Annotated in this window: 54 protein-coding genes and 2 pseudogenes (1 of these 56 running past the window's edge); 16 read left to right on the top strand and 40 right to left on the bottom strand. The window is 69.0% G+C overall.

What is annotated here, in order from left to right; all coding sequences use genetic code 11:
* Positions 1-35: 35 nt before the first annotated feature.
* The 10 genes from pyrF to BO226_RS07005 all read right to left on the bottom strand — a co-directional run bounded on the left by pyrF (position 36) and on the right by BO226_RS07005 (position 11,348).
* Positions 36-878: an orotidine-5'-phosphate decarboxylase gene (gene pyrF / locus BO226_RS07050; RefSeq protein WP_064256308.1), complete on the bottom strand. Its 843-nt coding sequence runs from the start codon at positions 876-878 to the stop codon at positions 36-38.
* Entirely contained in the window at positions 875-4,219 is a 3,345-nt protein-coding gene (gene carB / locus BO226_RS07045) for a carbamoyl-phosphate synthase large subunit (protein ID WP_060653221.1), read from the bottom strand. The genes pyrF and carB overlap by 4 nt, the downstream gene beginning before the upstream one ends.
* Positions 4,219-5,403, bottom strand: coding sequence for a glutamine-hydrolyzing carbamoyl-phosphate synthase small subunit (gene carA / locus BO226_RS07040; RefSeq protein WP_071934879.1), 1,185 nt, complete (start codon positions 5,401-5,403; stop codon positions 4,219-4,221). Before carA ends, carB begins: the two co-directional genes overlap by 1 nt.
* A gap of 117 nt (positions 5,404-5,520) precedes the next feature.
* The gene (locus BO226_RS07035; RefSeq protein ID WP_071934878.1) at positions 5,521-6,012 is read right to left on the bottom strand and encodes a PH-like domain-containing protein; all 492 of its coding nucleotides are present in this window, start codon (positions 6,010-6,012) and stop codon (positions 5,521-5,523) included.
* Positions 6,013-6,020: 8 nt separating this feature from the next.
* Positions 6,021-7,334, bottom strand: a complete 1,314-nt coding sequence (locus tag BO226_RS07030) for a dihydroorotase (protein ID WP_071934877.1) — start codon at positions 7,332-7,334, stop codon at positions 6,021-6,023.
* 44 nt (positions 7,335-7,378) lie between these two features.
* The gene (locus BO226_RS07025; RefSeq protein WP_071934876.1) at positions 7,379-8,320 is read right to left on the bottom strand and encodes an aspartate carbamoyltransferase catalytic subunit; all 942 of its coding nucleotides are present in this window, start codon (positions 8,318-8,320) and stop codon (positions 7,379-7,381) included.
* On the bottom strand, positions 8,317-8,934 hold the full coding sequence (pyrR, locus tag BO226_RS07020; protein WP_024100783.1) for a bifunctional pyr operon transcriptional regulator/uracil phosphoribosyltransferase PyrR: 618 nt from the start codon (positions 8,932-8,934) through the stop codon (positions 8,317-8,319). Before pyrR ends, BO226_RS07025 begins: the two co-directional genes overlap by 4 nt.
* A 208-nt stretch (positions 8,935-9,142) precedes the next feature.
* On the bottom strand, positions 9,143-9,652 hold the full coding sequence (gene nusB / locus BO226_RS07015) for a transcription antitermination factor NusB (protein ID WP_006551442.1): 510 nt from the start codon (positions 9,650-9,652) through the stop codon (positions 9,143-9,145).
* Positions 9,653-10,216, bottom strand: a complete 564-nt coding sequence (gene efp / locus BO226_RS07010; protein WP_006551441.1) for an elongation factor P — start codon at positions 10,214-10,216, stop codon at positions 9,653-9,655. It abuts the gene before it with no gap.
* Between the two features lie 34 nt (positions 10,217-10,250).
* Entirely contained in the window at positions 10,251-11,348 is a 1,098-nt protein-coding gene (locus BO226_RS07005; RefSeq protein WP_071934875.1) for a M24 family metallopeptidase, read from the bottom strand.
* Between the two features lie 75 nt (positions 11,349-11,423).
* On the opposite strand from BO226_RS07005, the gene BO226_RS07000 reads away from it, so the two are divergent.
* Positions 11,424-12,020, top strand: coding sequence for a B-4DMT family transporter (locus BO226_RS07000; RefSeq protein ID WP_071934874.1), 597 nt, complete (start codon positions 11,424-11,426; stop codon positions 12,018-12,020).
* Positions 12,021-12,138: 118 nt separating this feature from the next.
* Entirely contained in the window at positions 12,139-12,741 is a 603-nt protein-coding gene (locus BO226_RS06995) for a TIGR03086 family metal-binding protein (RefSeq protein ID WP_006551438.1), read from the top strand.
* A 22-nt stretch (positions 12,742-12,763) separates the two neighbouring features.
* Here the strand turns inward: BO226_RS06995 and aroB are convergent, their stop codons facing one another.
* The 4 genes from aroB to BO226_RS06975 are packed head-to-tail and all read right to left on the bottom strand — an operon-like array spanning position 12,764 to position 16,306.
* Entirely contained in the window at positions 12,764-13,873 is a 1,110-nt protein-coding gene (aroB, locus tag BO226_RS06990) for a 3-dehydroquinate synthase (RefSeq protein ID WP_006551437.1), read from the bottom strand.
* Complete coding sequence (locus BO226_RS06985; protein WP_016691666.1) at positions 13,870-14,436, bottom strand: shikimate kinase; 567 nt, start codon at positions 14,434-14,436, stop codon at positions 13,870-13,872. Before BO226_RS06985 ends, aroB begins: the two co-directional genes overlap by 4 nt.
* A gap of 4 nt (positions 14,437-14,440) precedes the next feature.
* Positions 14,441-15,628, bottom strand: coding sequence for a chorismate synthase (aroC, locus tag BO226_RS06980; protein ID WP_060653212.1), 1,188 nt, complete (start codon positions 15,626-15,628; stop codon positions 14,441-14,443).
* A gap of 48 nt (positions 15,629-15,676) precedes the next feature.
* Positions 15,677-16,306, bottom strand: coding sequence for a prepilin peptidase (locus BO226_RS06975; protein ID WP_071934873.1), 630 nt, complete (start codon positions 16,304-16,306; stop codon positions 15,677-15,679).
* Positions 16,307-16,458: 152 nt separating this feature from the next.
* On the opposite strand from BO226_RS06975, the gene BO226_RS06970 reads away from it, so the two are divergent.
* Positions 16,459-16,839 (top strand): DUF1622 domain-containing protein, encoded by a 381-nt coding sequence (locus BO226_RS06970; protein WP_019289268.1) that lies wholly within the window; start codon positions 16,459-16,461, stop codon positions 16,837-16,839.
* Here BO226_RS06970 and BO226_RS06965 read toward each other — a convergent pair.
* The 8 genes and pseudogenes from BO226_RS06965 to BO226_RS06930 form a co-directional block, all read right to left on the bottom strand.
* Positions 16,832-18,079: an RNA polymerase sigma factor gene (locus BO226_RS06965; RefSeq protein ID WP_071934872.1), complete on the bottom strand. Its 1,248-nt coding sequence runs from the start codon at positions 18,077-18,079 to the stop codon at positions 16,832-16,834. The two genes, BO226_RS06970 and BO226_RS06965, sit on opposite strands and share 8 nt — an antisense overlap.
* Positions 18,080-18,092: 13 nt before the next feature.
* Positions 18,093-18,449, bottom strand: a complete 357-nt coding sequence (locus tag BO226_RS06960; RefSeq protein WP_071934871.1) for a YciI family protein — start codon at positions 18,447-18,449, stop codon at positions 18,093-18,095.
* Positions 18,450-18,597: 148 nt separating this feature from the next.
* Positions 18,598-18,855, bottom strand: a pseudogene (locus tag BO226_RS06955) (acetyl-CoA C-acetyltransferase); the annotation flags it as partial.
* Positions 18,856-18,890: 35 nt separating this feature from the next.
* Positions 18,891-19,745: a shikimate dehydrogenase gene (locus BO226_RS06950; RefSeq protein WP_071934870.1), complete on the bottom strand. Its 855-nt coding sequence runs from the start codon at positions 19,743-19,745 to the stop codon at positions 18,891-18,893.
* On the bottom strand, positions 19,735-21,624 hold the full coding sequence (locus BO226_RS06945; RefSeq protein ID WP_071934869.1) for an endolytic transglycosylase MltG: 1,890 nt from the start codon (positions 21,622-21,624) through the stop codon (positions 19,735-19,737). The genes BO226_RS06950 and BO226_RS06945 overlap by 11 nt, the downstream gene beginning before the upstream one ends.
* Positions 21,621-22,139 (bottom strand): Holliday junction resolvase RuvX, encoded by a 519-nt coding sequence (gene ruvX, locus BO226_RS06940; protein WP_024100772.1) that lies wholly within the window; start codon positions 22,137-22,139, stop codon positions 21,621-21,623. Before ruvX ends, BO226_RS06945 begins: the two co-directional genes overlap by 4 nt.
* Before the next feature lie 2 nt (positions 22,140-22,141).
* Complete coding sequence (gene alaS, locus BO226_RS06935) at positions 22,142-24,808, bottom strand: alanine--tRNA ligase (protein WP_071934868.1); 2,667 nt, start codon at positions 24,806-24,808, stop codon at positions 22,142-22,144.
* A gap of 138 nt (positions 24,809-24,946) precedes the next feature.
* Positions 24,947-26,359, bottom strand: a complete 1,413-nt coding sequence (locus tag BO226_RS06930) for a replication-associated recombination protein A (protein ID WP_024100770.1) — start codon at positions 26,357-26,359, stop codon at positions 24,947-24,949.
* A gap of 95 nt (positions 26,360-26,454) precedes the next feature.
* Between BO226_RS06930 and BO226_RS06925 the strand changes: the two genes are divergently transcribed.
* Positions 26,455-28,092, top strand: a complete 1,638-nt coding sequence (locus BO226_RS06925; RefSeq protein WP_071936379.1) for an alkaline phosphatase D family protein — start codon at positions 26,455-26,457, stop codon at positions 28,090-28,092.
* A 31-nt stretch (positions 28,093-28,123) separates the two neighbouring features.
* Here BO226_RS06925 and BO226_RS06920 read toward each other — a convergent pair whose 3' ends face one another.
* The 3 genes from BO226_RS06920 to aspS form a co-directional block, all read right to left on the bottom strand.
* Positions 28,124-29,287: a kinase gene (locus tag BO226_RS06920; protein ID WP_041803326.1), complete on the bottom strand. Its 1,164-nt coding sequence runs from the start codon at positions 29,285-29,287 to the stop codon at positions 28,124-28,126.
* Between the two features lie 202 nt (positions 29,288-29,489).
* Positions 29,490-29,759, bottom strand: a complete 270-nt coding sequence (locus BO226_RS06915) for a DUF4235 domain-containing protein (RefSeq protein ID WP_071934867.1) — start codon at positions 29,757-29,759, stop codon at positions 29,490-29,492.
* 180 nt (positions 29,760-29,939) lie between these two features.
* Complete coding sequence (gene aspS, locus BO226_RS06910; protein ID WP_024100767.1) at positions 29,940-31,727, bottom strand: aspartate--tRNA ligase; 1,788 nt, start codon at positions 31,725-31,727, stop codon at positions 29,940-29,942.
* Positions 31,728-31,866: 139 nt separating this feature from the next.
* Between aspS and ypfJ the strand changes: the two genes are divergently transcribed.
* Complete coding sequence (ypfJ, locus tag BO226_RS06905) at positions 31,867-32,784, top strand: KPN_02809 family neutral zinc metallopeptidase (RefSeq protein ID WP_024100766.1); 918 nt, start codon at positions 31,867-31,869, stop codon at positions 32,782-32,784.
* A gap of 43 nt (positions 32,785-32,827) precedes the next feature.
* On the opposite strand, the gene BO226_RS06900 is transcribed toward ypfJ, so the two are convergent.
* Positions 32,828-33,127 carry a protease inhibitor I42 family protein gene (locus BO226_RS06900; protein WP_006551419.1) on the bottom strand — a complete coding sequence of 100 codons (300 nt, stop codon included), beginning with the start codon at positions 33,125-33,127 and terminating at the stop codon, positions 32,828-32,830.
* Between the two features lie 112 nt (positions 33,128-33,239).
* Here BO226_RS06900 and BO226_RS06895 point away from each other — a divergent pair, with 112 nt between their 5' ends.
* Positions 33,240-33,743 (top strand): hypothetical protein, encoded by a 504-nt coding sequence (locus tag BO226_RS06895; protein WP_071934866.1) that lies wholly within the window; start codon positions 33,240-33,242, stop codon positions 33,741-33,743.
* Positions 33,744-33,776: 33 nt separating this feature from the next.
* A complete protein-coding gene (locus BO226_RS06890; RefSeq protein ID WP_071934865.1) occupies positions 33,777-34,433 on the top strand; it encodes a hypothetical protein in 657 nt (218 codons plus the stop codon).
* 19 nt (positions 34,434-34,452) lie between these two features.
* Here BO226_RS06890 and BO226_RS06885 read toward each other — a convergent pair whose 3' ends face one another.
* Positions 34,453-35,244, bottom strand: coding sequence for an SDR family NAD(P)-dependent oxidoreductase (locus tag BO226_RS06885; protein ID WP_024100762.1), 792 nt, complete (start codon positions 35,242-35,244; stop codon positions 34,453-34,455).
* Between the two features lie 162 nt (positions 35,245-35,406).
* Here BO226_RS06885 and BO226_RS06880 point away from each other — a divergent pair, with 162 nt between their 5' ends.
* Positions 35,407-37,140 carry a RecQ family ATP-dependent DNA helicase gene (locus BO226_RS06880; protein ID WP_071934864.1) on the top strand — a complete coding sequence of 578 codons (1,734 nt, stop codon included), beginning with the start codon at positions 35,407-35,409 and terminating at the stop codon, positions 37,138-37,140.
* A gap of 48 nt (positions 37,141-37,188) precedes the next feature.
* Here the strand turns inward: BO226_RS06880 and BO226_RS06875 are convergent.
* Both BO226_RS06875 and BO226_RS28375 read right to left on the bottom strand, forming a co-directional pair.
* Positions 37,189-37,356: pseudogene (locus tag BO226_RS06875) on the bottom strand (DUF4383 domain-containing protein); the annotation flags it as partial.
* Between the two features lie 135 nt (positions 37,357-37,491).
* The gene (locus BO226_RS28375) at positions 37,492-37,614 is read right to left on the bottom strand and encodes a hypothetical protein (RefSeq protein WP_016933989.1); all 123 of its coding nucleotides are present in this window, start codon (positions 37,612-37,614) and stop codon (positions 37,492-37,494) included.
* A 423-nt stretch (positions 37,615-38,037) separates the two neighbouring features.
* Here BO226_RS28375 and BO226_RS06870 point away from each other — a divergent pair, with 423 nt between their 5' ends.
* Both BO226_RS06870 and BO226_RS06865 read left to right on the top strand, forming a co-directional pair.
* Positions 38,038-39,405 carry a hemolysin family protein gene (locus BO226_RS06870; RefSeq protein ID WP_006551412.1) on the top strand — a complete coding sequence of 456 codons (1,368 nt, stop codon included), beginning with the start codon at positions 38,038-38,040 and terminating at the stop codon, positions 39,403-39,405.
* Positions 39,398-40,411: a hemolysin family protein gene (locus BO226_RS06865; RefSeq protein ID WP_170318499.1), complete on the top strand. Its 1,014-nt coding sequence runs from the start codon at positions 39,398-39,400 to the stop codon at positions 40,409-40,411. Before BO226_RS06870 ends, BO226_RS06865 begins: the two co-directional genes overlap by 8 nt.
* A 72-nt stretch (positions 40,412-40,483) precedes the next feature.
* On the opposite strand, the gene BO226_RS06860 is transcribed toward BO226_RS06865, so the two are convergent.
* Both BO226_RS06860 and BO226_RS06855 read right to left on the bottom strand, forming a co-directional pair.
* Positions 40,484-41,263: a pirin family protein gene (locus tag BO226_RS06860; protein ID WP_006551410.1), complete on the bottom strand. Its 780-nt coding sequence runs from the start codon at positions 41,261-41,263 to the stop codon at positions 40,484-40,486.
* On the bottom strand, positions 41,260-42,285 hold the full coding sequence (locus BO226_RS06855; RefSeq protein ID WP_064060274.1) for a pirin family protein: 1,026 nt from the start codon (positions 42,283-42,285) through the stop codon (positions 41,260-41,262). The genes BO226_RS06860 and BO226_RS06855 overlap by 4 nt, the downstream gene beginning before the upstream one ends.
* Before the next feature lie 93 nt (positions 42,286-42,378).
* Here BO226_RS06855 and BO226_RS06850 point away from each other — a divergent pair, with 93 nt between their 5' ends.
* Positions 42,379-42,843, top strand: coding sequence for a MarR family winged helix-turn-helix transcriptional regulator (locus BO226_RS06850; RefSeq protein ID WP_024100757.1), 465 nt, complete (start codon positions 42,379-42,381; stop codon positions 42,841-42,843).
* 108 nt (positions 42,844-42,951) lie between these two features.
* A complete protein-coding gene (locus tag BO226_RS06845) occupies positions 42,952-43,395 on the top strand; it encodes an acyl-CoA thioesterase (RefSeq protein ID WP_024100756.1) in 444 nt (147 codons plus the stop codon).
* 20 nt (positions 43,396-43,415) lie between these two features.
* Here the strand turns inward: BO226_RS06845 and BO226_RS06840 are convergent, their stop codons facing one another.
* Positions 43,416-44,444, bottom strand: coding sequence for an Rv2578c family radical SAM protein (locus BO226_RS06840; RefSeq protein WP_071934863.1), 1,029 nt, complete (start codon positions 44,442-44,444; stop codon positions 43,416-43,418).
* Between the two features lie 197 nt (positions 44,445-44,641).
* Between BO226_RS06840 and BO226_RS06835 the strand changes: the two genes are divergently transcribed.
* Both BO226_RS06835 and BO226_RS06830 read left to right on the top strand, forming a co-directional pair.
* Positions 44,642-44,977, top strand: coding sequence for a type VII secretion target (locus BO226_RS06835; RefSeq protein ID WP_071936377.1), 336 nt, complete (start codon positions 44,642-44,644; stop codon positions 44,975-44,977).
* Positions 44,977-46,200, top strand: a complete 1,224-nt coding sequence (locus BO226_RS06830) for a hypothetical protein (protein WP_071936378.1) — start codon at positions 44,977-44,979, stop codon at positions 46,198-46,200. Before BO226_RS06835 ends, BO226_RS06830 begins: the two co-directional genes overlap by 1 nt.
* 27 nt (positions 46,201-46,227) lie before the next feature.
* On the opposite strand, the gene BO226_RS06825 is transcribed toward BO226_RS06830, so the two are convergent.
* From BO226_RS06825 to BO226_RS06815, 3 genes are all read right to left on the bottom strand, one after another.
* Entirely contained in the window at positions 46,228-46,872 is a 645-nt protein-coding gene (locus BO226_RS06825; RefSeq protein WP_170318498.1) for a hypothetical protein, read from the bottom strand.
* Positions 46,859-48,133 carry a histidine--tRNA ligase gene (gene hisS / locus BO226_RS06820; RefSeq protein ID WP_024100753.1) on the bottom strand — a complete coding sequence of 425 codons (1,275 nt, stop codon included), beginning with the start codon at positions 48,131-48,133 and terminating at the stop codon, positions 46,859-46,861. Before hisS ends, BO226_RS06825 begins: the two co-directional genes overlap by 14 nt.
* 105 nt (positions 48,134-48,238) lie before the next feature.
* Positions 48,239-48,922, bottom strand: a complete 684-nt coding sequence (locus BO226_RS06815) for an MBL fold metallo-hydrolase (RefSeq protein WP_198040650.1) — start codon at positions 48,920-48,922, stop codon at positions 48,239-48,241.
* 149 nt (positions 48,923-49,071) lie between these two features.
* Between BO226_RS06815 and BO226_RS06810 the strand changes: the two genes are divergently transcribed.
* Both BO226_RS06810 and BO226_RS06805 read left to right on the top strand, forming a co-directional pair.
* Positions 49,072-49,947, top strand: a complete 876-nt coding sequence (locus BO226_RS06810; protein ID WP_071934861.1) for a peptidylprolyl isomerase — start codon at positions 49,072-49,074, stop codon at positions 49,945-49,947.
* The gene (locus BO226_RS06805) at positions 49,947-50,729 is read left to right on the top strand and encodes a peptidylprolyl isomerase (RefSeq protein WP_071934860.1); all 783 of its coding nucleotides are present in this window, start codon (positions 49,947-49,949) and stop codon (positions 50,727-50,729) included. The genes BO226_RS06810 and BO226_RS06805 overlap by 1 nt, the downstream gene beginning before the upstream one ends.
* Positions 50,730-50,820: 91 nt before the next feature.
* Here BO226_RS06805 and BO226_RS06800 read toward each other — a convergent pair whose 3' ends face one another.
* The 5 genes from BO226_RS06800 to secD all read right to left on the bottom strand — a co-directional run.
* A complete protein-coding gene (locus tag BO226_RS06800) occupies positions 50,821-53,133 on the bottom strand; it encodes a RelA/SpoT family protein (protein WP_024100749.1) in 2,313 nt (770 codons plus the stop codon).
* 104 nt (positions 53,134-53,237) lie between these two features.
* A complete protein-coding gene (locus BO226_RS06795) occupies positions 53,238-53,795 on the bottom strand; it encodes an adenine phosphoribosyltransferase (protein WP_006551396.1) in 558 nt (185 codons plus the stop codon).
* Positions 53,792-55,543 carry an ABC transporter substrate-binding protein gene (locus BO226_RS06790; protein ID WP_083543592.1) on the bottom strand — a complete coding sequence of 584 codons (1,752 nt, stop codon included), beginning with the start codon at positions 55,541-55,543 and terminating at the stop codon, positions 53,792-53,794. The genes BO226_RS06795 and BO226_RS06790 overlap by 4 nt, the downstream gene beginning before the upstream one ends.
* Position 55,544: 1 nt before the next feature.
* Entirely contained in the window at positions 55,545-56,747 is a 1,203-nt protein-coding gene (gene secF, locus BO226_RS06785; protein WP_232238067.1) for a protein translocase subunit SecF, read from the bottom strand.
* A 2-nt stretch (positions 56,748-56,749) separates the two neighbouring features.
* A protein-coding gene (gene secD / locus BO226_RS06780; protein WP_071934858.1) for a protein translocase subunit SecD crosses the window boundary here: on the bottom strand, positions 56,750-57,275 show its 3' portion. The gene runs 1,271 nt beyond the window's last position; the window shows 526 of its 1,797 coding nt (coding positions 1,272-1,797); the start codon falls outside the window, past its right edge — the gene reads right to left on this strand; it ends in the stop codon at positions 56,750-56,752.

The raw sequence follows: 57,275 nt of genomic DNA, 5'->3' as shown, positions 1-57,275 counted from the left end.
CGCGCGTGGCGATCCGGGCACGAGAGTCGAACGTCTCAGTCCGTCAGGAAGGCGAAGCCGTCCAGCGTGCGGGTGACGGCGGCCCGCAGGTCGGCGACGGACGGGCCGGCCCGCAGCACGTCGCGTGAGACGTTGGGCACGACCGCGCGCAGGTGGTCGCCTGCGAGTCGTCGCACGTCGTCGGCGGTGCCGCCCTGGGCCCCCACTCCGGGCATCAGGATAGGCCCGTGAAGGTCGGACAGGTCCGGCGCCTCGGTAAGGGTCGCACCGACCACCACACCCACGGAGCCGAGCCCTGCGGCCCCGTCCGTGCGGGCAGCGCTGTTGCGGTCAGCGCACTCGTCCACCACGGCCTGCGCGACGGTGCGCCCGTCGTCGAGCCGCGCGCGCTGGAACTGGGCACCCTCGGGATTGGAGGTCGCCGCGAGCACGAACACCCCGCGGCCCGTTCCGGCGGCCAGATCGAGCGCCGGAGCGAGCGAACCGAATCCCAGGTACGGGGAGACGGTCACCGCGTCCGAGCACAGCGGAGAGCCGTCCGACAGCCAGGTGCGCGCATAGGCGTCCATCGTGGAGCCGATGTCGCCGCGCTTGGCGTCCGCGAGGACGAGCACCCCCGCATCCCCCAGGTCGGCGATGGTGCGTTCGAGCACCGCGAGACCGGCGGAGCCGTAGGCCTCGAAGAACGCCACCTGCGGCTTGACGACCGCGACGGTGTCGCCGAAGGCCTCGACGCACAGTTCGCTGAACCGGGCCAGGCCGTCGACGTCGTCGCCGAGCCCCCACGCGGTGAGGAGCCCCGGGTGCGGGTCGATGCCCACGCACAGCGGCCCGCGGCGCCCGAGAGCGTCCGCGAGTCGCTGCCCGAAGGGTGTCACGCCTGTTCTGCGGGTACGCCGCGCAGCCGCGCGTGCATCCGCTGGATCGAGCTGACTCCGATCTCACCGCGCAGTGCCGCCTCGATACCCTGCACGGCCGCGGAGGCACCCTGCACCGTGGTGACGCACGGGATGTTCGCGGCGACCGCCGCACTGCGGATCTCGTAGCCGTCCACACGCGGACCGGCGTTGCCCCAGGGGGTGTTGATGACCATGTCCACGTCTCCGGCGCGGATGCGGTCGACGACGTCGAGTGCGCCTTCCGGCTTGTCCTCGCCGGAGACCTTGTGGACCTGCTCGCAGGGAACACCGTTGCGGCGCAGCACTTCTGCCGTTCCCACGGTAGCCATGATGTGGAAGCCCAGGTCGGCGAGGTGCTTGACCGGGAAGATCATCGACCGCTTGTCCTTGTTCGCGAGCGAGACGAAGACCGTGCCCGAGGTCGGCAGGGAGCCGTAGGCGGCGGTCTGGCTCTTCGCGAACGCGGTTCCGAAGTCGTCGTCGAGGCCCATGACCTCACCGGTGGACTTCATCTCCGGGCTGAGCAGGGTGTCGATGCCCGTGCCGTCGGCACGCCGGAACCGGTTGAAGGGCAGCACCGCTTCCTTCACCGCGACCGGTGCGTCGAGCGGGATGTCGCTGCCGTCGCCCTCGGCCGGGAGGATGCCCGCGGCACGCAGCTCGGCGATGGACTCGCCGAGCATCACCCGGGCGCAGGCCTTGGCGAGCTGCACCGCGGTGGCCTTGGAGACGAACGGCACCGTGCGGGAGGCCCGGGGGTTCGCCTCGAGGACGTAGAGGATGTCGTCCTTGAGCGCGTACTGGACGTTGAGCAGGCCCTTGACGCCGATGCCCTTCGCGAGCGCGGCCGTCGAGCGGCGGACGTTCTCGATGTCGGCGCGGCCCAGAGTGATCGGCGGCAGCGCACAGGCCGAGTCGCCGGAGTGGATGCCGGCCTCCTCGATGTGCTCCATGATTCCGCCGATGTACACGTCGGTGCCGTCGCACAGCGCGTCGACATCGATCTCGACGGCGTCGTCGAGGAAGCGGTCGACGAGCACGGGGCGGTCGTCGGAGATCTCGGTGGCGTTGGAGATGTAGGTCTCGAGCGCCTTCTCGTCGTAGACGATCTCCATGCCGCGACCACCGAGCACGTAGGACGGGCGCACCAGCACCGGGTATCCGATGCCGGCGGCGATCTCGCGCGCACCCTCGAAGGTGGTGGCCGTGCCGTACTTCGCGGCCGGCAGGTCGGCCTCGTCGAGCACGCGACCGAACTCGCCGCGGTCCTCCGCGAGGTCGATGGCCTCGGGCGAGGTACCGACGATCGGCACCCCGGCGGCCTTCAGGCGACGCGCCAGGCCGAGCGGGGTCTGGCCGCCCAGCTGGACGATGACGCCGGCGACGGTGCCGGACTCGCACTCGGCGCGGTAGACCTCGAGGACGTCCTCGAAGGTCAGCGGCTCGAAGTACAGGCGATCGGCGGTGTCGTAGTCGGTCGAGACCGTCTCGGGGTTGCAGTTGACCATCACGGTCTCGTAGCCGGCCTCGGAGAGCGTCAGCGCGGCGTGGACGCACGAGTAGTCGAACTCGATGCCCTGGCCGATGCGGTTCGGGCCGGAGCCGAGGATGAGCACCTTCGGCTTGTCGCGCTGCTCCGCGACCTCGGACTCGGCCGCGGGGTCGAGTTCGTAGGTCGAGTAGTGATACGGCGTCTTGGCCTCGAACTCGGCGGCGCAGGTGTCCACGGTCTTGTAGACGGGGTGGATGCCCAGCTCCTGACGCAGGGCGCGCACGTCGTCCTCGGAGGCGAACTGCGCCGGGCGCAGGGCCGCGATCTGCCGGTCGGAGAAGCCGTGGTGCTTGGCGTAGCGCAGCTCGGTGGCACCGAACTGCTCGGCGTTGCGGACGTCCTGGCCCAGCTCGACGATGTGCGCGAACTGCTCGAGGAACCACGGGTCGATCTTCGTGGCGTCGAAGAGCTGCTCGACGGTCGCACCGAGCTCCAGGGCCCGGGCGATCCGGTAGAACCGGCCGTCCGTGGGGGTGCGGATCTCCTCGAGGATCTCGTCGAGGGTGCCCTCGATCTCGGGGCCCGTCCAGAAGCCCGCGGACTTCGTCTCGAGCGAACGCAGCACCTTGCCGAAGGCCTCGGCGAAGTTGCGGCCGATCGACATGGCCTCACCGACCGACTTCATGGTGGTGGTGAGGGTGCCGTCGGCGCCGGGGAACTTCTCGAAGGCGAACCGCGGGGCCTTGACCACGACGTAGTCGAGGCTCGGTTCGAAGCAGGCCGGGGTCTCCTTGGTGATGTCGTTGACGATCTCGTCGAGCGTGTAGCCGATGGCGAGCTTGGCGGCCATCTTCGCGATCGGGTAGCCGGTGGCCTTCGATGCGAGGGCCGACGACCGCGACACGCGCGGGTTCATCTCGATGACGACGAGCCGGCCGTCGCGCGGATCCATCGCGAACTGGATGTTGCAGCCGCCGGTGTCGACACCGACCTCGCGCAGGATGGCGATCGAGAGGTCGCGCATCTTCTGGTACTCGCGGTCGGTGAGGGTCATCGCGGGAGCGACGGTCACCGAGTCGCCGGTGTGCACACCGACCGGGTCGACGTTCTCGATCGAGCAGACGATGACGACGTTGTCGGCGCCGTCGCGCATGAGCTCGAGCTCGTATTCCTTCCAGCCGAGGATGGACTCCTCGATGAGCACGTTCGCGGTGGGCGAGGCCGCGAGGCCGCCACCGGCGATGCGCTCGAGGTCGGCGTCGTCGTAGGCCATGCCGGAGCCGAGGCCACCCATCGTGAAGGAAGGGCGCACGACGACCGGGAAGCCGAGTTCGGCGACGGTCGCGCGGACCTCGTCCATCGTGTAGCAGACGGCCGAGCGGGCGGACTCGCCACCGCACTTGGCGACGATGTCCTTGAACTTCTGCCGATCCTCGCCGCGCTGGATCGCGTCGAAGTCGGCACCGATGAGTTCGACGTCGTACTTGTCGAGGATGCCGCGCTCGGACAGCGCGACGGCGGTGTTGAGGGCGGTCTGGCCGCCGAGGGTCGCGAGCACCGCGTCGATCGGGGTGCCGTTGGCCTGCTCGGTCGCGATGACCTTCTCGACGTAGTCGGCGGTGATCGGCTCGATGTAGGTCGAGTCGGCGAACTCGGGGTCGGTCATGATCGTGGCCGGGTTCGAGTTCACGAGGGAGACGCGCAGGCCCTCCTCGCGGAGCACCCGGCACGCCTGGGTGCCCGAGTAGTCGAACTCGCAGGCCTGTCCGATGACGATCGGGCCGGACCCGATGACCAGGACGTGGGAGAGGTCGGTACGGCGTGGCATCAGTTCTTCTCTCCCTCGAGCATGCGGGTGAAACGATCGAACAGGTAGGCGGCGTCGTGCGGTCCGGCCGCCGCTTCGGGGTGGTACTGCACGGAGAAGGCACGGCCGTCGAGGAGCTTGACGCCCTCGACCGCACCGTCGTTGGCGCAGGTGTGGCTGACGACCGCGCGACCGAACGGTGTGTCGAACTCCTGGCCGGCCTCACCTTCGAGCGCGAACCCGTGGTTCTGCGCGGTGATCGCGATGCGGCCGGTCTCGTGCTCGACCACCGGGATGTTGATACCGCGGTGACCGAACTTCATCTTGTAGGTGCCCAGGCCGAGTGCGCGGCCGAGGATCTGGTTGCCGAAGCAGATGCCGAACAGGGGCAGACCCTGGCCGAGCACCTCCTTGGTCAGGTGCACCGCGCCGTCGGCGGTCGCCGGGTCGCCCGGCCCGTTGGACAGGAAGACGCCGTCGGCCTTCAGGTCGAGGATGTCGTGCAGCGTCGCGGTGGACGGCAGCACGTGCACACGGATGCCGCGCTGGGCGAACATGCGCGGGGTGTTGGTCTTGATGCCGAGGTCGATGGCCGCGACGGTGAAGCGGGCCTCGCCGTCGGTCGGTTCGACGACGTAGCCGGAGGTGGTGCTCACCTCGCCGGCGAGGTCGGCGCCGAGCATCGAGGGCTGGCTCTTCACCCGGTCGAGCAGGACGTCGATGTCGAGGTCGTCACCCTTCCAGGCGAGGGCGTCGCCGGAGAAGATGCCGGCGCGCATCGAACCGCGGGTGCGCAGGTGCCGCACGAGTGCGCGGGTGTCGATGCCCGCGAGACCCACGATGTTCTGCCGCTCGAGTTCGTCTTGCAGCGAGCCGGTGGCACGCCAGCTCGACACGCGACGCGAGGGGTCGCGGACGATGAAGCCGGCCACCCAGATCTTGGACTCGGCGTGATCGCCGGTGGGGCCGACGGACTCGTTGTCCTCGTGGTTCCAGCCGGTGTTGCCGATCTGCGGTGCCGTGGCCACCACGATCTGGCGGTGGTAGCTCGGGTCGGTAAGGGTTTCCTGATAGCCGGTCATTGCCGTGGTGAACACGGCCTCGCCGAGCGTCTGGCCGACCGCGCCGAAAGTGGTGCCGCGGAAGGCACGTCCGTCCTCGAGGACCAGCACCGCGGTGCCGCCGCCGAATGTTCTGCCGCTCATGCGTTGTCTCCGTTCTTATCGACCGCACCAGAGCCGGCCGCGCGGGCTGAGATCTCGCGTGTCGTGATCGTCGTGTTGTTCGTCGTGATCGCCATCGTCGTTGTGATCGTCACCGTCTCAAGATTTTTCGTCCGACCCGCTCGTCCAGAGCGGGTAGATCGACTTGTCGTCCCCGCGGAAGCCGGTGTCGACCTCCGTGCCCGAGGGCAGCTGCCACCGGATGACCAGCACCCCGTCCTGGGACATGACCTTGCCCGCCAGACCGCGTTCGGTGCGGATCGCGCGGATCGAGTCCTGCGGGATCCAGATCGGGGATGCGCCGTCGCGTTCGAGCAGGGCACCGGATCGGTATCGGGTCAGTTCCGCGTTGGCGCGGTGGCCGAGATCGCCGACCGCGATGCGGTCCTGCCAGCTCGGCGCGAGCGTGCTGCCGACGTACAGACCGGTGGTCGGCTCGACGAGCCGCTCCCCCAGCTCCGCGGGCACGGTCGGCAATTCGCCGACGGCGTCCTGCTGCCGGCGGGCGCGTCCCTTCCAGCCCTTCCACATCAGCAGGACGAGCACGACCCACAGCGCGAGGAAACCGACGGTGAGAAAAAGGCGATCCATGCCGGTTCCTACCTTTCGCCTGTGCGTGGGAACACCTCACCGTCGCGGGCGGTGATCCGCCCGCGCAACACGGTGGTGGTGACCCGGCCCGGCAGGGTCATGTCTTCGTACGGCGTGTTGTGGGAGATGCTCGCGAGGTCGGGGCCGTGCACCGTCCACTCGGTGTCCGGGTCGACGAGCACGACGTTCGCGGGCTCGCCCACGTCGAGCGGCCGGCCCTGGTCGTCGAGGCCCACGATCTGCGCGGGACGCTCGCTCATCACCTTCGCGACGCCGCGCCAGTCCAGCAGCCCGGGCCGGACCATCGTCTCGATCACGACGGACAACGCCGTCTCCAGTCCGAGCATTCCCGGACGTGCCTGCGAGAACTCGCAGCACTTGTCCTGTTCGGCGTGCGGGGCGTGGTCGGTGGCCACACAGTCGATGGTCCCGTCGGCCAGTCCGCGTCGCAGTGCCTCGACGTCGCTCCGCTCCCGCAGGGGCGGGTTGACCCGGTTGATGCCGTCGTAGCTCTCGAGACGCGAGTCGTCGAGGAGCAGGTGGTGCGGCGTGACCTCGGCGCTGATCGCGATGCCCTGCGAGCGTGCCCAACGGACGAGCTCGACCGTCCCGGCCGTGGAAGCGTGGCAGATGTGCACGCGCGCCCCGGCGTCGCGGGCGAGCAGCGCGTCGCGGGCGACGATGGACTCCTCGGCGGCGCGCGGCCAGCCGGCCAGGCCGAGCCGCGCCGCGGTCGGTCCCTCGTGGGCGACGGCACCGACGGTCAGACGCGGTTCCTCGGCGTGCTGGGCGATGAGCACCCCGAGCGAGGCGGAGTATTCGAGCGCGCGACGCATGAGCAGCGGATCGTAGACGCACTTGCCGTCGTCGGAGAACATCCGCACTCCGCCGACACCGGCGGCCATCGTGCCCATCTCGGCGAGCTGCTTGCCCTCGAGCCCGACGGTGACGGCACCGACGGGGTGGACGTCGACGAGCCCGACCTCGCGGCCGCGGCGCCACACGTGATCGGTGACGACCACCGAGTCGGCGACCGGATCGGTATTGGCCATGGCGAAGACCGCGGTGTACCCGCCGCGCGCCGCGGCGGCCGAGCCCGAATCGACGGTCTCGGTGTCCTCGCGGCCCGGTTCGCGCAGGTGCGTGTGCAGGTCGACGAGGCCCGGGAGCATGATCTGCCCCGTGCCGTCGACGATCTCCGCGTCGGCGTCGGCCTCGAGGTCGGTTCCGACGGCGAGGATCTGCTCGTCGCCGAGCAGCACGTCGACCGGATCGCCCTCGCCGTAGAGGCGGACGTTGCGGATGAGCACCTGCGGCGTCACCTGTGTGTCTCCTGTTCCTGTGTCTCCCGGATGGGAAGTGTGGGTCACGACAGGTTCCCTTCCGTCCCCACGAGCAGGCGGAAGAGCACCGCCATCCGCACGTGGACACCGTTGCTCACCTGTTGCAGCACCGCGCTCTGCGGGGCGTCTGCGACCGGGAAACCGATCTCCATGCCCCGCAGCATCGGACCCGGATGCAGGATCACGGCGTGCTCCGGCAGCAATGCCGCGCGCGTGGCGTTGAGTCCGTATCGAATCGAGTACTCGCGGGCTGACGGGAAGAACCCGCCGTTCATGCGCTCGGCCTGCACCCGCAGCATCATGACCGCGTCGAGGGTGGGAAGTTCGGCTTCGAGCGAATCGGCGACCGTCACCGGCCAGGTCTCCACCCCCACCGGCAGCAGGGTGCGGGGAGCGACGAGCACGACCTCGGCGCCGAGCATGCTCAGCAGCAGCGCGTTCGACCGGGCGACACGGCTGTGCAGCACGTCGCCGACGATGCCGATCCGGCGGCCTTCGATCGAGCCGAGACGCTGGCGCAGGGTGAGCGCGTCGAGCAACGCCTGAGTGGGATGTTCGTGGGTACCGTCGCCGGCGTTGACCACAGCCGGTCCGGAGCCGGATTCGTTGGTCCACTGCGCGATCCGGTGCGCGGCACCGGAGGCGGAGTGACGGACCACCAGCGCGTCGGCGCCGGCGGCGTGCAGGGTCAGCGCGGTGTCGCGCAGCGATTCGCCCTTCTTCACCGACGAACTGGACGCCGAGACGTTGATGACGTCAGCGCTCATCCACTTGCCGGCGACCTCGAAGGACACGCGGGTGCGGGTGGAGTTCTCGTAGAAGACGGTCATGATGGTGCGGCCGCGCAGCGTGGGGAGCTTGCGCACCTCACGCCCGAGCAGTGCCTGCTCGAACCGCTCGGCCTCGTCGAGAAGCCCCGTCGCGGAGTCCTTCGTCAGATCCGCGATGGTGAGCAGGTGTTTCACTGGGACTTGCCTCCGGAGATCTCGACGGCGTCGCGCCCGTCGTGTTCGGTCAGCAGCACGCGGACGTCCTCGCTGCGCGCGGTGGGGACGTTCTTGCCGACGTAGTCGGCCCGCAGCGGCAGTTCGCGGTGGCCGCGGTCGACGAGGACCGCGAGTTGCACCGCGCGGGGTCGTCCGAGATCGCGCAGGGCGTCGAGCGCGGCGCGGACGGAGCGTCCCGAGAACAGGACGTCGTCGACGAGGACGACGAGGGTGTTGTCGACTCCGCCCTCGGGCACCGAGGTGCGCTCCAGCGGGCGGTGCGGCTTCGTGCGGAGGTCGTCGCGGTAGAGCGTGATGTCGAGCGAGCCGACCGGGACACGGACGCCGGCGAATTCCTCGATGCGGTCGGCGAGGCGTTGGGCGAGGGTGATCCCGCGGGTGGGGATGCCCAGGAGTACGACACGCGGTGCGTCCTCGGGGGTGTCGAGAGCGGTCTTCTCGATGATCTGGTGTGCGATACGGGAGATCGTCCGGTGGACGTCGGCAGCGGAGAGCAGCTCACGCGCCGGCACGCCGGTACCGGAGGACGTAGTGGGGGTAGAAGCTGTGGACCCGTCCTCGGACACGGCCATACAGCGACCTCCTTCTCCGCCTCACTGGACGGATCGTTAAAGGATGCCTGACAGTTGTCGAGCCTATCAGCGTCGACGTCCGCCCCGGCACGGATGACGGGTGAAGCGCAACACAGGCCCGGATGCGTGAGCGGGCCCGGCGGGAGTCTTCCCACCGGGCCCGCTCACGGTGCCTCGTGTCGTCGCTCACCCGAGAAGGGTGACGAAGTCAGGACTCGTTCGAGCCCTGATCCTGCGACTCCTGCGCCGGCCGGGCGAGGGTGGCAGCGGCTGCTGCACGCACCTGGTCGGCGACAGTGACGATCTGACCCAGCACCCCGTTGACGAAGGCCGGCGAATCGTCGGTGGACAGCTGCTTCGCCAGCTCGACCGCCTCGTCGACGGCCACCACGGGCGGCACGTCGGTCGCGTGGAAGAGCTCCCACACCGCGATGCGCAGGATCGCGCGGTCGACGGCGGGAAGGCGGTCCAGCGTCCATTCGTGCAGGTGATCGGCGATCACCCGGTCGGTCTCGTCGAGGTTGTCGGCGACACCGCGGATGATGGTCTGCGCGTATGCCGGCACCGGCGCGACCTGGTCGTCGTCGATCGCGAGTTCGACGCGATCGGCCGCGAGGTCGACGGGGTGCACGTCGCGGGCCTCGGCCTCGAAGAGCAGGTCCACGGCGCGCTTGCGGGCCTTGTGGCGGGCCCCGAGCTTCTTCTGGTTACCGGACACTCAGGAATTCACTCGCCCGAGGTAGCTGCCGTCGCGGGAATCGACCTTGAGCTTGTCGCCGGTGTTGATGAACAGCGGGACCTGGATCTCGGCGCCGGTCTCGAGGGTCGCGGGCTTGGTGCCGCCGGTGGAGCGGTCGCCCTGCAGGCCCGGATCGGTGTGCTGGACGACGAGCTCGACCGTGACCGGGAGCTCGACGAACAGCGGGACGTCCTCGTGCGTGGCTACCTGCACGGGCATGTTCTCGAGCAGGAAGTTGGCGCTGTCGCCGAGCAGTTCGGGCGAGATGGTGATCTGGTCGTAGGTCTCGCCGTCCATGAAGACGTAGTCGGTGCCGTCGTTGTAGAGGTAGGTCATGTCGCGGCGATCGACGGTGGCGGTCTCGACCTTGACACCGGCATTCCAGGTCTTGTCGACGGTCTTGCCCGACGTCACATTCTTGAGCTTCGTGCGCACGAAAGCAGGACCCTTGCCCGGCTTGACGTGCTGGAACTCGATGATCTGCCAGAGCTGTCCGTCGATTTTCAGAACGAGGCCGTTCTTGAAGTCACTGGTATCAGCCACTTGGTTCGTGTCTCCTAGGGTCGAGGAACCGCCCTCAAATGACGGTCAATGTCTTGTCGGTGAGCGTGAGCAACTCCGGAGTATGCTCCCGCACCACGAGCGTGTCTTCGATCCGCACGCCTCCGCGCCCCGAGAAGTACACGCCCGGCTCGACGGTCACCGCCGCACCGGCGACAAGTGTACCGGTCGCCGCGGCGCCGATTCCGGGCGCTTCGTGGATCTCGAGGCCGACTCCGTGGCCCAGCCCGTGCAGGAACAGGTCGGCGTAGCCGGCCTCGGCGATCACGGTGCGCGCGGCGGCGTCCACCGCGGCGCAGTCGACACCGGGCGCGAGCGCCTCGCGTCCGGCCTGCTGCGCGCGCAGGACCAGCTCGTACAGGTCGCGCTGCCAGTCCGCGACGCGGCTCAGCACGTAGGTGCGCGTCATGTCGGAGTGGTAACCGCCGATCTGCGCCCCGAAGTCGAGTTTCACGAAGTCGCCCTCCGCGAGGACCGCGCCGGTCGGGCGATGGTGCGGGATCGCCGAATTGGCACCGGCGGCGACGATCGTCTCGAAGGAGATGCCGTCGGCACCGTGCTCGAACATGCGCCATTCGAGATCGCGGGCGACCTCCTTCTCGGTTCGACCCGGACGCAGACCGCCCGCCGCGATGAGGTCCGCCAGTGCGCGATCGGCCGCACCGCATGCCTCGCGCAACAGACCGATCTCGTGTTCGTCCTTCACGGCCCGCAGGTGTTCGACGAGCCCGGGAGCGGGAACGAAGCGGACGGACACGCCGAGCTCGCCCCACCGCGACCGTTCGTCGACCGTGACGACGTGACTCTCGAATCCCCAACGCGCAGAACCTGTTCCGAACTCGGTGACGAGGTGAGCGGCCGACGACCGGGCGATCACGGCCCGCAGGTCGGGGACCTGCTCCCCCACCTGCGTGACGTAGCGGCCGTCGGTGCAGATGACGGTGCGCGTCTCGTTCTCGTCGTCCTCGGTGGAGACGATCAGCGCCGCGTTGGATCCCGTGAAGCCCGTGAGGTAGCGGATACCGGTCAGATCGGCCACCAGCAGCGCATCGAGTTCGCGTTCGGCGAGCAGCGCACGCAGCGCTCGACGGCGGGAGGCGTGGTCGGCAGACATATCGCTCAACCTACCGCGATCACGGCTGTGGGACGGGACACACTGTCGGCTTCGCCACCCGTTACGCTGAGGTACATGAAACCCTGGTTGCTCCGCGGACTCGGGCTCGCCCTGGTCCACGTGCTCGTGCGCGTCCTGCTCGGTGCCGCTCTCATCCAGTGGCCGTTGCAGGGATCGGTACTGCGCTGGCTGGGCTTCGCCGTGGTGGTCGTCGCAGCGTTCGTCTGGGCCGGTCTCGACGGCATCCGCGACCACCGCGCCCATCCCGACGCCGACGAGGGCGACGACCTGACGATGCGCTGGCTCGCCGCCGGTGCGGTCACCGGCCTGGTGGGCGGGGTCCTCACCTGGCTCGTCGACACCGTCACCCCGATGCCGGTGGGTGTGACGTCCCTGTTCTTCGAGATCACCTCCGGTGCCGCGTTCACCGTGCTTCTGGTATTCCTGCCGGCGATGGCGGCGGTGACGCTGGGCCGGTTCTTCGCGCGCCGGAACGAGCGCAAGGCCGCCCGCGACGACGACTGGTCGGTCCACCGCGATCACCACGCGCCCGCAGGCGTCGGAGCGGCCGCGGGTTCCGCTCCCGCGAACTCCGCGCAGCAGACCGATCCCGCCTGGCGCAGCGACGACTCGCCCACCGAGGTGTTCCCGAGGGTCGATCCGAAACAGTGAGACCCGAGTAGTGAGACCCACAGCAGTGAGACCACCCGCCCCCGCACATCCGGGGGCGGGTGCTCAGTTTTCCGAGTTGTGACGGTCAGTAGAGGTAGCCGACCCCGAGGAGCCGACCATGACCGACATCACCGAGACGCTCGACCTGACTCCCGCGACCCGCCGGATGGAGCGCATCCTGGCGGGGATCGACGACGCCCAGTTGCCGGGGCCCACACCGTGTTCCGAGACCTCCGTCGGTGCGCTCGTCGACCACGTGCTGGGCCTGTCCCTTGCGTTCACGGCCGCGGCGCGCAAGGACATCGGCCCGCACACCGACACTCCCCCGCAGCTCACGAGCGAACTGCCGCCGGACTGGCGACGTCTCGTTCCCGACCGGCTCGGCGACCTCCGCCGAGCGTGGAGCGATCCCGCAGCCTGGGAGGGCATGACGCGCGCGGGCGGCCTCGACCTGCCCGCGCCGGTCGCCGGACTCGTCACGCTCGACGAACTCGTCGTCCACGGCTGGGACCTCGCCGTGGCCACGGGACAGCAGTACTCCTGCGAGCCCGACGAAATCGCCGCGTGTACCGCATTCGCGGAGAGCATCACCGACGAGGAACGCGTCGCCGACGGGGGCGGCCTGTTCGGTCCGGCCGTCCGGGTGGGCGACGACGCTCCGCCGCTGGAACGCCTGATCGGACTCACCGGGCGCGACACGTCGTGGAGACCGCCCGCATAGAACCAGGCGGTTGACCAGGTGGTCAGAGCAGTACGGTTCGCGCGTCGGCCTTGCCTTGGCGCGCGACCTCGGAATAGGCCGCCGCGAGCAGGGTCGGGTCGGGTCCCTCGAGCCTGCCGGGCTTCGCAAGTCCGTCGAGGACGACGAACCGAAGCATGCCGGCACGGTTCTTCTTGTCGGTCTGCATGCCCGCGAGCAGATCGGCGAAGGCGTCGGGATCGTAGGTGGTGGGCAGGCCGACGGATTCGAGGATCGCGCGGTGCCGGTCGGCGGTGGCGTCGTCGAGACGCCCTGCAAGCCGGCCGAGTTCGGCCGCGAAGACCAGGCCCACCGACACGGCGGCGCCGTGGCGCCAGCGGTACCGCTCGCGACGCTCGATGGCGTGGCCGAGGGTGTGACCGTAGTTGAGGATCTCGCGCAGGCTCGACTCCTTGAGGTCGGCCGCGACCACCTTCGCCTTGACCTCGACCGATCGCCGGATCAGCTCGGGCAGCACCGTCCCGGCAGGATCGAGCGTGGCCTCGGGGTTCTCCTCGATCAGGTCGAGGATCACCGGATCGGCGATGAAGCCGGTCTTGATCACCTCGGCGAGTCCGGCCACGATCTCGTTGCGCGGCACCGTCTCGAGGGTCGCGAGGTCGACGAAGACCGCCGAGGGCTCATGGAACGAACCGACGAGGTTCTTGCCCGCCTCGGTGTTGATGCCGGTCTTGCCGCCCACCGCGGCGTCGACCATCGCCAGCAGCGTGGTGGGGATGTGGTAGACCCGCACGCCGCGCATCCACGTCGCGGCCACGAAGCCCGCGAGGTCGGTGGCGGCACCGCCGCCGAGGCTGATGACGGCGTCCGAACGGGTCAAGCCGATGCGGCCGAGCACCTCCCAGCAGAATCCGGCGACGGCCAGTTCCTTGCCGTCCTCGGCGTCGGGGATCTCGATGCGGTGGGCGTCGATGCCGGTCTCGGCGAGCGCCTCCCGCACGGCCTCGGCGGTCGCGGTGAGCGTCGGCTGGTGGAAGATCGCGACGGTCCGCGTGCCGGACAGTTCTTCGACGACGTCGCCGAGCAGTCCCCGGCCGATGATCACCGGATAGGGCTGGGCGGTCTCGACGTCGATGCGTACCGGTTCGGTCACGGTGTGGGGCTCCGATCCTCGCTGATGGTCTGGCTGGTCGCGGCGTCCGCCGCTTCGAGTTTGGCGAGCACCTGCTGGACGACCCGCCCGGGGCTGCGGCCGTCGGTGCGCACCCGGATGGTCGCCGCCTGCCGGTACAGCGGGCGGCGGCGACGCATGAGGTCGCGGTACTTCTGGGCCGGATCACCACCGGCCAGCAACGGCCTGGTTCCGGCGGCGCCGACCGCACCGGTGCGACGCAGTCCTTCCGCCACGCTGATCTCGAGATAGACGACGGTGTGTCCGGCCAGTCGCGCACGGGTGCGTTCCGAGAGGATCGCTCCCCCACCCAGGGACACCACACCGTCGTGGGTGTCGAGGGCGCGCGCGACGACTTCCTCCTCGATCTCCCGGAAGGCCGGTTCGCCGTCCTGGGAGAAGATCTCGGGGATGGTCCGGCCGGTCACACGCTCGATCTCGGCGTCGGTGTCGAGCAACGGCAGCTCGAGCGCGTTCGCGACCCGACGACCGATCGTCGACTTGCCCGCTCCCGGCGGGCCGATGAGTACCAGGCGAGGCGACATGCGATCACCGCGGCGGCCGCGCCGCGATGCCCTTCAGGTAGTGGCCGATGTTGCTCACGGTCTCGGCGAGCGAGTCGCCGCCGAACTTCTCGAGGGCGGCCTGCGCGACGACGAGAGCGACCATCGCCTCCGCGACGACACCCGCCGCGGGCACCGCGCACACGTCGGAACGCTGGTGGATCGCGACGGCCTCGTCGCCGGTGGTCATGTCGACCGTCGACAGGGCGCGCGGCACGGTCGAGATCGGCTTCATCGCCGCCCGCACGCGCAGGGCCTCACCGTTGGTCATGCCGCCTTCGATGCCGCCGGCACGGTTGCTCGAGCGGAGCACACCGTCGGGGCCCGGCTTCATCTCGTCGTGGGCGGCGCTGCCGCGTCGACGCGCGGTCTCGAAGCCGTCGCCGACCTCGACACCCTTGATGGCCTGGATTCCCATGAGGGCTGCGGCCAGTCGCGCGTCGAGACGATCGGCGCCGCTGACGAACGAACCGAGGCCCACGGGCAGCCCGTGCACCACGACCTCGACGATTCCGCCGAGGGTGTCGCCGTCGCGCTTCGCGGCTTCGATCTCGGCGATCATGGATTCCTCGGCGGCCTTGTCGTAGGCGCGCACGGGGCTCGCGTCTATCGCGGCGAGATCGTCGGCACCGGGTTCGGGGCCGGCATAGGGATCGGATGCGCCGATGGAGATGACGTGCGAGACGACCTCGGCGCCGAACGCCTGGCGCAGGAAGTTCCGGGCGACGGTGCCGGCCGCCACGCGTGCTGCGGTCTCCCGGGCACTGGCGCGCTCGAGGACGGGACGCGCGTCGTCGAAGCCGTACTTGAGCATGCCCGCGAAGTCGGCGTGGCCGGGGCGGGGACGGGTCAGCGGCGCGTTGCGCGCCTGACCTTCGAGCAGTTCGGCATCGACCGGGTCGGCGGCCATGATGGTTTCCCACTTGGGCCATTCGGTGTTGCCGATCTCGATCGCGATCGGGCCGCCCAGGGTGCGTCCGTGCCGGACGCCACCGATCACGGTGACCTTGTCGGCCTCGAACTTCATGCGTGCGCCGCGGCCGTAGCCCAGTCGCCGTCGCGCGAGTTGCTCCGAGATGTCGTTCGACGTCACCTCGACTCCGGCGACCATCCCCTCGAGCATCGCGACGAGAGCGGGACCATGGGATTCTCCAGCAGTTATCCAACGCAGCACACGTCCATCCTTCCATGTTCGTCCGCCGACTCGACATGCCGCCCCTGGTCAACCCGTCGAGATCGCCGCCAGTGCTGCGGCGGCGCACATCGACGGTCCGTGGGGAAGCACGCGCGGAGGGGCATGCGCTTCCCCGCGGCGGGTCTCCCGGAGCCGCAGAAACAGGGCCGCACCTGCGGTGAGAACGGGCGGGAGCAGTGCACCGAGGAGCACCGCCGAGGGGCCGTCGAGTCCGGTGACGGCACCGAGCCCGAGGGCGAGTTTGACGTCGCCCGCACCCACCGACCGCGGCACCGCGAGGTAGGAGATCAACAACGGTGCCGCGAGCAGAAGTGCACCGGCGAAGGCCGCCCGGCCGTGCCCAGTCGCCGCGGCCACGCCGAGGATCGTGCCCGCTCCCCCGAGCGTCAGCACGTTCGGCAGACGCCGCACGAGCAGGTCCACGGCGCTCAGGCACACGCACCACCATCCGAACATCGCTGCTCCGACGACCGCCGCGCCCGTGGTGATCGAGACCGCGACGAGTGCGGCTGCCGCGCATGCCGCCTCGCACGAACCCGGCAGCGGCCGACGACCGGCCGTTCTTCCCGCCACCACGCGCACGATCGCTCCCACGCCCACGCCGAGAACCACCATCGCGAGCTCACCCACCGTCTCCCCTGCCACGACCCGGAGCATCCCCCATCCACACTCGCCGGCAGGGCGTTCGCGCGGTGTCCGGCCCGGTCCTGTGGACAGGCACGTCTCCTGTGGACAAAGCCGCACAGTGCGGCGATCGTCCTGCGAGGATTGCCGGAGTCTGTCGGTTCCGGTCGGAAGGTTCTGGTCGAATGGAGATTTCGTCGCTGCTCGAACACGTGGGCACGGCCATCGACGTCGTCGGAGTCGGCGTCATGGTGATCGGCGCATTGGCGGCGACGTGGATCGCGGCGACCGCGCGGCGGCGCGGACCGGGTTCGGAGATCTACGAGCCGTACCGGCGCAATCTCGGCCGGTCGATCCTGCTCGGCCTCGAATTCCTGGTCGCCGCCGACATCATCAAGACCGTCGCCGTCACGCCGACCTTCACATCGGTGGGTGTGCTGGCGGTCATCGTGCTCATCCGCACCTTCCTGAGCTGGTCGCTGCAGCTGGAGATCGACGGCCGGTGGCCGTGGCAGCGTTCGGTTCCCGACGCCGAGACGACGACCGGCACGACGCCGGCTACCTGAGCGCGTCCCGGACCTCGTCCCGCCGGCGCAGCAGATGCGCGCGCTCGATGGCGTTCTCCGTCCGCGCCGCGGCGGTGGCGTATGCCTCACTCGCCTCGGTGAGCCGGCCGAGGCGGGCGAGCAGGTCGGCCCGGACTGCGTGGAAGACGTGATACCGCTCGAGGTCGAGGTGGTCGACGATCCCGAGAGCCGCTGCGGGGCCCTCCACTTCGGCGAGTGCGACGGCCCGGTGCAACGCGACGACCGGTGTGGGGTCCGCGGCGAACAGCAGGTCGTAGAGCGCGACGATCTGCGCCCAATCGGTGTCCTCGAAGGTGGGCGCGTCCGCGTGCACTGCGGCGATCGCGGCCTGGATCTGATAGGGCCCCGGCCTGTTCCAGCGCAGGGTGCGCCGCACGAGTGCCTGCCCTTCGGCGATCAGCGCGCGGTCCCACCGCGAGCGGTCCTGGTCTGCGAGCAGGACGAGTTCGCCGCCGGGTCCCGTACGCGCCGAGCGCCGGGATTCACCGAGGAGCATCAGGGCGAGAAGTCCCGTGGTCTCGGGATCGTCGGGAACGAGCCCGGCCAGCACACGCGCCAGCCGCACCGCCTCCGAACACAGGTCCGTGTCGGCGAGTTCGGGTCCGGCGCTCGTCGTGTGGCCCTCCGTGTACACGAGATAAAGCACGGAACGCACCGCGTCGAGACGTTCGGGAAACTCGTCCGGGGACGGGATGCGGAACGGGATGCGCGCGTCGCGGACCTTCCCCTTGGCTCGGGAGATCCGTTGCCCCATAGTCGTTTCCGGCACGAGGAAGGCTCGGGCGATCTGCGCGGTGGTCAGCCCGCCGAGCAGCCGCAGTGTCAGCGCGACCCGCGACGCAGGCGCGAGCGCCGGGTGACAACAGGTGAAGATCAGACGGAGGCGATCGTCGGGGATCTCGGGCGGGACGACCGCTCCGGAGTCGAACGCGTCGCCGGATGTCGGGTAGAGCAGGTCCGCCTCGGCGTGCTTGACCGGACGTGCGGCCTCCCGCCGTGCCCTGTCGATCGCCCGGCGACGGGCGGTGGTGATGATCCACCCGGCCGGGCTCGGCGGGATCCCTTCCCCGGGCCACCGTTCGACGGCGATCGAGAAGGCGTCCTGCACCGCGTCCTCGGCGGCGTCGAGGTCGCCGAGGACGCGGGTGAGCACGGCGATCGCCCTGCCGTATTCCTCACGGAAGGCACGTGCGATGTCGGCGGTGGACGGCCCGGTCATCGAGCTTCGCACGTCATCCGGCGCAGGAGCCGAACGCCAGGGGCCGCACCTCGATGGGCAGTGTGGTGGCGTCGGCAAGACCGCGCGCCCACCTCAGCGCCTCGTCGAGGTCGGGCACGTCGATGACGTCGAAGCCACCGAGATGCTCCTTGCCCTCGATGTACGGACCGTCGGTCGTCGCCGTGCGCCCCTCGTCCGTGCGCACGACCGTCGCCGTGTCCGGAGGGTGAAGGCCGCCGGAGAACACCCAGACCCCTGCCTCCCGGATCTCGTTCTGCCACGCCGCGACCTTCTTCATGATCGATTCGAGGAACTCCGGTGACGGCGGTTCACCGTCGGGCTGGTAGATGCTCAGCAGGTACTGCGCCATGGCGGGGTCCTTCCCCTCGGCGGCCGGCGGCGCCGGCCTCTCACCCTCTATACGAACGGTAGGGCGCCGATTCGACACCTGCGCGGAGAAATCCGCTGCCCACCCGCTCAGGCATCGCAGGTGGACAGCGGACGGTGTCGGGTGCGGCCTACTGCGCGACGAATTCGACGATGGTGACGTTGGCCTGGCCACCGCCCTCGCACATCGTCTGCAGGCCGTACCGGAGGTTAGTGCGGCGCATGTGGAAGATCATGTCGGTGAGGATGCGGGCACCGGAACCCCCGAGCGGGTGACCGAGAGCGATCGCACCACCGTTGGGGTTGAGCTTGTCCTCGGGTGCGCCGATCTCCTTCTGCCACGCCATGGGCACCGGAGCGAACGCCTCGTCGAGCTCGAAGACGCCGATGTCCTGGTGGGGCCGCGCCCCGTCGTACCGGGTTCTCAGGCCGGGTGCGGAGAGTTCAGGTCGAGCCCGACGGCGCGCGCCATCTCCGCGCGCGGCGCGGGCAGCCCCGTGAACTGCTCGACCTGCCCGAAGGCCTGGTTCAGAAGCATGTGCAGACCGCTGACGACGCGGACACCGCGTGCCTCGGCCGCTGTCGCCAGCGGCGTGGGCCAAGGGTCGTAGATTGCATCGAGGATGCACGGCGCCTGCGCGAGAGCTTCTGTGTACGGCGCTGCCGCGGGTGCGGGCACGGTGCTCACGAGCGCACCGGCCTCGGCGCAGACCCGGGCCAGTTCGGGTGCGTCGAACGACGACCACCGAGCCTCGATGTCGTCGCCGAGACAATCGAACGTCGCGCGGGCCTTCTGCTCGGACCGCGCGACCACAGTCACCGAGCGCACACCGAGGTCGGTGAGACCGACGAGCGCCGGCCGCGCGGTACCACCCGAGCCCACGACGACCGCCGACGCGCCGGACAGATCACCGACGCCGGCCGAGCGCAGTGCTCCGGACACGCCGTCGACGTCGGTGCAGTCGGCACGCCACCCGTTCTCGATGCGCACGAGGGTGTTCGCCGAGCCGATCCTCACGGCCCGCTCGGTGCGTTCGGTGGCGAACTCGAGAGCCGCGAACTTACCGGGCATCGTGACGGACAGACCCACCCATTCCTCACCGAGCGAGGACACGAGGCCCAACAGCTGCTCACCGGTGCATTCGATGCGTTCGTAGGTCCACTCGGTCAGCCCGAGTGCCCGGTACGCCGCGAGATGCAACAAGGGCGACTTCGAGTGCGCGATGGGTTTCCCGAGGACCGCGGCCCTCCGGACACCTCCGTTCGGATCAGCGGCCACTGTCGAGGATCCCGCTCGCGAGTGCCAGTTCGGTGTTCTGCAGGTGCTCCTCGTAGGAATTCGCGAAGAGCGTGGTGCCCTTGTCGTCGATCGTCACGAAGTAGATCCATTCCCCCGGTTCCGGGTTCTCCATCGCCTGCAGCGCACCGATGCTCGGTGACGAGATGGGTGTCGCCGGAAGACCGACCATGGCGTAGGTGTTCCAGGGGGTCACCCGCGCGCGGTCGGCGTCGGTGGTCGCGAGTTCGGTCTCGTCGAGTTCGTAGTTGACGGTCGAATCGAACTGGAGCATCTGGTCGATGTCGAGGCGGTTGAGGATCACGCGCGCGACCTTCGCGAAATCCTGTGGCAGAGCCTCGCGTTCGACGAGCGATGCGGAGATGAGCATCTCGTACGGGGTCAGCCCCACCCGTGCGGCCGCGTCGGTGATCCCCGTCGCGTCGTAGCTGGCAGCACTTTCCGACACGAGGCGAGCCAGGATCTCGACGGGTTCGGCCGTCGGATCGAAATCCCAGCTGCCCGCGGCGATGAGGCCTTCGAGCTGCCGCCTGCGGTCGGGCACGTTCGCGACCGCGTCGCGTGCCCATTCCGGAACTCCGAGTGCCTGCAGGTCCGGGGTGGCCCCGGCCGCGTCGAGTTCCTCGTAGGTGACGCAGTTCTCGGCGGCCGGATCGCCGTGGCAGCTCGCCTCGGCGATGAGCGTGTAGATGCCCTTGCGGACGGCACCGGTGTTGACGTCGCGGATGTCGTGGAGCTGACGTCCCTCGGAGATCACGAGCGCACCGACCCGGCTGGCCGGGTCGACGAGGGCCGCGACGGCGTCGACAGCCGGGATGTTGGTGGCCACCTGGTAGAAGCCTGGTTGCAGCGAATTCATCCCCGAGTTCTGCACGGCCGCTTCGTAGAAGGCGGCGGAACTCGCGACGACACCCTTGTCGACGAACTCGCTGCCGATCTCCCCGGCGGTCTCGCCCGGGTTGACCTGGACGACGACGGCCGGTCCGGGAGGTCCGGTGAAGTCCGGCGGAAGATCGGTGCCGAGGAACCGGTCGTAGGCGAGATAGCCGCCACCCACGACGACGAGCAGGAGCACCGCGGCGGCGAGCGCGCCTACGACACGTCCGCGCTTCTTACGCCCGCTCGCCTTCGGATCACGGCGTGCGGCGCGTTCCGAACCACCGACCGCGAGGGGGACCGCACGCTGCTCGGCGGTAATCTCCTCCGCTGCGACCGCGTCGTCGGCGGGGTCGTCGTCACGGCTCGCGTCGCGTGCGGCGTAGGAGTATCCGCCCGGGTACTCTTCGTCGAGATGTCCCCCGTCGGGGTGATCGGCCGGAGCGTGTCCGCGATCGGCGCCGATGGACCCCTCGTGCTCGTACCCGGATCCTGCGTAGCCCCCGTCGCCGTAGCCCTGCTCGGCATAGCCCTGCTCGGCATAGCCCTGCTCGGCATAGCCCTGCTCGGCATAGCCCTGCTCGCCGTAACCCTGTTCGGCGTGACCGGGCGGCGGGCCATCGAATACACCCGGCTCGAAGTTCAGGACCGTGGTCTCGTGATCGTCGGGATCGGGTCGACGGGCCTCCGGGTGCCCACTCGGGACGCCCTCGTATCCACCACCGCCGTACGGATCACAGCCGTGGGAGTCGTTGCCGTACGGGTCGTGCCCGTATGCATCGTGACCTCGAGGGTCGGATGCGTACGGATCGTCGTACCGGTAACGCGGGTCTGATCGATACGGATCCTCGGATCCGTATCGATACGGATCCCCGGATCCGGTGCGATCCACTGGAGGTTCCGTGTACCCATCGGCGTAGGGATCCGCGAACAGATCCTGCCGCGCGTTCTCCGAATGGCCGTCGTGTCGTCCGTGCCGGCTCACCGGCTGTCCCCCGCGTCACGCCCCGACTCGTTCACTACCGAACTCCGCTCGTCCAACCAACCCTGCAAGATGGCCACGGCGGCGGCCTGGTCGATGACCGGCCGCGCACCTCGCGCACTCACCCCGCTCTCGCGGAGGGCGCGCGCCGCAGTGACCGTCGTGAAACGTTCGTCGGCCAGGCGCACGGGAACGTCGGGTAAGGCACGGCGAAGTCGACGCGCGAAGTCGCTCGCCAGTTTCGCAGCCTTGCCGGGCTCACCGCGCAGTGTCTGCGGCAGCCCGACGATAACCTCAACAGCCTCGTATTCCCTAACGATCTCGACGATGCGCCGGATATCGGGTGCGTCGGGTCCGCGTTCCTTGGACCGCGGCACCGTCTCGACCGGGGTGGCGAGGATCCCGTCGGGGTCGCTGGAGGCGACCCCGATCCGGACGCTCCCGACGTCGACTGCGATGCGGCGACCACGGCCGGGATCGTCCACTCCGGGACGATCGGGGCGCGGCGGTTCGGCCACGCTCAGCCGGCCAGCTCGCTCAGACGGGCACGGAAAGCATCGAGTGCGGCCGGGATACCGGCCGGATCCGACCCTGCGCCCTGAGCCATGTCGGGCTTGCCGCCCCCGCGACCACCGATCGCGGGACCGAAGCTCGCGACGAGGTCGCCTGCCTTGATGCCCTTCTCCTGCGCAGCCTTGGTGGTGGCCACGACGAAGGGCACCTTGCCACCGGCGTTGCCGAGCAGCAGCACCACGGCGGGCTCGGTGCCGAGCCGGCCACGGACGTCGGATGCGAGTGTGCGCAAGTCGTTGCCGGCGACATCCTCCGGGGCGGCCTCGGCCACGACGAGCACGTCACCGACGCGCTGCGCCTTGCCCGCGTACGTTCCGGCTGCGGCGGCGACGTTCGCGGCGCGGGTCTTCTCGAGTTCCTTCTCGGCGGCCTTGAGCCGATCGAGCAGGGCCTCGACACGTCCGGGCACCTCCTCGGAGGGAACCCTCAGGGTCGAGGACAGGCCCGCGAGCAGCGCGCGTTCCTTCGCCAGGTGGCGGTACGAGTCGAGACCGACGTACGCCTCGACCCGGCGGATGCCGGAACCGACGGACTGCTCACCGAGGAGCGTGACGGTGCCGACGTGCGAGGAGTGCTGCACATGCGTGCCGCCGCACAGCTCCATCGAGAACGGGCCGCCGATCTCGACGACGCGGACCTCGTCGCCGTAGTTCTCGCCGAACAGGGCCATCGCGCCCATCTTCTTTGCCTTGTCGAGGTCGGTGACGAAGGTGTTGACGGGATAGTTCGCCGCGACGGCCTCGTTGGTGACGGCCTCGATGTCCTGCTTCTGCTGCTCGGACAGGGCGCCGGGCCACGAGAAGTCGAAGCGCAGGTAGCCGGGCTTGTTGAGCGAACCGGCCTGCACGGCGTTGGGGCCGAGCACCTCGCGCAGCGCGGCGTGGACCAGGTGGGTGCCGGAGTGGCCCTGGGTGGCGCCCTTGCGCCACTCGGGATCGACCTGCACGAGGACGGCGTCGCCTTCGACGACCTGGCCCTCGAGCACCGTGACCTTGTGGGTCCACAGTTGCTTGGCGATCTTCTGGACGTCGTCGACCTTGATCTTCAGGCCCGGGCCGGTGATGCTGCCGATGTCGGCGATCTGGCCGCCGGACTCCGCGTAGAGGGGGCTGCGATCGAGGATCAGCTCGACCTGCTGGCCCGCGCTCGCCGCGTGCAGGCGCTCGCCACCGGTGATGACGGCGAGCACGTGCGCCTCGGTCACCAGCTCGCTGAAACCGGTGAACTCGGTGGGACCGCGGTCGAGGAGTTCCTTGTAGACGGTCAGGTCGGCGTGGGCGTGCTTGCGGGCGCGGGCGTCGTCCTTGGCGCGCTGGCGCTGCTCGGCCATGAGCGATCGGAAACCCTCCTCGTCGACGGTCAGGCCCGCCTCGGCCGCCATCTCGAGGGTGAGGTCGATCGGGAACCCGTAGGTGTCGTGGAGGGTGAACGCCTCCGTGCCACCGAGCACATTCCTACCCTGCGACTTCACGGTCTCTACAGCGCCTTCGAACAGCTTGCTGCCGGTACCGAGGGTCTTGAGGAAGGCCGTCTCCTCGCCCACCGCGACGGTCTCGATGCGCGAGAAGTCGGTGTCGAGTTCGGGATAGGACGGGGCCATGGTGTCGCGCACGACCGCCATGAACTCGCGCATGGTGGGCTTGTCGGCGCCGAGCAGACGCGCCGAGCGCACGATGCGGCGGAGCAGGCGGCGCAGCACGTAGCCGCGGCCGTCGTTGCCGGGGTTGACGCCGTCGACGATGAGCATCGCCGCGGTGCGGGCGTGGTCGGCGATCACGCGGAAGCGCACGTCGTCGTCGTGCTTCGCGCCGTAGACGGCGCCGGTGAGTTCGGCGGCCTTGTCGATCACGGGGCGCAGCAGGTCGGTCTCGTAGACGTTCTCGACGCCCTGGAGCAGGAAGGCGACGCGTTCGACACCCATGCCGGTGTCGATGTTCTTCTTCGGCAGCGGGCCGAGGATCGGGTAGTCGTCCTTGGCACCACCCTCACCGCGCTCGTTCTGCATGAACACGAGATTCCAGATCTCGATGTAGCGGTCCTCGTCGGCCTCGGGGCCGCCTTCGACGCCGTAGGCGGGGCCGCGGTCGTAGAAGATCTCGGAGCACGGACCGCACGGCCCGGGGATGCCCATCGACCAGTAGTTGTCCTTCATGCCGCGACGCTGGATGCGTTCCTCGGGAACGCCGACCTTGTCGCGCCAGATCGAGAACGCTTCGTCGTCGTCGAGATAGACCGTCGCCCACAGCTTCTCGGGGTCGATTCCGTAGCCGCCGTCCTCGACGGATCCGGTGAGCAGCGACCACGCGAAGGTGATGGCCTCTTCCTTGAAGTAGTCGCCGAACGAGAAGTTGCCGGCCATCTGGAAGAAGGTGTTGTGGCGGGTGGTCTTGCCGACCTCCTCGATGTCGAGAGTGCGCACACACTTCTGCACCGACGTGGCGCGGGTGTAGGGCGGGGTCTGCTGCCCGAGGAAGTAGGGCACGAACGGGACCATGCCGGCGTTGACGAACAGCAGGTTGGGATCGGCGAGGATCAGCGACGCGCTGGGCACCTCGGTGTGTCCCGCCTTCACGAAGTGATCGAGAAAGCGCCTGCGGATCTCGTGGGTCTGCACGTCGATGGTCCTTTGTGGTCTGGCGATGGTGTGAACTTCCCGGGACGGGCGGTCGACCCTGTCGATCGGCCGTTCTTCAGCTTATCGCGCCGCCGAAAGCGGCCGCGGTACGGCGCCGTGAGTACTCGGCGGACGGCGTCACCGCTCACCGCGCACGATGCGGCGCAGCTTGGGCAGGCGGGCCGACAGCTCCCGTTCCACACCGCGACCGGTCGGCTCGTAATAGTCGACGCCGACCAGCTCGTCCGGGGCGTACTGCTGCGCGAGCACGCCGTCCGGGTGCGCGTGCGGGAACTTGTAGCCGATCGCGTTGCCGAGCTTCTGCGCGCCCTGATAATGACCGTCGCGCAGATGGGCGGGCACCGGACCGGCCCTGCCCGCCTTCACGTCGGCGATCGCGGCGCCGAGCGCGGCGGTCACCGAGCCCGACTTGGGTGCGGTGGCGATATGGATGGTGGCCTGGGCGAGCGCGAGCTGGGCTTCGGGCATCCCGACCTGCTGCACGACCTGCGCTGCGGCGACCGCCGTCTGCAGGGCGGTGGGATCGGCCATGCCCACCTCCTCGCTGGCCTGGATCATCAGGCGGCGGGCGATGAAGCGCGGGTCCTCTCCCGCGACGATCATCCGGGCCAGATAGTGCAGGGCCGCGTCGACGTCGGAGCCGCGCAGCGACTTGATGAAGGCGCTTGCGACGTCGAAGTGCTGATCGCCGTCGCGGTCGTAGCGCACGGCGGCCTCGTCGATGCTCGACTCCACGGTCGCGAGGTCGATGACGGCCGCGTCGCCACCGGAGACGGCGAGCGCCGTGTCGGCGGAGGCCTCGAGCGCCGTCAGGGCACGGCGGGCGTCGCCCCCGGCGAGCCGGACGAGGTGGTCGAGGGCGTCGTCGTCGATCTCGACCGCACCGGCGAGTCCACGGGCGTCGGTGCGCGCACGTTCGAGCAGTGCCCGGATGTCGTCGGGCCCGAGCGGCTGCAGTTGCAGCACCAGCGAGCGCGACAGCAGCGGGGCGACCACGGAGAACGACGGGTTCTCGGTCGTCGCGGCGACGAGCAGCACGATGCGGTTCTCGACGGCGGCGAGCAGCGCGTCCTGCTGGGTCTTGGAGAAGCGGTGGACCTCGTCGATGAACAGCACGGTCTGTTCGCCGTGGGTGAGGCGCCGACGTGCCAGGTCGATGACGGCACGCACGTCCTTGACGCCCGCGGACAGGGCGGACAGCGCTTCGAACCGGCGTCCGGTGGCTCCGGAGATCAGTGAGGCCAGGGTCGTCTTCCCGGTGCCGGGCGGACCGTAGAGCACGACGGAGGCGGCTCCCGATCCCTCGACGAGCCGCCGCAGCGGTGCTCCCGGTTCGAGCAGGTGCTGTTGCCCGACCACCTCGTCGAGACTCGCCGGTCGCATGCGCGCAGCGAGCGGCGCGTTCGCGCCGCCGGCCGCGACGGGTTGCCGGCGGACCTGCGGTTCGTCCTCGGGTTCCGGTTCGCGTGGCGCCTCGAACAGGGCGTCCGGTTCGGCAGACGGGTCGTTCGCCCCGAAAAGATCACTCACGCATCCGACGCTACAAGCTCGCACCGACGCCCGGTCGGCGGCGGTGTTCGTCGTTCGCATGGACGGATGACCGACCGTGTGGTCGGATCTTGATCGTGCCCACGACACCGACCGCCGAACATGTGTCCCGCCGCGCCGTGCTCCGGTCGTCGATTCTCGCCGCCGGTGCTGCGGCCTTCGCCTCGACCTCGCAGCACGCGCAGGCATCTCCCGCCGTCTTCGCGCACGGCGTGGCATCGGGAGATCCGTTGCCCGACGCGGTGATCCTATGGACGCGGGTCACACCCTCGCCGCAGGCGGCACCCGGCTCGGGCGCGGGACCGGACGTCCCGGTCACCTGGGAACTCGCCCGCAGCAACAGCTTCGACACGCTGGTCGCGAGTGGGACGGTGACAGCGAGTTCCGTCTCCGACCACACGGTCAAGGTCGACGCCCGCGGGCTCGCACCGGGCACGACCTACTTCTATCGATTCCGCGCCGGCGGTGCCGTCTCCCCGACCGGCAGGACGTTCACCGCGCCCTCGCCCGACGCTGCGGTCGCACGCCTGCGCTTCGGGGTCGTGTCGTGCGCCGACTGGGAAGGCGGTTTCTTCTCCTCCTACCGCCACCTCGCCGCACGCGACGATCTCGACGCCGTGGTGCACCTCGGCGACTATCTGTACGAGTACGCGGCCGGGAAGTTCCCCGTCACCGGTGGCCGCGGAGTTCGGACGCACGAGCCCGCCCACGAGATCGTGAGTCTCGCCGACTACCGCATCCGGCACGCGCAGTACAAGACCGATCCGAACCTGCAGTCGCTGCACGCGAAGGTGCCGTGGATCGTGATCTGGGACGACCACGAGTCGGCGAACGACGCCTGGGCGGGCGGGGCGGAGAATCACGATCCCCTCGTCGAGGGCGACTGGGCCCCCCGCAAGGCCGCGTCGGTGCAGGCCTACGACGAGTGGATGCCGGTTCGCCCGAACGGCGGACGGCTCTACAGGCGCCTGCGGTACGGACGGCTCGCCGACCTGTCGATGCTGGATCTGCGGAGTTATCGCTCCGAGCAGGTCCTCGGAGCCGGACGGCAGGTCGACGATCCGAGTCGCACGATGACCGGACGGGACCAGATGGAGTGGCTCACCGCAGGCCTGGCGAGCTCCCCCACCCGGTGGCAGTTGATCGGCAATTCGGTGATGTTCTCGCCGATCGTGTTGCCGCCCCTCGATCCGCGGACCACCGGAGCACTGACCGAACTCGTCGGAGTGCCGGCTGGAGGTCTGCCCTTCAACACCGACCAGTGGGACGGTTACACCGCGGACCGTCGACGGTTGATCGACACCATCACGGCGGCGGGACTGCGCAACGTCGTCTTCCTCACGGGCGACATCCACACCTCGTGGGCGATGGACGTCCCGGTGGACGCCGCCGACTATCCGGGTGCCGGCACCGTCGCCACGGAGTTCGTGGTTCCGTCGGTGACGTCGGCGAACATCGACGAGTTGCTGGGTGTGCCCCCGCGGAGCCTGTCTCCCGCGCTGGAGGCGACGGCGACCGCGACGAATCGGCACGTGCAGTTCGTCGAACTCGATTCGCACGGTTACGGGGTACTCGACGTGACTCCCGATGCGACGCAGATGGAGTGGTTCTTCATCGGCGAGCGCACGGATCCGAACGCGGCCGCGCACCGCGTCGCGGGATACCGGGTGGCCGACGGCGCGACGAGGATCGAACCCGCCGCTCCGCTGGTGTAGACGCCGGTCGGCGCCCGCCCGATCGACCGCTCTACCCGGCGGTGCGGTCCTGGAGGTGGGCGAGCACGTCGCGGGCGTGTGCGGCGACGTCGTCGTGGCCTGTCGCGGTGGCGAACTCGGCGAGCAGCGACCAGCGGGCGCGGAGCGCCGGGATGCGCGGCACAGACAGTCCGTGTTCGCGTACCGAGGCGATCCGCGCATGGTCCTCGGGCAGGAACAGGTGCGTGCTCAGCCAGATGCACGCGAGCAGGGCGTCGAGCAGCCGCTCCTCGAGCACCTCGTCGTAGGCCAGCTGCGGCCACATGGCGACGACCTCGGCGCGCCACGCGTCGGCCATCGCACGGATGCGATCGACGGACAGCGGCACCGAGCACAGGCACAGCGGGAAGGAACTGAGGGCGTACGCGATGTCCAGGGTCGCGTCGCGGAAGCCGCCCCATTCGTAGTCGAGGAACTGCACACCCTCGTCGCCGACCACGATGTTGTCGGGGCACAGGTCGGACGGGCTGAAGGCCCGGAAACGCCCGCCGGTGAACAGCTTGGACGCCCGCTCGGCACGCTCGCGTACCGACTCGGGCACCGACAGGCCGAAGTCGGCCTCGAGGAGCTCGGGCACACCCCGCACGGCATCGAGGGCCTGCTGGGACACGGCGTCGGCGACCCGCGCGACGTCGGCGCGACGCAGCAGCGCCGCGAAGTCCTCCTCGCGGCCGACGGTCGCCGCATGCATGCGCCCGAGTGCCTGGGCCAGTGCCATCAGGGTGTTCCCGGCGGCCTCGGAACTGTTGCGGAGCACCTCCGACAGGGTGGTCGCGTCGCCGAGGTCGCTGAGGACCAGCAGGCGAGCGTCGAAGTCGTAGGCGAGCAGTTCGGCGCCCGGACGGTGATCCTTCGCGAGGGCCGTCGTGAACTGGTAGGAGACCGCCTCGCGGAGGAAGGCGATCTGCTCGTCCGTCTCGGAACCGCGGAAGTCGACGTGGCCGGTGCCACGAGAGGGCGGTACCTGCTTGAGGACGAGAGTGCGCGGGAGCGAGAACGGATTGGCGGCCACTCGTACCCGTACGACCACCGAGCGGCCACTGCCCCCGAGATCCACGGGATCGGTCAGGGTCACCGTGGCGCCGGTACGGCGGGTGAGCAGCGCTTCGGCGGCGTGAACCACCTCGGACACGGGGTCTGCCAATGTTGCGGTCATCACTGCCCAATCTACAGGTTCTCGGTCACGACGAGGTCCTCCACAATGCTCGGATCGAGCAGGACCTTCTTCACCCGTGCCCGGCCCACCAGGTCGCTTTTGTCTGCTTTGCGAGGGGAAATCGCTGTTCATCCGGGTGTGTCCCCGTCCGCGCCCCCCGCTCCGCTCCTCGGACGCCGATCACGATCGGGACACGTCACGATCATTCCGGTGAAAGGTGTGTCACCTTCTGAAAACCACGGGCGGTGCCACGATCCACCGCAGCCTTCACGACACCGAAGATCAGACCCTGGAGGGCGGCCGCGATCAGCACGTCCCGGGTGCGCTGCGACAGATCCTGAGGCTCGGGCCGTTCGTCACTGCCGCCGACCTTCTTCCACACTTGGTTGAAGACGGCTCCGGCGAGGATGCCGCCTCCCACACTGGCTGCGAGAGCGAGCGGCTTGTAGAAGATCACGCGTGCGTCGGCCATGGATACCTCCTCGATCCGTCGCCCCCGTTGGCGCCGGACCGACGGAGTACCCGGGCAGGATCCTCACAAACCTCATCGGGCCCACGAACCTCACTCGGGAGCACCACCGGACGGCACACACGCGGCGCGGTGCCCCCGTCCGGAGACGGGCGACACCGCGCCATCGACAGCTACGGGTGATCAGGCCTTGTCAGCGCCCTCGGTCTCGGGTTCGGGCACGAAGTCGATGCCTGTCTCCTTGCGCTGCTCCGGCGTGATCGGGCCGGGTGCATCGGTCAGCGGATCGACACCGCCACCGGACTTGGGGAACGCGATGACCTCGCGGATCGAGTCCATCCCGGCGAGCAGCGCGGTGATGCGGTCCCAGCCGAAGGCGATGCCGCCGTGCGGGGGCGCGCCGTACTTGAACGCCTCGAGCAGGAAGCCGAACTTCTCGTTCGCCTCCTCCTCCGAGATGCCCATCACCTTGAACACCCGCTCCTGGATGTCGGGGCGGTGGATACGGATCGAGCCGCCACCGATCTCGTTGCCGTTGCAGACGATGTCGTAGGCGTACGCCAGCGCCGAACCCGGATCGGTATCGAAGGTGTCGATGTACTCGGGCTTGGGCGAGGTGAACGCGTGGTGCACCGCGGTCCACGCCGAATGACCGAGGGCCACATCACCGCTCGCGGTCGCGTCGGCCGCCGGCTCGAACAGCGGGGCGTCGACCACCCACACGAACGCCCATGCGTTCGGATCGATCAGATCGAGCTTGCGGGCGATCTCGTCGCGGGCGGCGCCGAGCAGTGCACGCATCTGCTTGGTGGGACCGGCGGCGAAGAAGATGCAGTCGCCGGGGTTCGCGCCCACGTGCGCGGCGAGACCCTCGCGTTCGGCGTCGGTGAGGTTCTTGGCGACCGGACCGCTCAACGTGCCGTCCTCACCGACGAGCACGTAGGCGAGACCCTTGGCACCGCGCTGCTTGGCCCACTCCTGCCATGCGTCGAGCTGACGACGCGGCTGGCTCGCGCCACCGGGCATGACGACGGCACCGACGTACTCGGCCTGGAAGACGCGGAAGGTGGTGTCCTTGAAGAACTCCTTGCACTCCACGAGTTCGATGCCGAAACGCAGATCCGGCTTGTCGGTGCCGAAACGGCGCATGGCCTCGGCGTAGGTCATCCGCGGGATCGGGGTCTCGAGTTCGTAGCCCACCAGGCGCCACAACGCGTGCAGCACCTCCTCGGCGAGGAGGATCACGTCGTCCTGATTGACGAACGCCATCTCGATGTCGAGCTGGGTGAACTCGGGCTGACGGTCGGCGCGGAAGTCCTCGTCGCGGTAGCAGCGGGCGATCTGGTAGTAGCGCTCGATGCCACCGACCATGAGCAGCTGCTTGAACAGCTGCGGGGACTGCGGCAGAGCGTAGAAGTTACCGGGCTGCAGGCGGGCCGGGACCAGGAAGTCGCGCGCACCCTCCGGCGTGGAGCGGGTGAGGGTCGGGGTCTCGACCTCCACGAACTCGTGGTGGGCGAGCACCGCGCGGGCAGCAGCGTTGACCTTGCTGCGCAGACGGATGGTCTTGCCCGGCTTCTCGCGACGCAGATCCAGGTAGCGGTACTTCAGGCGCGCTTCCTCGCCGACCTGATCGTCGAGCTGGAACGGCAGCGGGGCGGCCTCGTTGAGAACCACGAGCTCGGAGGCGTCGACCTCGATCGCACCGGTCGGGATCTCGAAGTTCTGGTTGCCCTCGGGGCGGACCTCCACCTTGCCGGTGATCCGGACGCAGTACTCCGCGCGGAGCCGGTGCGCCTGCTCGAGGACGCCGGCGCTGCGGAAGACCACCTGCGAGACACCCGAGGCGTCGCGCAGGTCGATGAAGATGACCCCGCCGTGATCGCGTCGCCGGGCAACCCAACCGGTGAGGGTGACTGTCTGCTCGGCGTGCTCGGCTCGCAACGAGCCGGCGAGATGGGTGCGCAGCACGGAATTCCTTTCGAAACGATCAGCGACGGGTTCGTCGGCTGTAATCCTACGAAAGACACGATCGGCCCGAGCGCACCCGTACCGAATAGTTCGTGCCAAGCTTGTCCGAATCCGACGAACACAGGAGAAAGCGGCGGCGATGACGTTCAGAGAAGGTGCACGCATGGATGCGGGCCGTGTCCGTACCGGCGGCGGTGGGCGTGGCGGAAAGCTCGCTCTCGGTGGCGGGGCCGGCGGCCTGATCGTCATCATCCTGGCGCTGCTGTTCGGCGGCGATCCGTCCTCGCTGCTCGGCTCGGGAATGCCCGACACCTCCGGCGATCCGCAAGCCGAGAGCGCACTCGAACAGTGCGAGGTCGGTGGCAGCGCCGCGAACGAGAACGTCGACTGCCGGGTGCTCTACACCGTCGGGTCGCTCGACTCGGTGTGGGAGCAGCAGTTCGCGACACAGACCGGCGTGGCCTATGTGCAGCCGGAGGTCGAGATCTTCACCTCGGCCACGTCCACCGGTTGCGGCAACGCCACCAGCGACATCGGGCCCTTCTACTGCCCGGCGGACCGGACCGCCTACTTCGACACCAGCTTCTTCGACGAACTCGAGACACGGTTCGGCGCCAGTGGAGGTCCGCTCGCGCAGGAATACGTCGTCGCCCACGAGTTCGGGCACCACCTGCAGAACCAGCTCGGCGATCTCGGTCGCGCACAGGCCGACCCGCGCGGCCCCGAATCCGGCGCTGTCCGTACGGAACTGCAGGCCGACTGCTACGCCGGGGTGTGGGCCTACCATGCCGACAAGCTGCCCGAGCCGACCACCGGAGAGCCCTTCCTCGTGCCGCTCACCGACACCGACATCCGCGACGCACTGTCGGCCGCGTCGGCCGTCGGCGACGACCGGATCCAGCGGGCCGCCACCGGCCGGGTGAACCCGGAGGGATGGACTCACGGGTCGTCCGAGCAGCGTCAGGCCTGGTTCCTGGCCGGATACCGCACCGGCCGGGTCGACGCGTGTGACACCTACTCGGCACGCGATCTCGACAACCCGCCGGCACTGCGCTGAGTTCCGCGGTGTCGTGAACCGCAGAGCGAGCGCCGGGACGCCGTCACGCGACGGTGACGGTCATGTTCGCGCGGTCGGCGACCAGGTCGGCATGCTTCCGCATGCGCAGCGAGATGGGCCAGGTACCGGCGCGGCGCGCCTTGAAACAGAAGACCCGCTCGCCGGTCCCTCCCGGCAACGGGTTCTTCGACGGCAGGAATCGGATGTCGCGAAGGACGAGTCCCTCTCCGACCCTCGACGTCGACCAGCAGTAGTCCCGGGAGGTGTTCTCAGGGAGATGCAGTTCGATCGTGTCCCCGACACCGACCGTGACATCCTTCGGACCAGTGGCGATGTGCTTCATGACCTCAGGATAGCCCGCGAATGTGATCTTCCTCACTCTCGTGACCATGGCGCTAGCACACCCGTCGCGACCGCGATGTGTGATGGGACACAAAACGGGGCATTCGTTCTGCATGCACGAAGAACGAGCCGGAATCACACGCAGCGACGCGGTGATGGGAGGACGCCTTCTCGCTCTCGCACACGAGAACGGCTACAGCGAACTGACCGAAGAGGTCGCGGCGCTGGTGTCGAGCCCCGGTTCGGACCCGCCGTCACAGATCACTCCCCCGCTCTACGGGAACGTGCTGAGGTGGACGGTCTCGACGATCGCCGACGTCGTCGTCGACAAGATCGGCCCGCAGGTGCGTGGCGACGAGAGCTTCGAACTGACCATCCGGACCGAGAGCGGCCGTCACGTCCGGCCGGAGGAACTCCCGCAGCCGGAGAGCACCGTGATGAAAGCGGTCGTCGACGCGCTCGCCGGCGACTCGGTCGCGGCCCGCAGCGAACTCGACGAAGTGGTCTTCGCCATGGACTGGGCGTCGCAGATGAAAGCGCTGGTCGAGGCGGTGCTCTGGCTCGACCGGCTTCTCGACACCCCGGTACCGGACGGGAACGACACACCGCCCTGGTGACCCCCATACGCGGATGGGCGTGAACGGCGAGCGATGCCCGCCTTCACTCCCCTGACCCCCGAGGCACTCACGGCCTCCGTCGCCGATCGCGCCGAGGCGCTCACCGGAAGCGTGTGCATCGCCGTGAGCGCACCGGACGCGGCAGACCCGGTGGAATTCGCACAGCGTGTCGCGACGGAACTGAGAACGCGGGGCCGCGCAGCGGACGTCGTCGATCTCCACGATTTCGTCCGGCCCGCATCGCTCCGGCTCGAGCACGGACGGACCGATCCGTACAGCTACCGCCACGACTGGTTCGACTACGCCGCGGTCGACCGAGAGGTGCTGCACGCGGTACACGAACATCGACGATGGCTTCCGCGGCTGTGGGACGAACGCACCGACCGTTCGGCGCGCGAGCGCCCGCGTCGAGCGGCGGAGGACCAGATCCTCGTCGTCGCCGGCCCTATGCTTCTCGGCCGTGGTCTCGACTTCGATGTCACCGTCGTCCTGACGATGTCCCGGGGCGCGCTCGAAAGGCGCACGCGCCCCGAGGATCACTGGACGATCGACGCGGTGCTCGAACATGACGCGGTGCTCGAACATGCAGTGCTCGAACATGCGGTGCTCGAACATGCAGGAGCGGACGCGGACGTCCTGGTGCGCTACGACCACCCCACCCGCCCGGCAGTGCGGACGCGATCCGACTGAGCGGTCCTGCCGTCGCGGATCATCGCCCCGATCGAGGCTTGGCCAGGACCCGGTGAACCGCCGAGGTCACCGCGTCGGGCGCCACCGTGCCGAAGACCGCCATGGATTTCGCGAGCACGGAGCCGGGCACCACAGTCGCCTCGCCGCGCATCAGAGCGGCATAACCGTCGCGCGCGACGTGCGCAGGATCGTCCTTGGGCGCCTTCCCGAGGATCGTGTCGAGCATCCCGGCACGTGCGAAAAAGTGGGTGTCGGTGGCACCGGGGAGCATCGCGGTGAGCGTGACCCCGCTACCGTCGAGTTCCTTGCGGACGCCGTCGGTGAAGGACTGCACGAAGGCCTTGGACGCGTTGTACACGGCCTGGTAGGGGCCGGGCATCTTCGACACCACCGACGAGGTGACGAGCATCCGGCCCGAGCCCGCCCGCAGCATGTCGTTCAGTAGCAGGTGCGCCAGATGCACCGTCGAGCGCACGTTGACGTCGACGATCGAGAGGACGTCCCCGAGCTCTGCGTCGACGAACGCCCCGCCGATCCCGACACCGGCGTTGAGCGCAGCCGCCGCCGGGACGCGACCTCCGGCCGTCGCAGCCTCGTGGACCGCCCGGACCCCTTCCGGAGTCCTCAGATCCGCGTGGACCGACACCACCTCCGCGCCGGACGTCCGCAGGTCTGCGGCGACCTCGTCCAGAGCATCCGATCTCGCCGCGAGCACGAGGTCGTATCCGTCGGCCGCGAACAGGGCCGCCAACTCCCGGCCTATGCCTCGCGATGCTCCGGTCACCAGAGCGAGAGGTCGAGCGTCGTTCATATCTCCTCCTCGGCACGTCTGGCTCGCGGGTACCCACACCCCGCCGGGTCGACACGGGGCCGGGATCTCGCAACCGTTTGGGGCGGGCACGTCCTCGGGTATGCGGAGGGCACCCTGCGCGCGCAGTCCCTTCCGAGTTCTGGAGTCCACTTGCAGCACAAGATGTATCGGTCGTCGTCCGACATTGCATCGGAGGATGCACGCGAGGAACTCTGCGCCGCCGCGCAGAAGGTGTTCGGCTGGGACACGCTGCGTCCCGAACAACTGGACGCGATGGTTCCGCTGCTGGGCGGACGCGACGTCCTCGCCGTGATGGCCACCGGCTCCGGGAAGTCCGCGATCTATCAGGTGCCCTCGCTGCTGCAACCGGGGGTGACGGTCGTCGTCTCGCCCTTGATCGCGCTCCAGAACGATCAGATCGCCGGTCTGGACCACTCGGAGGCACCCGAGGCGGTCGCGATCAATTCGCGCCAGCGCGAGACGGAGAACGAGGCGAACTGGCGGGCCGTGCTCGAACATGATGCCGACTACGTCTTCCTCGCCCCCGAGCAGCTCGCCAAGGACGAGGTCCTGGAGCGTCTGAGAAGCGTGGAGGTCTCGCTCCTCGTCGTCGACGAAGCGCACTGTGTCGCCATGTGGGGCCATGACTTCAGGCCGGAATATCTACGCCTGGGAGACGTGGCCGAGGCCCTGGGCCGGCCACCCGTCGTCGCGCTCACCGCCACCGCCTCACCCCCGGTCCGCGAGGACATCGTCGAGGCGTTGCGCATGCGGGATCCGCTCGTCGTCGCCGGTGGTTTCGACCGCCCGAATCTCGACATCGAGGTGCGCAGGCACACTGACGACGGCGAGAAGCGACGCGCCGTCGTCGAGGCCGTGGCGTCCCTGCCCGGTCCCGGCATTCTGTACGCCGCGACCCGCAAGGACACCGAGCGATACGCCGAGGCCCTGCGTGAACGCGGGATCGACGCGTGCCCGTATCACGCCGGGATGCGCGCGGCCGAGCGCGGGGACGTTCACCTCGGATTCCTCGACGGTCGCTGCGATGTCGTGGTGGCGACCTCCGCCTTCGGTATGGGCATCGACAAGCCGGACGTGCGTTTCGTCGTGCACGCCTCGATACCGGACTCGGTCGATTCCTACTACCAGCAGATCGGGCGCGCCGGACGCGACGGGGAGCCGGCCACCGTCCTGATGTTCTACCGTCCCGAGGATTTGTCGCTCGCGACCTTCTTCACCACCCACAACCCCGACGAGGAGCTGATCGGCCGGGTGTTCTCGGCGGTCCGCTCCGCGTCGCCGATGAGGCTCGGACGGCTGCGTACCGAGCTCGACGTGCGGGGGCGGAGACTGGCCAACGCGGTGAACCTGCTCGAACGGTGCGGAGCGCTCGTCTCCGGCCGGCATGGACTCTCCGCCGCCGACATCCCCCGACGGAAGGCGGTCGAGCACGCACGCGAGACGGCCGCGTCGGGCGAACGACTGGACCGATCGCGGGTCGAGATGATGCGGGGCTACGCCGAGACTCGCGGTTGCCGCCGCCGGTTCCTGCTCGGGTACTTCGGCGAGACGCTGTCCGACCCCTGCGGCCGGTGCGACACCTGCCGGGACGGCGCGTCCGACGAGGTTGCGACGGTATCCGTGCTTCGGGGCGCCGATACTGCCCCGGCGTACTGCGAGACGTCCGTGTTCGCCCCGAACACGCATGTCGTGCATGCCGAGTGGGGACCGGGAGTGGTGATGACCTGCGAGCACGATCGCGTCACCGTCCTGTTCGACAGCGAGGGTTATCGGACACTGTCGCTCGATGCAGTCGCCGCGTCGGGGGTGCTGAAGGTCGACGACCCCGCACCGGCAGAGCCCGTACCTGCCCATGCCGAAGAACCCGTGGCGTGAGGGGCCACGGGTTCTCCGGATCCCGTCATCACGACGGGTGGGTACGGATCAGGGGCGAACCGTGCCCGGGGTGGTCCGCGTGCGTGTCAGGAGCACACCGAGCGCGATCATGCCCACGCCCAGGACGAAGTGCAGCCAGTCGTCCGCGGAGTTCACCGGCACGAAATTGGCGCCGCTGTCCTTGTCGATGATCAGGCCGTAGATCCAGAGCACCAGGAGTCTGCACCGGTGTTGCCGTCATCGAGCCGAGGGCGGGTGCGGCACTTCACCCTCTGGCCGGACGGACACGACCGTGTCCGGACACGACGAAGGCCCGCGGGATCAACCCGCGGGCCTTCGAGTCTGCGAGGCTCAGGCCTGGCTGCTGCCGAACGCATCGCCGGCCGCATCAGCAGAACCGGTGAAGAAGTTCAGCACGTCGAACAGGTCGGACAGGTTACCGAAGAGGTCGACAAGGAACTCGAGTGCAGGCACGGGCTTCTCCCATCAATGGAACGACATCGAAGTTGTGACGACTCGCGTCGACACGCGATCCAATTGTTACCTGCATTCGACAGCTGCGCAGCGCGAAGAATTGTAATCCGGAACACAAATCGGCCCTAGCAGGGGAAATATGGAGAGTTCGGTGAAAATCGGCCCGATATGTCGTATTATTCGGGGAGTTTCCAGGCCGGACAATACGGCCTATTCGGGGAAGATTCCCATATTACAAGATCGCCTTGTGACCATATCTCCACCCCGCGGGGGGAACTTCCGCCGGTGCCCGTTCGTCCTATCCTGTAAGTACACCTGCCCGCCCGACCCCGAGGGAGTCATGAAACGCCCCAAGCGAAAACCTCGAAGACCCGTCCCGCCCAGATATGACGCTCTGCTCGTCACCCGAGCCCGGTCCCCGAAGTGCTGACCGCCCTCGGAATCGCGGCCGGCATTCTTGTCGTTCTCGCCATCACTGCACTGACCGGCTACTTCGTCGCGCAGGAATTCGCGTACATGGCCGTCGACCGCTCCCGCCTGAAGGCCCGCGCCGAAGGCGGTGACTCGGCTGCAGCCCGCGCACTGGCGGTCACCCGCCGCACCTCCTTCATGCTCTCGGGCGCTCAGCTCGGCATCACCGTCACCGGCCTGCTCGTCGGCTACGTCGCGGAACCGCTGATCGGTAGCGGTCTCGGCGAACTGCTCGGCGGGGTGGGTATCCCCACCGCGGTGGGTGTCGCCGTCGGCACCGTGCTGGCCGTGCTCTTCTCGACGGTGGTCCAGATGGTCTTCGGTGAACTGGTACCGAAGAACCTCGCCATTGCCCGTCCCGAACCGGTCGCACGCCGCCTCGCCCTGTCGACGAGCGCCTATCTCGCCGTCTTCGGATGGCTGATCAAACTCTTCGACGCGTCGTCGAATCTCCTGCTGCGCGCATTGCGCATCGAGCCGGTGCACGACGTCGAGCACTCCGCGACACCGCGCGACCTCGAACACATCGTGGCCGCGTCGCGCGAGACCGGCGAACTTCCGCCGGAATTGTCCACCCTCCTCGACCGGATCCTCGAGTTCCCGACCCGGACCGCCGAACACGCGATGATCCCGCGGTCGCGGGTCGACGTCGTCGAACTGGACGAGCCGGTCGCCACCATCCTCGACAAGATGAGCGAGGGGCACACCCGATACCCCGTGGTGGGCACCTCGTCCGACGATCTGCGCGGTGTCGTGCACCTGCACGACCTTCTCGGCCTCGACACCCCGACGGGCACGGCCGCGGGGGTCTGCCGCCCCCCCGTGATCGTGCCGGCCACGCTGGCACTGCCGGAGGTTCTCACCGAACTGGCCCGGGCCGAGGACGAGATGGCACTGGTGATCGACGAGTACGGCGGGTTCGCCGGCGTCGTCACCCTCGAGGACATCGCGGAGGAACTGGTCGGCGAGATCGCCGACGAGCACGATTCTGCGATGGCCGCCGAGGTCATCCGCCCCGAGGGCGACGGCTGGATCGTCCGCGGCGACGCACACATCGACGAGGTGGCCCGCACCCTCGACCACGAACTGCCCGAGGGCGACTACGAGACGCTCGCCGGCTTGGTCATCACCGAGTTCGGTGGCCTCCCCGAGGTGGGTGACACCGTCCGGATCACACTGGATCCGGATCCCGCCGAACTGCTGAACGGGGACGGCCCGATCCACAGGACCCTGGTGGCCGAGGTACGCGACATCGACAAGCACGTGCCGTCGTCCGTGCGCGTGACCGTTCTGACGGACGAGGTGACCGGCAATGAGTAATCCTGTGGTCGTCGCGGTGGTGACGATCGGCCTGATCGCCGCCAGCGCGTTCTTCGTCGCGGTCGAGTTCGCACTCATCGCGGCGCGACGACACCGACTCGAGGACGCAGCGACGTCGAGCCGCTCGGCGCGGGCCGCTCTGCGCAGCGCGTCCGAACTGTCGGTGCTCCTCGCGGGATCCCAGCTCGGTATCACGGTGTGCACGCTCGCACTCGGTGCGACGACGAAACCCGCAGTGCACCACTGGCTCACGCCGTTGTTCGAGAACTGGGGCGCGCCGCTGTGGCTCGCGGACGTGGCCGGCTTCGTCCTTGCGCTGATCATCGTGACGTTCCTGCACCTCGTCGTCGGCGAGATGGCACCGAAGTCGTGGGCGATCGCCCACCCGGAGAAGTCCGCCACGATGCTGGCGCTGCCGATGCGCGCGTTCATGTGGGTGACCCGGCCGTTGATCGTCCGGTTGAATCATATGGCGAACTGGTGTCTGCGAAAGGTCGGTGTGGACCCGGTGGATCAGGTCGCCGAAGGTCAGGATCCCGATGCGCTGCGGCACCTGGTCGAGCACTCGGCCACCGTCGGCACGCTCGACGAGCGCTATCACGGGCACCTGAGCAGCGCGCTGGAGCTCGAGACGCTCACGCTCGGCGAGATCGTCACGCCGCAGGCCGAGCCGAGCAGCGTGAAGCCGACCTCGACGGCCGTCGAGATCCGTGAGACGGCCCATCGCACCGGGCACCTCCGGTTGCTCGTGCGCGACAACGGCCACGTGGACGGTGTCGTGCACGTGCGCGACAGTCTCCAGGCCGCACCCGGAACCACGGCGACCGAACTGATGCGCCCCGCGCTGACGATCGACGCCGCGACGCCGGTCTACGAGGCGCTGACGACGATGCGGGAGACCAGGAACCATCTGGTCACCGTCACCGAGAACGGACGGATCGTCGGATTGATCACCCTCTCGGACGTCCTGGCCCGGCTGCTGCCGATGAGCGGCGCCACGAGCTGACGTACCGACGTCAGGCCCGTCCCGGATCTCCGGGACGGGCCTGACGTCGTTTCCTGCCCCGGCCGGGACCGTTCAGGAGTGTCCGAGTGCGGCGTGCATCTCCCAGACGATGATCTCGGCGCCGGTGGCTGTGGTGAGCTGTCGGCCGCCACCTCCGGCGATCCGCGCTGCGTCTCCTTGGGCGAGAGGTCCGGCTCCCTCGAGTGCGGCTTCGCCCCGGGCGACGAAGAGGTGCACGAAGGGTGCGTCCGGCAGCGTCACGGGGCGATCCGGACGCATCCGCGCGACGTGCATGGCGGCATATCTGTTGCGGATGCGGATGGCGGAATGGTCGGCGTAGGCGTCCATTCCGGATGCGACCGGCACGAGTCCGCCGGAGAGCAGTTCGTCGTCGATCTCGAGTTGTTCGTAGCCCGGCTCGATCCCGGCTTCGTCCGGCAGCACCCACATCTGCACGAACCGCACCGGTTCGTCGTGCTCGGCGGCATACGACGCAGTGGCACCGGGATGACGCCACGAGTCGTTCTTCTCGGAGTGGAGGATCCCCGAGCCCGCGCTCATGCGCTGCGCGAGACCCGGGTAGATCACCCCGGAATGCCCCGTCGAGTCCTGATGCACGAGCGATCCGCGGAGCACCCAGGTGACGATCTCCATGTCGCGGTGCGGGTGAGTGTCGAAACCGCTTCCCGGACGGACGATGTCGTCGTTGTTGACCATCAGCATCCCGAAATGCGTGTTGTCGGGATCGTAGTGGTGGCCGAACGAGAAGGAGTGCCTCGAATCGAGCCAGTCGATCTTCGTGTGGAGGCGGTCGTCCGCGCGGCGGACGTCGAGAATCGGTGCGGTGCTCATGCGGGGTCCTGTGTCGGGCAGTTCGGATCTGCGGTGGGCGGATTGCGGCGGGGGCGGATACGCGCCTGGGGCAGGGGCGGCGCCGGGAGACGCTCGACCCTCCCGGTGTAGCCGGAGACGCGGCCGAACCGATCGCACCCGCGTTCCCAGGCGTCCCGGTAGGCGACGATCTCGTCGTGGTCGCGGCCGACGAAGTTCCACCACATCACGATCTCCTCGCCGAGGGGTGTTCCGCCGAGGAGGACGATACGTGCGGGTTCGTCGGTGGTGTTGGTCAGTTCGAGGGCCGGCACGCCGGTTCCGGTGTAGCCGAGGGCGGCTCGCGTGAGCACGGTGCCGAACAGCGCGACCGTACCGGTGTCGACGAGCACCCCGTGCTCGAACGACGGGTCGACGTCGAGGGTGATGCTCGCCGCGGGGTCCAGGACGATCTCTGCGCCGAGCAGCGGGGTGTACGTCGTCACGGGCGACTCCTCGCCGGCGAGCGAACCGAGGAAGACCTTGACCTCTGCACCGGGCACCCGAACGACCGGCGGCACGTGGTGCTGGAAGTCGCGGGGCGCATCGCGATGTGCGTCGGGCAGGGCCACCCACAACTGCACGCCGTGCAGTGTCGTGGTCGCGGAGGTGGAGACCTCGGAGTGACAGATTCCGTGGCCTCCGGTCATGAGGTTCAACTCCCCCGGCCGGACCATCGCGTGCACGCCGTGACTGTCGCGGTGTTCGATCTCGCCGGTGAACAGCCACGACACAGTCTGCAGACCGGTGTGGGGGTGCGGTGCGACGTCCATGCCGCCGGTGCGGGAGACGTCGTCGGGGCCGTAATGGTCGACGAAGCACCACGCGCCGATCAGCGAACGCTGCCGTTGCGGAAGCGTACGGCGCACGGGCATGGCCCGGGGGCCACCGAGCGGGACCTCACGCGAGGTGATGATCTCCACGCGGGGGCGGAGCGGGTCGCGGATGGGGAGGTCCTCCGTCCGGCAGCGGATCTCCTCGGGACGGGTGTCGGTGTTGCTCATGCCGCTCGACTCCTCTCGGTGGTCCGTCGGTCGACCCTATCCATTGTGTCACATTTGATTGCGCAGTCAACTAACGCGGGTACACTGGAGATTATGGGAGAAGCGAAGTGGCTCAGCGACGACGAGCAGCGCCTGTGGCGCGCCTATCTGGATGCGACGCGCCTGCTGTTCCAGAATCTCGACAAGCAGCTGCTGCGGGACTCCGACATCTCCTTCACCGACTTCGAGATCCTGGTCCTGCTGTCCGAGGCACCCGACCGCCGGATGCGCATGCGCGACCTCGCGGACGCGAGCACCACGACCCGCAGCGGCATCACCCGCGCCGTCTCCCGCATGGAGAACGCGGGGTGGGTGCGGCGCGTGGAGTGCGAATCCGACCGACGCGGCGCGTGGGCCGAACTCACGGACGTCGGCTACGCGAGACTCGCCGAGGCGGGTCCCGGCCACGTCGGGGCGGTCCGCGAGAACATGTTCGACCTGCTCTCCCCCGCCGACATCGCCCCCATGACCGAGGTCTTCGCCCGCATGCGCGATCGCATGATCGACGGCAGACGGTAGGCCTCCGCCCCGAAGCGAACTCCGTCCGCACCTCCGGAGCGGGACGTCGATCGGATCACGGATATGTTGACCGGGTCACAGTCCCGACCTCCGAAGGCGGTACCTCCCATGCGGCACGACCCGCGACGCACCTCGCTCGACCTGTATCCGTTGCAGCGCACGATCACGCCCCTGTTCGGCGACACCGACGCGCTCGGACACATCAACAACGTCTCGATCGCCCGCTACTTCGAGCAGGCCCGCGTCCTCGTCATGGAGGCCGTGTCGTCGGCCTTGGGCGATACCTACCCCTTCGAGCGTGCGGTACTCGCGAAGATCGAGATCAACTTCCTGGCCGAGGTGTTCTATCCGCACGACATCGTCATCGCCACCGGTGTCCACCGCATCGGGACATCGTCGGTGGTGATCGGCTCGGCCCTGTTCCAGCACGGCCGGTGCGTCGCGCTCGCCGACTCGGTGGACGTCGGCACCGCCGCCGAAGGCGGCTCGCAACCGATCTCCGAAGCATCGCGCGTGGCGTTCGAGAAGGTCCGGCTCGCATACGACGACTGACGCGCCGCCCACGAACCGCCTCAGAACAGGGTGAGCGCCGCCTCGGGTTCGGGGACGCGTTCGTCGGCGCGCAGCGCACCCCTCTCCTCACGCCGAGCGGACGCCCGGACCCCGAGGCGGTGACGTTCGAGCAGGGGCGCGACCCGCTCGTCCAACCACTGCGAGTACTCCGGAGCAACGTACGCGCCCCGTCCGTAGAGGCGGCGATAGCGTCTCATGAGGGCAGGATGCTCCTGCGCGAGCCACGACAGGAACCACCCGCGGGTCGAGCCGCGCAGGTGCAGCGGTATTACGGTGACCCCCGACGCGCCGGCGGCGGCGAGGGAGCCGAACAGCGTGTCGAGGTGCTGTCGCGAGTCGGTGAGGAAGGGCAGCACCGGAGCGACCATGACGTGGCACGACAATCCGGCGTCGACGACCGCCTTCACGAGATCGAGACGGGCCTTCGGTGACGGTGTGCCCGGTTCGATGTGCGCGGCCAGTTCGGGATCGCCGATCGGGAGCGACACCGCGACCGACACATCGACCTGACCGGCCGCCAGCGACAGCAGCGGAAGATCGCGGCGCAGCAGCGTGCCCTTCGTGAGAATGGAGAAGGGGGTGCCGGATTCGGCGAACGCCCGGATGACTCCGGGCATCAGCCGGTAGCGCCCCTCTGCCCGTTGGTAGGGATCGGTGTTGGTACCGAGCGCCACGTGTTCCCGGGTCCAGGATCGTCGCGCGAGTTCGCGGCGCAGGACGGCGGCGACGTTGGTCTTGACGACCAGTTGCGAGTCGAAGTCGTGCCCGCCGTCGAGATCGAGGTACTCGTGCGTGGGCCGGGCGAAGCAGTACCGGCAGGCATGGGTGCAGCCCCGGAACGTGTTGACGGTGTACCGGAACGGCAACCGGGAGGCCTCCGGCGTCCTGTTCAGCGCGCTCTTGCACAGCACCTCGTAGAAGGTGACTCCCTCGAACTCCGGCGTGCGGACACTACGGACGAGACCGGCCCGTTCGAGGCCCGGCAGAGCTCCGTCGTCCGCATCCACAGTCTGACCCGCCCACCTCATACCTCCAGTCGAACATGTGTGCTATTCGCTGTCAACAGATCGTTCGGCATCGTGGTCGATCGGACGGAGCGCACTCGCGGTGCAACGAATACATCGGCATTCCCATCCGTTCATCCACAGGCGGCCGAGGGTCCGGTGGCTCGCCCGGTGCGCTCGAGTTACAGTGCTCGCCACACTGATCTTCGATGGGGGGTTCGATGAGCGGTCTGTTTCCCGGTGCCGGAATCCGGGTGGTGCCCGATGGTATTCGAGCGTTCGGGGCCACGAATCTTCGTGCGGCCGAGCAGGTGGCGCAGGCGGGGACGTTCGATCTGCAGGCCAACATCTCCGCGTTGAGTCCTGCTCTGGGACTCATCGGCGGAGAGTTCCTCGCGGTGTTCGCCACGGCCCAATCCGAGCACACCAGTGCCGTCGCGCAACTGTCGTGGGCCTACGCGTCCAACGGCATCGCAGCACACGAGGCGGCCACCGGTTACGAAACGACCGACACCGGAACGGCTTCGGCGCTGGCCGACGCTGCGGGAGGACTGTGATGCAGGGATCGGTCATCGACACCGCAACACCCGCAGCGTCACCGACCGTTCTCGACGCTCTCCGCGCGTCGCCGATCGGACCGGTCCTCGACGCACCGCTGCCGGTACTTCCGGAACCCGTTCTTCCCGAGCCGGGTCTGCCCGTCCTCGAGGCGAATTCGATTATCGAGCTGCTCGAATCGATTCCGGTACCGGTGCTGCCCGATCTCGAGACGATCGTGCGGCCGCTCACCGAACTCTGCTCGATGTTCGGCACCGGTATCCTCGACTCGCTCGATCCGTCGGCGATCCTGCAGCAGGGGTCGCGTCTGCTCGAGACCGCCACGATGCTCGGACGCAGTGCGCTGCACGCACTTCCGGAGTCGTGGGAGGGAGCAACGGCCGACGAGGCCGCAGGTCACGGTGTGCGCGCGCAGCAGTCGGCCCTCGAACTGGCCGACCGCGGCGACCGGATCGGCGACGTCACCCGCGCCGCCACGGCGACCGTCGAACGCGGCAACATCGAATTGACCGGCATCGCACAGTCGTTCGTGGCCACCGCGATGGCGGCCGCACCGGCTCTCGCGACGCCGCCGGGCCAGGCCGCCCTGTTGGCGTCCGCCGCGCAGCATCTCCAGGCTGCCCTGGCCGTCGTTGCGCGTACCCGCGGCGAGCTGACGGTCCACACCGCCGCGATGACGGCGCTGACCACGCCGATTCCCGTGCCCGCGCCGGTGGCCGTGGCCGGGGTGCAGGAGATGCGCACGGTCGCCACGGCCGCAACCGATGTGGCGTCGAGTGTCGCAGCGCCGTTCACGGCCGCCGCGCACGCCGCGACCACTCCCACCGCCTACGCGGCGACCGCGCCCACCGCACACGCGGCGGTTCCGACCGTCGGTGCGGCGGTCGCGGGATCGGCCGGAACGGTGTCGGCCGGAGTGGTCACCGGTCACGGCACCGCGGGGGCCGCGTTCGGAACTGCGGGTGTGCCTGCCGCCGCTCCGATTCCGACCGCCCCGGGCTCGGGCTCGGGCGGGAGTGCACCGGCCACGACCGGCGCGAGCGCGATGGGAAGGGCACCCTCGACCGGTGGGATGGTCCCCGCGACGTCCGCTCGCGGGTCCGACGACGAGGAGCACCGCTCCCCCACCCGTCTGCTGAGTGCCGCCGCGGAGGGCACCGAGGTCGTCGGCGAACTGCCGTTGGTCGTTCCCGCCGTGATCGGTTCGCACGACGACCGCTGAGCATTACTCGTCGATCGGACGAGCCTGTCAGTCGACGAGGGAGGCGACCTCGTGGTCGGTCAGCGTCGTCTGCGGCACCCGGCCGGCGCCGCGCGCGAGTTCGATCGCCCGGTAGAGCGGGCGTTCGCCGAGCGCGGCGTCGCGGGCCTCGGCCCGCAACTGTTCGACGAGCACCGACGAGATCGCCGCCGCCGGAGCGATCTCGCTGGTGGCGAGCGCATCCGCGAGCTTTCGCAGGGCCAGCACGTCGAGTTCGCGACCGCCGCCGTTGGCGTACAGGGCGAGCGGGACCGACACGAGATTGTGCTCACCGTCGTTGACGCGCACGACGGCCTGCGATACCCCGCCCACCCGGACGATCAGTTCGACACCGGCGAGTCGCGCGAGATCGACACTGCGCGACCGGAACGCCCCCGACAGCGTGACGACGGTGCCGCGCAGCAGCAGGTGCCGACGCGTGGCCAGGAACGCACCGACGGCCGGCGGCACCGCGAAGACGGCCCCGACGAGCAGCGCGACCCATCCGGGCGCGACGATCCAGACCAGAACGCCGAGGACGACGCCGACGGCGAGCGCGAGCAGCGCGATCCTGCGGGCGCGTGGCCGGAGCAGCCGGGACGGGATCAGATCGAGCGGGACGGCGGCACCGTCCCGGTCGTCATGCGCCGGCAACGACCTCACCCACACGGGCGACGACGTCCGTGAGTGCAACGCTGTGCTGCTCGCCGTTGCGCAGATCCTTGACGACGATCTCACCTGCCTCGAGTTCGCGGTCACCGAGCACGAGCGCGACGACGGCACCGGACTTGTCGGCCGCCTTCATGGCGCCCTTGAGGCCGCGCCCACCGTATGCGAGGTCGACGCGGACACCCGCGGCGCGCAGTTTGTGCGCGATGGGCACGAGGGCGACCTTGGCGGCGTCGCCCATCGGCACCCCGTACACCTCGCACCGCGCGGGGCTGCCGGCGGTCTTGCCCTCGGCGGCGAGCGCGAGAACCGTGCGGTCGACGCCGATCCCGAAACCGATGCCCGAGAGCGGCTGGCCGCCGAGCTGTTCCATGAGCCCGTCGTAGCGGCCACCACCACCGATGCCGGACTGGGCGCCGAGCCCGTCGTGGACGAACTCGAAGGTGGTCTTCGTGTAGTAGTCGAGGCCGCGCACCATGCGCGGATTGACGACGTACGGGACGCCGATCGCGTCGAGGTGGGCGAGTACCTCGTCGAAGTGTGCGCGAGCGGTGTCCGAGAGATGGTCGAGCATCAGCGGCGCGTCGGCGGTCATCTCGCGGACCTCGGGGCGCTTGTCGTCGAGCACGCGCAGCGGGTTGATCTCGGCGCGGCGGCGCGTCTCCTCGTCGAGCGGGAGCGCGAACAGGAACTGCTGCAGCTTCTCCCGGTACTGCGGACGGCAGGTCTCGTCGCCGAGGGACGTGATCTCGAGGCGGAATCCGTCGAGTCCGAGCGACCGGAATCCTGCGTCGGCAACCGCGATGACCTCGGCGTCGAGCGCGGGATCGTCGATGCCGATCGCCTCGACGCCGACCTGCTGGAGCTGACGGTAGCGGCCCGCCTGGGGGCGCTCGTAGCGGAAGAACGGCCCGGAATAGGACAACTTCACGGGGAGCTGACCGCGGTCGAGACCGTGCTCGATCACCGCGCGCATCACGCCTGCGGTGCCCTCGGGACGCAGCGTGACCGAGCGCTCACCGCGATCGGCGAAGGTGTACATCTCCTTCGTGACGACGTCGGTGGACTCGCCGACGCCGCGAGCGAACAGGCCGGTGTCCTCGAAGATGGGCAGTTCGACGTGCCCGTACCCCGCCAGGCGTGCGGCACGGGTCAGACCGTCCCGTACCGCCACGAACTCCGCCGACTGCGGGGGAACGTAATCGGGCACACCCTTCGGCGCCGAAAACGTGGAGGCCTTGCTCACTGGTACTGCCTTCTCTCGGGATTCTCTCGGTTGGTCACCGGACGGATCGCGGTGTTCGTGCGCCGGTGTCGATGCGTCGGTGTCGATGCGTCGGTGTTCGTGCCGTCAGCGGGATTCTGCCAGGCCGGTGAGGAAGGGATTCGACACCCGCTCCTGCCCGATCGTGCTCGCTCCGCCGTGTCCGGGGAGGATGTTGGTGCCGTCGTCGAGCACGAGCAGCTTGCGCGCGATCGAGTCGAGCAGTTGCGCGTGGTCGCCGCCGGGCAGGTCGGTGCGGCCGATCGACCCCTGGAACAGGGTGTCGCCGGTGAGCGCGACGTTCAGGGCGGCCCCGTCCGGGGTGGTGGTGCGCGTGCGCAGGACGACCGAGCCGCGGGTATGTCCGGGCGTGTGGTCGACGACGAACTCGATTCCGGCGTGTTCGATCTCGTCTCCGTCGCCGAACTCCACGACCTGCTGCGGTTCGACGAACTCGACGCCGTCGAGGAAGGGGGCGAGGCTCGACCCCATGCCCTGCAGCGGATCGGTGAGCATCATCCGGTCGTCGGGGTGGATGTAGACGGGGATCCCGTACCGGTCGGCCACCGGCTGCGCCGACCACATGTGGTCGAGGTGACCGTGCGTGAGCAGCACCGCCCGGGGCGTGAGATCGGATCCGGTGAGGAACTCCACGAGCGGCTCGGCGGCGTCCTGGCCGGGATCGACGATGACGCACTCCTTCGCGTTGTCCTGCGCGAGGATGTAGCAGTTGGTCTGGAACATCCCGGCAGGGAATCCGGTCACGAGCACGAGCATCGCTCCTACGGGTGGAAGCCTTCGAGGTCTCCTACAGACTATGCGTTGCGCCCTGCCCGCGGGTTGCCGGTCCCGGGTGGCAGACTCGGGTCTGCTTCGAAGTCGGTTGGACCACATCGATCGTTCACGGGAGGACTACTGCAGTGCCGAGCAACGCACAACGGCGCCAGGCCGCGAAACGCAAACTCGAACGGCAGCTCGAGCGTCGAGCCGAACGCGAGCGCAAGCGGCGCCGCATGACGATCGCGCTGTCCGCGCTCGGAGTGATCGTGGTCGTCGGCGCCGGTGTTGCTCTGTGGGCGGTCGACCGGGGCGACGACACGGCCACCGAGGCGGCGTCGAACGACACCTCGGGTTCGGAAATGGAGTACGCCGCGCTCCCCGACGGCCGGTCCGAGCCGTTGCCCGAGACGGTGAGCTGCTCCTACACCGCGGACGGCCGCGAACCGTCGAAGCCGGCAGAGCCGCCGCGCACCGAGGGCATCCGCACCACCGGTGAGGGCAACACGGACATCAGCGTCAGCATGGAGACGAGCCAGGGGAACATCGGCCTGATCCTGCACAACGACGATTCGCCGTGCACCGTCAACAGCTTCCTGTCGCTGGCCTCGCAGAACTTTTTCGACGAGACGGCCTGCCATCGTCTGACTACCTCGCCGTCCCTGCAGGTCCTGCAGTGCGGCGACCCGTCGGGTAGCGGGTCGGGCGGTCCGGGATACCAGTTCGCCAACGAGTTCCCCACCGATCAGTTCGCCGCCGACGATCCCGCCGCGCAGGAACCGATGACCTATCCGCGTGGCACCCTCGCGATGGCCAACGCCGGCCCGGACACCAATGGCAGCCAGTTCTTCCTGGTGTACGGCGATTCGGTGCTGCCGCCGCAGTACACCGTCTTCGGCACGATCGACGAGACCGGTCTCGCGACCCTCGACAAGATCGCCGCGGCCGGCGTCGCAGGCGGAGCCGCCGACGGTGCCCCCGCGCTGGAGACCACCCTCACGTCGGTCAGGATGGACTGATGATCCGATTGCGCACCGCCCTCGCCGCCGGCGCCGGGCTGGCACTCCTGCTCACGGGGTGCTCCGACGATTCGTCCACCGATACCGCCGCGAGCTCGTCGGCACCGGCGTCCGCCGCCGACCGGCAGTCCCCCGCCTACACGGGCGAACTACCGGAGCGACCCAGCGGCACCGACTCCGTCTCGTGCACCTACGACGCCTCGGGTGACGCCGCACGCGACGTGACCGCCCCCGCCTCGGACGACGTCTCCGCCACCGGCGCTGCTGCCGCGCAGATCACCACCAGCGTCGGCGTGATCGGCGTCGAACTCGACCGTGCCGCGGCACCGTGCACGGTCAACAGCTTCGTGTCCCTCGCGGAGCAGGGCTACTTCGACGACACGCCCTGCCACCGGCTGGTGACCTCACCGGGTCTGCAGGTGCTGCAGTGCGGCGACCCGACGGGCACCGGCACGGGCGGGCCGGGTTACGGCTTCGACACCGAGTACCCGGAGAACGTGTACGCACCCGGCGACGCCCAGCTGCGCCAGCCGGTGATCTACCCGCGCGGCACGGTCGCGATGGCCAACACGGGCCGGCCCGGCAGCAACGGCAGCCAGTTCTTCCTGGTCTACGAGGATTCGCAGCTTCCCCCCACCTACACGGTCTTCGGGACGGTCGACGAGGACGGACTCGCCGTGATCGAGGAGGTCGCGGCGGAGGGCGACGACGGATCGATGGCGGCCGGCGGCGGTGCCCCCAACCGCGCGGTGCAGATCGAGTCGGTGACCGTCGGGTCCTGACACCCCCGTTCGCACGGAACGTACGGACGTCCCGTCCCGGAGATTCCGGGGCGGGATGTCGTCGTCCGGCGCGAGACCGAGACGGATTCGGTCAGGCTGCCGAGGTCACCCGGTACACGTCGTAGACGCCCTCGACGTTGCGGACGACGTTGAGTACGTGCCCGAGATGTTTCGGGTCGCCCATCTCGAAGGTGAACCGGCTCACCGCGACCCGATCGCCCGTGGTCGTCACGGAGGCCGACAGGATGTTGACCTTCTCGTCGGCGAGTGCCTTCGTCACGTCGGACAGCAGACGGTGCCGGTCGAGAGCTTCGATCTGGATCGCGACGAGGAACACCGACGACGGCGAGGGCGCCCACTGCACCTCGATGATGCGCTCCGACTGCTCCCGCAGCGACCCGGCGTTGGTGCAGTCGGTGCGGTGCACGCTCACCGCTCCGGTGCGGGTCACGAAGCCCATGATCTCGTCGCCGGGGACGGGCGTGCAGCACTTGGCGAGCTTCGAGACCGTCCCCGGTGCGCCCGGCACGAGGACACCGGAGTCGCCGCTGTTCCGCGAGCGGGTGGGGATGGTCGACGGTGTGGACCGCTCGGCCAGTTCCTCTTCGACGCCACCGACGCCACCGAGCAGCGCGACCAGCCGTTGCACGACGTGGTGCGCCGAGACGTGGTGCTCACCGACCGCGGTGTACAGCGCCGAGACGTCGGCGTACCGCAGTTCCTTGGCGACCGCGACCATCAGGTCGGCGTTCATCAGGCGCTGCAGCGGCAGACCGACGCGACGGACCTCCTTCGCGATGGCGTCCTTGCCGGATTCGAGGGCCTCCTCGCGACGTTCCTTGGCGAACCACTGCCGGATCTTCGCCTTGGCGCGGGGTGAGACGACGAACGACTGCCAGTCGCGGCTCGGGCCGGCGTTGGGGTCCTTGGAGGTGAAGACCTCCACGACCTCGCCGTTCTCGAGCTTGCGTTCGAGGGCGACGAGGCGGCCGTTGACGCGGGCTCCGATGCAGCGGTGCCCGACCTCGGTGTGCACGGCGTACGCGAAGTCCACGGGCGTCGAGCCGGAAGGCAGCGTGATCACGTCGCCCTTGGGCGTGAAGACGAAGATCTCCTTGACCGCCAGGTCGTAGCGGAGCGATTCGAGGAACTCCCCCGGGTCGGCCGCTTCCCGCTGCCAGTCGAGGAGCTGCCGCATCCAGGCCATGTCGTCGAGCTCGGCGACATCACCCGAGTGGCGTCCCTTGGTCTCCTTGTACCGCCAGTGCGCGGCGATGCCGAATTCTGCGGTGCGGTGCATCTCGTGCGTGCGGATCTGCACCTCGAGCGGCTTGCCCTCGGGACCGATGACGGTGGTGTGCAGCGACTGGTAGACGCCGTAGCGCGGCTGGGCGATGTAGTCCTTGAACCGTCCCGCCATGGGCTGCCACAGCGAGTGCACGACACCGACGGCCGCGTAGCAGTCGCGGATCTCGTTGCACAGGATGCGCACGCCGACCAGGTCGTGGATGTCGTCGAAGTCGCGGCCCTTGACGATCATCTTCTGGTAGATCGACCAGTAGTGCTTGGGCCGGCCCTCGACGACCGCGTCGATCCGCGACGCGGAGAGTGTCCGTCCGATCTCGTCACGGACGGTGGCCAGGTAGGTGTCGCGCGACGGTGCGCGGGTCGCGACGAGCCGGACGATCTCCTCGTACTTCTTCGGATGAAGGATCGCGAAGGCGAGGTCCTCGAGCTCCCACTTGACCGTCGCCATCCCGAGGCGGTGAGCCAGCGGGGCGATGACCTCGAGGGTCTCGCGTGCCTTGCGGGCCTGCTTCTCGGGAGGCAGGAAGCGCATGGTCCGCATGTTGTGCAGACGGTCGGCGACCTTGATGACGAGCACCCGGGGGTCGCGCGCCATCGCGATGATCATCTTGCGGATGGTCTCGCCCTCGGCGGCCGAACCGAGCACGACCTTGTCGAGTTTGGTGACGCCGTCGACGAGATGCGCGACCTCTTCACCGAACTCGGCGGTGAGCTGCTCGAGCGTATACCCGGTGTCCTCGACGGTGTCGTGGAGCAGTGCCGCGACGAGGGTCGTGGTGTCCATGCCGAGTTCGGCGAGGATCGTGGCGACCGCCAGCGGGTGGGTGATGTAGGGATCGCCGGACTTGCGCTTCTGGCTGGCGTGCCGTTCCTCCGCGACGTCGTAGGCCCGCTGCAGCTGCGAGAGGTCGGCCTTCGGGTACAGCTCGCGGTGGATGGTGACCAGCGGCTCGAGGACCGGCTTGAGGCTCGTGCCCCGCTGACCGGTGATGCGTCGCGCCAGGCGCGCGCGTACCCGCCTCGACGCGGAGGTCGATGCCGGTGTGGGGGTCGGGTTCTGACCGGAATTGTGGGACCGATCGAGATTCTGGGTCATGCCTCAACCTCCCGTCGCGGCTGCGAACCCGGTTCGTCACCGATGCGCATGTCCGGACCGTACGGGTCCGGCGGGTTCACCGGCACCTGTGGCAACTCTATCCCTCAGATCCGCATGAGAGACGTCAGCGGGTACTTCTGCAGTCGCGTCCGGCCGCCGAGGGCTTCGATCTCGGTGACGACGGTGATCCCGACGACCTCGGCGCCGACGCGTTCGAGCAGTTCGACGGTGGCGGCGAGGGTTCCGCCGGTCGCAAGGACGTCGTCGACGACGAGCACCTTGCGGCCCTGCAGGGCCATCCAGTCGCCCGGGATCTCGATCGCGGCGGTGCCGTATTCGAGGCTGTATTCACAGGTCTGGACGGGCGGCGGGAGTTTGCCCGCCTTGCGGACGGCGAGCACGCCCACCCCCAGGGTGCGGGCGATGCCGCCGCCGAGGAGGAAGCCGCGCGCATCGATACCGGCGACGAGTTCGGCGTCGGGTGCCGCGGAGGCCAGCGCCGCGATCACGGCCGAGAAGGACGGTCCGTCGGCGAAGACGGGCGTCAGGTCGGCGAAACGGACACCCGCGGTCGGGAAATCGTCGACCCATCGGGTGTGTTCGGCCACGGCCACGGCAGCTTCTTCGACGAGCCGCGTATCGCCGATCCGTTGAGCGCTCATCCTCCGAGTATCCACCGGTCCATGTTCCAGCCCGCACCCGCGGTCGTCGGGTTGGGCACCCCGGCATGCATTCCCGCCGCGAACCCGATCGTGCGGGGCTGCGCGAACAGGGGCAGGGTGGGAACGTCGCCCCACAGGATGCGTTCGGCCTCGGTCGCGAGTCCCGCGATGGCCGCGTTGTCCTTCGCCACGAGCAGGCCGTCGAGCAGTTCGTCGACGCGGCCGATCGAATAACCGCCGACGTTGCTGCCGGCCCCGGAGTGCAATGCGTCGCGGGCGTGCTCCATGTCGGCGGCGCCACCGGCACCGGCGGCCGTGGCCGTCCCGACGAGGATCGCGTCGACCTCCCCCGCCGTCAGCTGCGACGGCGTGAAGGTGTCGGAGCCGGCGTCGACGATCTCGATGCCCGCCTCGCGGCAGGATTCGCCGATCAACTCGACGGTGCGCGCGCGGCGCTCGTCCGGTCCGAGATAGCCGATGCGGACCTGCATGCGGTCCTGACCGGAGGCCTCACGTTCGGAACGCGCGGCGTCGATGTCGACCTCGGCGTAGCCTTCGGCGGTCGGCACGGTCTGCGGGTACAGCGGCGAGTCGGGCGCCAGGAGCCGCGAGGTGATCGGGCCCGTGACGCCGTTCGACTCGTCGGACACGCCGAGTTCGTCGAACAGCTGTGTGCGAGGCGTGCACAGGGCGACGGCGCGACGCGCCGCCGGGTTCTGGAACACCCCGCTCGTGGCGAACACCAGTTGTTCGAGGTTGCGTGAGACGACGGTGGAGACGTCGGCGTCGTCGCCGAGATTGCTGTGGCCGACGGATCCCTCGGCCACGTCGACGACGTGGATGCGGCCGTCCTCCGCGGCCGCGGACGTGTCGGTGCCGCGCGGCCAGACGACGATGCGGTCGGTGCCCGGGGCGTTCCCCCACCACCGCTCGTTCGCGACGAGCGTCAGGCCGTCCTCGGCGGTGTACGACTCGAGGCGGTACGGGCCCGCGGACGGGAACAGCGCCGAATCGATCTCACCCGGGGTGAGGGTCCAGCCGGTGTTCCAGAACTCCGCGATGCGCCGGACGGCCTCGGTGTCGTTCGCCGTGATCGCTCCGACCAAGTCGGACACACCCGACCTTCCTGCCGCCACGTGGGCCGGCATCAGCTCGGTGGCCCCGAACAGCGCCTTCCAGTTCGTGTCCTCGCGGCCGGGTCGGAAGACGACGGTGGCCTCCTTCGACCCGGGCTGACAGTCGACCCGGTCGATGTCGGCGTAACCACCACGATGGGCAGCGTCGAACAGCGGGACCTGCTCGCCGGACTCGTCGGGAGCGGTGAAGCGTCCGCTCGACGCAGCCCAGGCCAGGACGAGGTCGTCGCAGGACATGGGCACACCGTCGGAGTAGACCGCGTCCGGCGACAGGCGGTACTGCACGGTGAGCCCCTCACCGGGCACGACCGAGGCAGTGCCGATGTCGGTGTCCGCGATCACCCGGCCCTGCGGACCGACGTAGCCGAAGCCCGGCAGCACCCGGGCGAACGCCTGGCGCGCGCCCGAGGCCGCACCGTCGACGGTGTTCGCGTTGTAGGTCGTCACCGTGTTGTCGATCGCGTACCCGATCGAGTGCACCGGTTCCTCGTCCGTGCCGCACGCGACGGTGGAGAACGCGAGTGTCGAGGCCACCGCCGCGCACGCGAGGAGCGTGCCGCGGCGCCTCGGCGACCGCCTCGTCGTCGGGTCGTTCCGCTCGCTCACCGCCATGTCAGGACCTTCTCTTGCCGCGCTTTCCGGTGGGTCGTGCCCCGGGGGCAGGGCCGCGACGGACCGTCGCCCGGTCGGGCAGGGATCCGGCGCCCTGCACCGTCGGCGCCACCTTTGCGTCGACCGCGTCGGCCGACTGCGATCCGGCCGTCGTCCCGGCCTTCGCCGCGCGGGCGGCGGCCTCCTCCCGCTTGGCGAGCACCTTGCGGGTGTGCTTCGCGACCGGACCACGCCATTCCTCGAGCGTAACCAGCAACGGGGTCGCGAAGAAGATCGACGAGAAGGTACCGACGACGATGCCGACCAACTGGACGAGGGCGAGGTCCTTGAGCGTGCCCACACCGAGGAGCCACACCGCGATGACCATCAGCGCCAGCACCGGCAACACCGAGATGATCGTGGTGTTGATCGAGCGCATGAGCGTCTGGTTGACGGCGAGGTTGGCCTGCTCGGCGTAGGTGCGGCGGTGCAGGTGCAGGATGCCGCGGGTGTTCTCCTCGACCTTGTCGAAGACGACGACCGTGTCGTAGAGCGAGAAACCGAGGATCGTGAGCAGACCGATGACGGTCGCAGGACTGACCTCGAAGCCGACGAGGGCGTAGACACCCGCTGTCACGATGATGTCGAAGAACAGGGCGGTGATCGCTGCGATCGCCATGTTCCGCTGGTATCGGATCGTGATGTAGATGCTGACGATGACGAGGAAGACCACCAGCGCGATGAGCGCCTTGTTGGTGATCTGGCTTCCCCACGTCTCGCTGACGTCGGCGACGCTGATCGAGTTGCGGGACGGCTCACCGTCCGGCCCGGCGGGCTGGAACTCCTCGAACAGCGCGGTCTGCAACTCGGCGACCTGCTCGCCGTCGAGGGTCTCCGACCGGATCTGGACGGTCGCTCCGTCGCCGGCGCCGACAGTCTGCACCGCCTCGGGTTCGAAGCCGATGGTGTCGCTGAAGACGGTCTCGACTTCCTCGACGGACACGCCCGGCACGGCCGGCATCTGGATGCGGGTGCCGCCCTCGAAGTCGATACCCCAGCTGAATCCGCGCAGCAGCATGCTGAGCAGGGCGATCAACACCATCACCGCGGTGACGATGTACCACCGCTTGCGGCGTCCGACGATCTCGAAGGCGCCCGTGCCGGTGTACAGACGGGACAGTCGGCTGTGCTGCGGCGCGGCCGTCGTCGTGGTCGTGTCGGTCATCGTCACGCCTCCTTCGCAGCGGTCGCGGCGACGAGACGACGCTCGTCGGCCACCTGCTGGATCGCGCCCAGACCGTTCACGCTCGGCTTGGACCAGAACTTCGACTTCGAGGCCAGGAACACCAGCGGCCAGGTCACCAGGAACACGACGACGACGTCGAGGATCGTGGTGAGGCCGAGGGTGAACGCGAAGCCGCGGACCTGACCGACGGCCAGGACGTAGAGCACGGCGGCGGCGATGAAGCTGACCGCGTTACCGGAGAGAATCGTGCGGCGGGCCCGTGCCCAGCCGCGCGGCACCGCGGAACGGAAACTCCGCCCCTCGCGGATCTCGTCCTTGATCCGTTCGAAGAACACGACGAACGAGTCGGCGGTCATGCCGATACCGATGATCAGACCGGCGACGCCGGCGAGGTCGAGCGTGAACCCGATGTATCTGCCGAGCAGCACCATGACCGCGTAGACCGCCATTCCCGAGAGAACGAGCGACAGCGCGGTGAGCAGTCCGAGTATCCGGTAGTACGCGAGG

Source organism: Rhodococcus sp. 2G (assembly GCF_001886355.1).
Taxonomy (GTDB): domain Bacteria; phylum Actinomycetota; class Actinomycetes; order Mycobacteriales; family Mycobacteriaceae; genus Rhodococcus; species Rhodococcus pyridinivorans.
Note: the sequence above shows the minus strand (reverse complement) of the source record. Positions and strands in the feature narration are given on the sequence as shown.

Excerpts from the sequence above, each read along its gene's own strand:
- carB (WP_060653221.1), bottom strand. The coding sequence starts at position 4,219 with ATGCCACGCCGTACCGACCTCTCCCACGTCCTGGTCATCGGGTCCGGC.
- carA (WP_071934879.1), bottom strand. The coding sequence starts at position 5,403 with ATGAGCGGCAGAACATTCGGCGGCGGCACCGCGGTGCTGGTCCTCGAG.
- BO226_RS07035 (WP_071934878.1), bottom strand. The coding sequence starts at position 6,012 with ATGGATCGCCTTTTTCTCACCGTCGGTTTCCTCGCGCTGTGGGTCGTG.
- pyrR (WP_024100783.1), bottom strand. The coding sequence starts at position 8,934 with ATGGCCGTGTCCGAGGACGGGTCCACAGCTTCTACCCCCACTACGTCC.
- BO226_RS07005 (WP_071934875.1), bottom strand. The coding sequence starts at position 11,348 with ATGTCTGCCGACCACGCCTCCCGCCGTCGAGCGCTGCGTGCGCTGCTC.
- BO226_RS07000 (WP_071934874.1), top strand. The coding sequence starts at position 11,424 with ATGAAACCCTGGTTGCTCCGCGGACTCGGGCTCGCCCTGGTCCACGTG.
- BO226_RS06995 (WP_006551438.1), top strand. The coding sequence starts at position 12,139 with ATGACCGACATCACCGAGACGCTCGACCTGACTCCCGCGACCCGCCGG.
- BO226_RS06985 (WP_016691666.1), bottom strand. The coding sequence starts at position 14,436 with ATGTCGCCTCGCCTGGTACTCATCGGCCCGCCGGGAGCGGGCAAGTCG.
- BO226_RS06975 (WP_071934873.1), bottom strand. The coding sequence starts at position 16,306 with ATGCTCCGGGTCGTGGCAGGGGAGACGGTGGGTGAGCTCGCGATGGTG.
- BO226_RS06970 (WP_019289268.1), top strand. The coding sequence starts at position 16,459 with ATGGAGATTTCGTCGCTGCTCGAACACGTGGGCACGGCCATCGACGTC.
- BO226_RS06965 (WP_071934872.1), bottom strand. The coding sequence starts at position 18,079 with ATGACCGGGCCGTCCACCGCCGACATCGCACGTGCCTTCCGTGAGGAA.
- BO226_RS06960 (WP_071934871.1), bottom strand. The coding sequence starts at position 18,449 with ATGGCGCAGTACCTGCTGAGCATCTACCAGCCCGACGGTGAACCGCCG.
- BO226_RS06920 (WP_041803326.1), bottom strand. The coding sequence starts at position 29,287 with ATGACCGCAACATTGGCAGACCCCGTGTCCGAGGTGGTTCACGCCGCC.
- BO226_RS06915 (WP_071934867.1), bottom strand. The coding sequence starts at position 29,759 with ATGGCCGACGCACGCGTGATCTTCTACAAGCCGCTCGCTCTCGCAGCC.
- ypfJ (WP_024100766.1), top strand. The coding sequence starts at position 31,867 with ATGACGTTCAGAGAAGGTGCACGCATGGATGCGGGCCGTGTCCGTACC.
- BO226_RS06900 (WP_006551419.1), bottom strand. The coding sequence starts at position 33,127 with ATGAAGCACATCGCCACTGGTCCGAAGGATGTCACGGTCGGTGTCGGG.
- BO226_RS06895 (WP_071934866.1), top strand. The coding sequence starts at position 33,240 with ATGCACGAAGAACGAGCCGGAATCACACGCAGCGACGCGGTGATGGGA.
- BO226_RS06890 (WP_071934865.1), top strand. The coding sequence starts at position 33,777 with ATGCCCGCCTTCACTCCCCTGACCCCCGAGGCACTCACGGCCTCCGTC.
- BO226_RS06885 (WP_024100762.1), bottom strand. The coding sequence starts at position 35,244 with ATGAACGACGCTCGACCTCTCGCTCTGGTGACCGGAGCATCGCGAGGC.
- BO226_RS06880 (WP_071934864.1), top strand. The coding sequence starts at position 35,407 with ATGTATCGGTCGTCGTCCGACATTGCATCGGAGGATGCACGCGAGGAA.
- BO226_RS06865 (WP_170318499.1), top strand. The coding sequence starts at position 39,398 with ATGAGTAATCCTGTGGTCGTCGCGGTGGTGACGATCGGCCTGATCGCC.
- BO226_RS06860 (WP_006551410.1), bottom strand. The coding sequence starts at position 41,263 with ATGAGCACCGCACCGATTCTCGACGTCCGCCGCGCGGACGACCGCCTC.
- BO226_RS06855 (WP_064060274.1), bottom strand. The coding sequence starts at position 42,285 with ATGAGCAACACCGACACCCGTCCCGAGGAGATCCGCTGCCGGACGGAG.
- BO226_RS06850 (WP_024100757.1), top strand. The coding sequence starts at position 42,379 with ATGGGAGAAGCGAAGTGGCTCAGCGACGACGAGCAGCGCCTGTGGCGC.
- BO226_RS06845 (WP_024100756.1), top strand. The coding sequence starts at position 42,952 with ATGCGGCACGACCCGCGACGCACCTCGCTCGACCTGTATCCGTTGCAG.
- BO226_RS06840 (WP_071934863.1), bottom strand. The coding sequence starts at position 44,444 with ATGAGGTGGGCGGGTCAGACTGTGGATGCGGACGACGGAGCTCTGCCG.
- BO226_RS06835 (WP_071936377.1), top strand. The coding sequence starts at position 44,642 with ATGAGCGGTCTGTTTCCCGGTGCCGGAATCCGGGTGGTGCCCGATGGT.
- BO226_RS06830 (WP_071936378.1), top strand. The coding sequence starts at position 44,977 with ATGCAGGGATCGGTCATCGACACCGCAACACCCGCAGCGTCACCGACC.
- BO226_RS06805 (WP_071934860.1), top strand. The coding sequence starts at position 49,947 with ATGATCCGATTGCGCACCGCCCTCGCCGCCGGCGCCGGGCTGGCACTC.
- BO226_RS06800 (WP_024100749.1), bottom strand. The coding sequence starts at position 53,133 with ATGACCCAGAATCTCGATCGGTCCCACAATTCCGGTCAGAACCCGACC.
- BO226_RS06795 (WP_006551396.1), bottom strand. The coding sequence starts at position 53,795 with ATGAGCGCTCAACGGATCGGCGATACGCGGCTCGTCGAAGAAGCTGCC.
- BO226_RS06790 (WP_083543592.1), bottom strand. The coding sequence starts at position 55,543 with ATGGCGGTGAGCGAGCGGAACGACCCGACGACGAGGCGGTCGCCGAGG.
- secF (WP_232238067.1), bottom strand. The coding sequence starts at position 56,747 with ATGACCGACACGACCACGACGACGGCCGCGCCGCAGCACAGCCGACTG.